The sequence below is a fragment of the Streptomyces sp. NPDC090499 genome (genome assembly GCF_044769305.1).
Taxonomy (GTDB): domain Bacteria; phylum Actinomycetota; class Actinomycetes; order Streptomycetales; family Streptomycetaceae; genus Streptomyces.
The window spans coordinates 390,480-447,192 of the sequence record NZ_JBIVXP010000005.1; the positions used below are offsets into that span (position 1 = coordinate 390,480).

General features: G+C 71.5%; 50 protein-coding genes (2 of these 50 only partly in view). 31 read left to right on the forward strand and 19 right to left on the reverse strand.

The genetic code is table 11. The features are described from left to right. The 6 genes in view from ACIQVL_RS21015 to ACIQVL_RS21040 are tightly spaced (at most 41 nt apart) and all read left to right on the forward strand, a layout consistent with a single transcriptional unit that may run on beyond the window. A protein-coding gene (locus tag ACIQVL_RS21015) for an ABC transporter permease (RefSeq protein WP_403440127.1) crosses the window boundary here: on the forward strand, window positions 1-592 show its 3' portion. It extends 434 nt beyond the left edge of the window; 592 of the gene's 1,026 nt are visible here — the last part of the coding sequence; its start codon lies off the left edge, out of view; it ends in the stop codon at window positions 590-592. A gap of 41 nt (window positions 593-633) precedes the next feature. Beyond that, window positions 634-1,974, forward strand: coding sequence for an L-fuconate dehydratase (locus ACIQVL_RS21020; protein ID WP_403440126.1), 1,341 nt, complete (start codon window positions 634-636; stop codon window positions 1,972-1,974). After that, window positions 1,971-2,726: an SDR family NAD(P)-dependent oxidoreductase gene (locus ACIQVL_RS21025; protein WP_403476055.1), complete on the forward strand. Its 756-nt coding sequence runs from the start codon at window positions 1,971-1,973 to the stop codon at window positions 2,724-2,726. The genes ACIQVL_RS21020 and ACIQVL_RS21025 overlap by 4 nt, the downstream gene beginning before the upstream one ends. Then, a complete protein-coding gene (locus ACIQVL_RS21030) occupies window positions 2,723-3,709 on the forward strand; it encodes an aldo/keto reductase (protein ID WP_403476056.1) in 987 nt (328 codons plus the stop codon). The genes ACIQVL_RS21025 and ACIQVL_RS21030 overlap by 4 nt, the downstream gene beginning before the upstream one ends. After that, window positions 3,706-3,909 carry a hypothetical protein gene (locus ACIQVL_RS21035; protein WP_403476057.1) on the forward strand — a complete coding sequence of 68 codons (204 nt, stop codon included), beginning with the start codon at window positions 3,706-3,708 and terminating at the stop codon, window positions 3,907-3,909. The genes ACIQVL_RS21030 and ACIQVL_RS21035 overlap by 4 nt, the downstream gene beginning before the upstream one ends. Beyond that, entirely contained in the window at window positions 3,906-4,736 is an 831-nt protein-coding gene (locus ACIQVL_RS21040) for an amidohydrolase family protein (protein WP_403476058.1), read from the forward strand. Before ACIQVL_RS21035 ends, ACIQVL_RS21040 begins: the two co-directional genes overlap by 4 nt. On the opposite strand, the gene ACIQVL_RS21045 is transcribed toward ACIQVL_RS21040, so the two are convergent. Continuing rightward, window positions 4,724-6,145, reverse strand: a complete 1,422-nt coding sequence (locus tag ACIQVL_RS21045; protein WP_403476059.1) for a lipase maturation factor family protein — start codon at window positions 6,143-6,145, stop codon at window positions 4,724-4,726. The genes ACIQVL_RS21040 and ACIQVL_RS21045 overlap by 13 nt on opposite strands. Before the next feature lie 157 nt (window positions 6,146-6,302). Between ACIQVL_RS21045 and ACIQVL_RS21050 the strand changes: the two genes are divergently transcribed. Together ACIQVL_RS21050 and ACIQVL_RS21055 are read left to right on the forward strand one after the other, a co-directional pair. Continuing rightward, window positions 6,303-8,402, forward strand: a complete 2,100-nt coding sequence (locus ACIQVL_RS21050) for a SpoIIE family protein phosphatase (RefSeq protein ID WP_403476060.1) — start codon at window positions 6,303-6,305, stop codon at window positions 8,400-8,402. 163 nt (window positions 8,403-8,565) lie between these two features. Then, window positions 8,566-9,429 (forward strand): Fpg/Nei family DNA glycosylase, encoded by an 864-nt coding sequence (locus ACIQVL_RS21055; RefSeq protein WP_403440113.1) that lies wholly within the window; start codon window positions 8,566-8,568, stop codon window positions 9,427-9,429. Window positions 9,430-9,448: 19 nt separating this feature from the next. Here the strand turns inward: ACIQVL_RS21055 and ACIQVL_RS21060 are convergent, their stop codons facing one another. The 3 genes from ACIQVL_RS21060 to ACIQVL_RS21070 all read right to left on the reverse strand — a co-directional run bounded on the left by ACIQVL_RS21060 (window position 9,449) and on the right by ACIQVL_RS21070 (window position 11,463). Beyond that, window positions 9,449-10,105: a zf-HC2 domain-containing protein gene (locus ACIQVL_RS21060; RefSeq protein ID WP_403440111.1), complete on the reverse strand. Its 657-nt coding sequence runs from the start codon at window positions 10,103-10,105 to the stop codon at window positions 9,449-9,451. A 149-nt stretch (window positions 10,106-10,254) separates the two neighbouring features. Then, entirely contained in the window at window positions 10,255-10,770 is a 516-nt protein-coding gene (locus tag ACIQVL_RS21065; protein ID WP_403440109.1) for a hypothetical protein, read from the reverse strand. Between the two features lie 144 nt (window positions 10,771-10,914). Then, complete coding sequence (locus ACIQVL_RS21070) at window positions 10,915-11,463, reverse strand: sigma-70 family RNA polymerase sigma factor (protein WP_403440107.1); 549 nt, start codon at window positions 11,461-11,463, stop codon at window positions 10,915-10,917. 221 nt (window positions 11,464-11,684) lie between these two features. Here ACIQVL_RS21070 and ACIQVL_RS21075 point away from each other — a divergent pair, with 221 nt between their 5' ends. Continuing rightward, window positions 11,685-12,833, forward strand: coding sequence for a CapA family protein (locus ACIQVL_RS21075; RefSeq protein ID WP_403476061.1), 1,149 nt, complete (start codon window positions 11,685-11,687; stop codon window positions 12,831-12,833). Window positions 12,834-12,911: 78 nt separating this feature from the next. Here the strand turns inward: ACIQVL_RS21075 and ACIQVL_RS21080 are convergent, their stop codons facing one another. Then, entirely contained in the window at window positions 12,912-13,385 is a 474-nt protein-coding gene (locus tag ACIQVL_RS21080; RefSeq protein WP_403440102.1) for a MarR family winged helix-turn-helix transcriptional regulator, read from the reverse strand. Between the two features lie 98 nt (window positions 13,386-13,483). Between ACIQVL_RS21080 and ACIQVL_RS21085 the strand changes: the two genes are divergently transcribed. After that, window positions 13,484-14,299 carry an alpha/beta fold hydrolase gene (locus tag ACIQVL_RS21085; protein ID WP_403476062.1) on the forward strand — a complete coding sequence of 272 codons (816 nt, stop codon included), beginning with the start codon at window positions 13,484-13,486 and terminating at the stop codon, window positions 14,297-14,299. Here ACIQVL_RS21085 and ACIQVL_RS21090 read toward each other — a convergent pair. Continuing rightward, a complete protein-coding gene (locus tag ACIQVL_RS21090; RefSeq protein WP_403476063.1) occupies window positions 14,296-15,708 on the reverse strand; it encodes an amino acid permease in 1,413 nt (470 codons plus the stop codon). The two genes, ACIQVL_RS21085 and ACIQVL_RS21090, sit on opposite strands and share 4 nt — an antisense overlap. 60 nt (window positions 15,709-15,768) lie before the next feature. Beyond that, window positions 15,769-16,719, reverse strand: a complete 951-nt coding sequence (locus ACIQVL_RS21095; protein WP_403476064.1) for a LysR family transcriptional regulator — start codon at window positions 16,717-16,719, stop codon at window positions 15,769-15,771. Between the two features lie 102 nt (window positions 16,720-16,821). Between ACIQVL_RS21095 and ACIQVL_RS21100 the strand changes: the two genes are divergently transcribed. Further along, window positions 16,822-18,069: an MFS transporter gene (locus ACIQVL_RS21100; protein WP_403476065.1), complete on the forward strand. Its 1,248-nt coding sequence runs from the start codon at window positions 16,822-16,824 to the stop codon at window positions 18,067-18,069. Here ACIQVL_RS21100 and ACIQVL_RS21105 read toward each other — a convergent pair. Then, the gene (locus ACIQVL_RS21105; protein WP_403440093.1) at window positions 18,005-18,460 is read right to left on the reverse strand and encodes a universal stress protein; all 456 of its coding nucleotides are present in this window, start codon (window positions 18,458-18,460) and stop codon (window positions 18,005-18,007) included. The genes ACIQVL_RS21100 and ACIQVL_RS21105 overlap by 65 nt on opposite strands. Before the next feature lie 196 nt (window positions 18,461-18,656). Here ACIQVL_RS21105 and lysX point away from each other — a divergent pair, with 196 nt between their 5' ends. Next, the gene (gene lysX, locus ACIQVL_RS21110; protein WP_403476066.1) at window positions 18,657-21,929 is read left to right on the forward strand and encodes a bifunctional lysylphosphatidylglycerol synthetase/lysine--tRNA ligase LysX; all 3,273 of its coding nucleotides are present in this window, start codon (window positions 18,657-18,659) and stop codon (window positions 21,927-21,929) included. A 116-nt stretch (window positions 21,930-22,045) separates the two neighbouring features. After that, window positions 22,046-22,882: a polysaccharide deacetylase family protein gene (locus tag ACIQVL_RS21115; protein WP_403440091.1), complete on the forward strand. Its 837-nt coding sequence runs from the start codon at window positions 22,046-22,048 to the stop codon at window positions 22,880-22,882. A gap of 28 nt (window positions 22,883-22,910) precedes the next feature. Here ACIQVL_RS21115 and ACIQVL_RS21120 read toward each other — a convergent pair whose 3' ends face one another. Continuing rightward, window positions 22,911-23,585: a class F sortase gene (locus ACIQVL_RS21120; RefSeq protein WP_403440090.1), complete on the reverse strand. Its 675-nt coding sequence runs from the start codon at window positions 23,583-23,585 to the stop codon at window positions 22,911-22,913. A gap of 335 nt (window positions 23,586-23,920) precedes the next feature. On the opposite strand from ACIQVL_RS21120, the gene ACIQVL_RS21125 reads away from it, so the two are divergent. Next, window positions 23,921-24,679 carry a hypothetical protein gene (locus ACIQVL_RS21125; RefSeq protein WP_403440088.1) on the forward strand — a complete coding sequence of 253 codons (759 nt, stop codon included), beginning with the start codon at window positions 23,921-23,923 and terminating at the stop codon, window positions 24,677-24,679. Between the two features lie 65 nt (window positions 24,680-24,744). On the opposite strand, the gene ACIQVL_RS21130 is transcribed toward ACIQVL_RS21125, so the two are convergent. The 3 genes from ACIQVL_RS21130 to ACIQVL_RS21140 all read right to left on the reverse strand — a co-directional run bounded on the left by ACIQVL_RS21130 (window position 24,745) and on the right by ACIQVL_RS21140 (window position 26,693). Beyond that, entirely contained in the window at window positions 24,745-25,572 is an 828-nt protein-coding gene (locus ACIQVL_RS21130; RefSeq protein ID WP_403440249.1) for a hypothetical protein, read from the reverse strand. Between the two features lie 196 nt (window positions 25,573-25,768). After that, window positions 25,769-26,503, reverse strand: a complete 735-nt coding sequence (locus ACIQVL_RS21135) for a DUF4239 domain-containing protein (protein WP_403440086.1) — start codon at window positions 26,501-26,503, stop codon at window positions 25,769-25,771. Between the two features lie 61 nt (window positions 26,504-26,564). Further along, the gene (locus tag ACIQVL_RS21140) at window positions 26,565-26,693 is read right to left on the reverse strand and encodes a hypothetical protein (RefSeq protein ID WP_403440084.1); all 129 of its coding nucleotides are present in this window, start codon (window positions 26,691-26,693) and stop codon (window positions 26,565-26,567) included. A 757-nt stretch (window positions 26,694-27,450) separates the two neighbouring features. Between ACIQVL_RS21140 and ACIQVL_RS21145 the strand changes: the two genes are divergently transcribed. The 3 genes from ACIQVL_RS21145 to ACIQVL_RS21155 all read left to right on the forward strand — a co-directional run bounded on the left by ACIQVL_RS21145 (window position 27,451) and on the right by ACIQVL_RS21155 (window position 31,680). Continuing rightward, window positions 27,451-28,419, forward strand: coding sequence for an SCO0930 family lipoprotein (locus ACIQVL_RS21145; protein ID WP_403440083.1), 969 nt, complete (start codon window positions 27,451-27,453; stop codon window positions 28,417-28,419). A gap of 307 nt (window positions 28,420-28,726) precedes the next feature. Next, the gene (locus tag ACIQVL_RS21150; protein WP_403440081.1) at window positions 28,727-29,539 is read left to right on the forward strand and encodes an SAM-dependent methyltransferase; all 813 of its coding nucleotides are present in this window, start codon (window positions 28,727-28,729) and stop codon (window positions 29,537-29,539) included. Further along, window positions 29,536-31,680, forward strand: a complete 2,145-nt coding sequence (locus tag ACIQVL_RS21155; RefSeq protein ID WP_403440079.1) for a putative bifunctional diguanylate cyclase/phosphodiesterase — start codon at window positions 29,536-29,538, stop codon at window positions 31,678-31,680. Before ACIQVL_RS21150 ends, ACIQVL_RS21155 begins: the two co-directional genes overlap by 4 nt. 26 nt (window positions 31,681-31,706) lie before the next feature. Here ACIQVL_RS21155 and ACIQVL_RS21160 read toward each other — a convergent pair whose 3' ends face one another. Continuing rightward, window positions 31,707-32,030, reverse strand: coding sequence for an L-rhamnose mutarotase (locus ACIQVL_RS21160; protein ID WP_403440240.1), 324 nt, complete (start codon window positions 32,028-32,030; stop codon window positions 31,707-31,709). Window positions 32,031-32,277: 247 nt separating this feature from the next. On the opposite strand from ACIQVL_RS21160, the gene ACIQVL_RS21165 reads away from it, so the two are divergent. The 6 genes from ACIQVL_RS21165 (at window position 32,278) to ACIQVL_RS21190 (ending at window position 40,992) form a co-directional block, all read left to right on the forward strand. Continuing rightward, a complete protein-coding gene (locus ACIQVL_RS21165) occupies window positions 32,278-33,090 on the forward strand; it encodes a FadR/GntR family transcriptional regulator (RefSeq protein ID WP_403440077.1) in 813 nt (270 codons plus the stop codon). A gap of 290 nt (window positions 33,091-33,380) precedes the next feature. Then, window positions 33,381-36,590 carry a discoidin domain-containing protein gene (locus ACIQVL_RS21170; protein ID WP_403476219.1) on the forward strand — a complete coding sequence of 1,070 codons (3,210 nt, stop codon included), beginning with the start codon at window positions 33,381-33,383 and terminating at the stop codon, window positions 36,588-36,590. A gap of 59 nt (window positions 36,591-36,649) precedes the next feature. Continuing rightward, window positions 36,650-37,747, forward strand: coding sequence for an enolase C-terminal domain-like protein (locus tag ACIQVL_RS21175; protein WP_403440075.1), 1,098 nt, complete (start codon window positions 36,650-36,652; stop codon window positions 37,745-37,747). Between the two features lie 25 nt (window positions 37,748-37,772). After that, on the forward strand, window positions 37,773-39,149 hold the full coding sequence (locus ACIQVL_RS21180) for an ABC transporter substrate-binding protein (protein WP_403476067.1): 1,377 nt from the start codon (window positions 37,773-37,775) through the stop codon (window positions 39,147-39,149). Continuing rightward, window positions 39,146-40,078: a carbohydrate ABC transporter permease gene (locus tag ACIQVL_RS21185; protein ID WP_403440071.1), complete on the forward strand. Its 933-nt coding sequence runs from the start codon at window positions 39,146-39,148 to the stop codon at window positions 40,076-40,078. The genes ACIQVL_RS21180 and ACIQVL_RS21185 overlap by 4 nt, the downstream gene beginning before the upstream one ends. Then, the gene (locus ACIQVL_RS21190) at window positions 40,075-40,992 is read left to right on the forward strand and encodes a carbohydrate ABC transporter permease (protein ID WP_403476068.1); all 918 of its coding nucleotides are present in this window, start codon (window positions 40,075-40,077) and stop codon (window positions 40,990-40,992) included. Before ACIQVL_RS21185 ends, ACIQVL_RS21190 begins: the two co-directional genes overlap by 4 nt. A 96-nt stretch (window positions 40,993-41,088) precedes the next feature. Here the strand turns inward: ACIQVL_RS21190 and ACIQVL_RS21195 are convergent, their stop codons facing one another. Next, a complete protein-coding gene (locus tag ACIQVL_RS21195) occupies window positions 41,089-41,973 on the reverse strand; it encodes a LysR family transcriptional regulator (protein WP_403440067.1) in 885 nt (294 codons plus the stop codon). Between the two features lie 119 nt (window positions 41,974-42,092). Between ACIQVL_RS21195 and ACIQVL_RS21200 the strand changes: the two genes are divergently transcribed. The 5 genes from ACIQVL_RS21200 (at window position 42,093) to ACIQVL_RS21220 (ending at window position 47,442) form a co-directional block, all read left to right on the forward strand. Then, window positions 42,093-42,764 carry a succinate dehydrogenase gene (locus ACIQVL_RS21200; protein WP_403440236.1) on the forward strand — a complete coding sequence of 224 codons (672 nt, stop codon included), beginning with the start codon at window positions 42,093-42,095 and terminating at the stop codon, window positions 42,762-42,764. A 2-nt stretch (window positions 42,765-42,766) separates the two neighbouring features. Next, the gene (locus ACIQVL_RS21205) at window positions 42,767-44,716 is read left to right on the forward strand and encodes a fumarate reductase/succinate dehydrogenase flavoprotein subunit (RefSeq protein ID WP_403440065.1); all 1,950 of its coding nucleotides are present in this window, start codon (window positions 42,767-42,769) and stop codon (window positions 44,714-44,716) included. Then, window positions 44,713-45,462, forward strand: coding sequence for a succinate dehydrogenase/fumarate reductase iron-sulfur subunit (locus ACIQVL_RS21210; protein ID WP_403440063.1), 750 nt, complete (start codon window positions 44,713-44,715; stop codon window positions 45,460-45,462). The genes ACIQVL_RS21205 and ACIQVL_RS21210 overlap by 4 nt, the downstream gene beginning before the upstream one ends. A gap of 343 nt (window positions 45,463-45,805) precedes the next feature. After that, window positions 45,806-46,579 (forward strand): GNAT family N-acetyltransferase, encoded by a 774-nt coding sequence (locus tag ACIQVL_RS21215; protein ID WP_393534375.1) that lies wholly within the window; start codon window positions 45,806-45,808, stop codon window positions 46,577-46,579. Further along, window positions 46,579-47,442: a lysophospholipid acyltransferase family protein gene (locus ACIQVL_RS21220; protein WP_403476069.1), complete on the forward strand. Its 864-nt coding sequence runs from the start codon at window positions 46,579-46,581 to the stop codon at window positions 47,440-47,442. The genes ACIQVL_RS21215 and ACIQVL_RS21220 overlap by 1 nt, the downstream gene beginning before the upstream one ends. On the opposite strand, the gene ACIQVL_RS21225 is transcribed toward ACIQVL_RS21220, so the two are convergent. The 3 genes from ACIQVL_RS21225 to ACIQVL_RS21235 form a co-directional block, all read right to left on the reverse strand. Beyond that, a complete protein-coding gene (locus ACIQVL_RS21225) occupies window positions 47,397-48,782 on the reverse strand; it encodes a DUF3500 domain-containing protein (protein ID WP_403476070.1) in 1,386 nt (461 codons plus the stop codon). The genes ACIQVL_RS21220 and ACIQVL_RS21225 overlap by 46 nt on opposite strands. A 43-nt stretch (window positions 48,783-48,825) precedes the next feature. Further along, window positions 48,826-51,162: an ATP-binding cassette domain-containing protein gene (locus tag ACIQVL_RS21230; protein WP_403476071.1), complete on the reverse strand. Its 2,337-nt coding sequence runs from the start codon at window positions 51,160-51,162 to the stop codon at window positions 48,826-48,828. A 74-nt stretch (window positions 51,163-51,236) separates the two neighbouring features. After that, complete coding sequence (locus ACIQVL_RS21235; protein ID WP_403440057.1) at window positions 51,237-51,428, reverse strand: antitoxin; 192 nt, start codon at window positions 51,426-51,428, stop codon at window positions 51,237-51,239. A 237-nt stretch (window positions 51,429-51,665) separates the two neighbouring features. Between ACIQVL_RS21235 and ACIQVL_RS21240 the strand changes: the two genes are divergently transcribed. After that, window positions 51,666-54,137: an ATP-dependent Clp protease ATP-binding subunit gene (locus tag ACIQVL_RS21240; protein WP_403440055.1), complete on the forward strand. Its 2,472-nt coding sequence runs from the start codon at window positions 51,666-51,668 to the stop codon at window positions 54,135-54,137. A gap of 24 nt (window positions 54,138-54,161) precedes the next feature. Here the strand turns inward: ACIQVL_RS21240 and ACIQVL_RS21245 are convergent, their stop codons facing one another. Then, on the reverse strand, window positions 54,162-55,160 hold the full coding sequence (locus ACIQVL_RS21245; RefSeq protein ID WP_403440053.1) for an LLM class flavin-dependent oxidoreductase: 999 nt from the start codon (window positions 55,158-55,160) through the stop codon (window positions 54,162-54,164). Window positions 55,161-55,273: 113 nt separating this feature from the next. Here ACIQVL_RS21245 and ACIQVL_RS21250 point away from each other — a divergent pair, with 113 nt between their 5' ends. Continuing rightward, entirely contained in the window at window positions 55,274-55,765 is a 492-nt protein-coding gene (locus ACIQVL_RS21250; protein ID WP_403476072.1) for a hypothetical protein, read from the forward strand. Window positions 55,766-55,795: 30 nt separating this feature from the next. On the opposite strand, the gene ACIQVL_RS21255 is transcribed toward ACIQVL_RS21250, so the two are convergent. Further along, complete coding sequence (locus ACIQVL_RS21255; protein ID WP_351715100.1) at window positions 55,796-56,011, reverse strand: dodecin; 216 nt, start codon at window positions 56,009-56,011, stop codon at window positions 55,796-55,798. Between the two features lie 195 nt (window positions 56,012-56,206). Between ACIQVL_RS21255 and ACIQVL_RS21260 the strand changes: the two genes are divergently transcribed. After that, window positions 56,207-56,713: the 5' portion of an extracellular solute-binding protein gene (locus tag ACIQVL_RS21260; protein ID WP_403440047.1), read on the forward strand. It continues 756 nt past the right edge of the window; 507 of the gene's 1,263 nt are visible here — the first part of the coding sequence; it begins with the start codon at window positions 56,207-56,209; the stop codon falls past the right edge of the window.

Here is a 56,713-nt window from a genome sequence, read left to right on the forward strand (position 1 = left end):
GTTCATCGTGACGCTGGCGATGCTGATCGTGCTGCGCGGGGTGCTGGTCGGCGCCACCAAGGGCAAGACCCTGTTCGGGATGCCCGACAGCTTCTTCACCCTGGCCACCAGCACGTTCCTCAGCGTCCCCATGTCGGTGTGGCTGGCCGCGGCCGCCTTCGCGGTCACCGGCCTCGTGCTGAAGTACCACCGCGTCGGCCGTGCGCTGTACGCCATCGGCGGCAACGCCGACGCGGCCCGCGCCGCCGGTATCCGCGTCGACCGGGTGATGCTCGGGGTGTTCGTGGTGGCCGGGGTCCTCGCCTCCGTCGGGGGGATCATGCAGACCGGGTACGTGGGCGCGATCAGCGCCAACCAGGGCAACAACATGATCTTCACGGTCTTCGCCGCGGCGGTGATCGGCGGCATCAGCCTGGACGGCGGCAAGGGCACCATGTTCGGCGCCCTGACCGGCGTACTCCTTCTGGGCGTCGTGCAGAACCTGCTCACCCTGGCGCAGGTGCCGTCGTTCTGGATCCAGGCCATCTACGGCGGCATCATCCTGGTCGCCCTCATGATCGCCCGTGTCACCACGGGACGGGCCCAGGACTGACCGGTCCGCGTCCCGCACTCCCCCCGAAGGAAAGGCAATCCGTGTCCCCGAGCCCCGCCCGCATCACCGCGGTCCACACCTACGACATCCGCTTCCCCACCTCGCGCGAGCTCGACGGCTCCGACGCGATGAACCCGGACCCCGACTACTCGGCGGCCTATGTCGTGCTGCGCACCGACGCGGGCGACGGGCACGACGGGCACGGGTTCACGTTCACCATCGGGCGGGGCAACGACGTCCAGGTCGCCGCGATCGACGCGCTGCGGAACCATGTGCTCGGCCGCCCGGTCGACGAGGTCTGCGCCGACCCCGGCTCCGTCTACCGGGACCTGATCGGCGACAGCCAGCTGCGCTGGCTCGGCCCCGAGAAGGGCGTGATGCACATGGCGATCGGCGCGGTCGTCAACGCCGTCTGGGACCTCGCCGCCCGCCGCGCCGGCAAGCCGCTGTGGCAGCTGCTCGCCGACGCCGACCCCGAGTGGCTCGTCCGGCAGATCGACTTCCGCTACCTGACCGACGCCCTCACCCCCCAGGAGGCCCTGGCCATCCTCCAGCAGGGCCGGGAAGGCGCCGAGGAGCGGCGGGCCCGCCTCCTCGACCGCGGCTTCCCCGCCTACACCACCTCGGCCGGCTGGCTCGGCTACGACGACGAGAAGCTCACCCGGCTCGCCGCCCAGGCGGTCGCCGACGGGTTCCAGCAGATCAAGCTGAAGGTCGGCGCGGACCTGGACGACGACATCAGGCGCTGCCGGGTCGCCCGCCAGGTCGTCGGCCCGGACATCCGCATGGCCATCGACGCCAACCAGCGCTGGAACGTCGACGAGGCGATCCGCTGGACCCAGGCCCTCGCCGAGTTCGACCCGTACTGGATCGAGGAGCCCACCAGCCCCGACGACATCCTCGGCCACGCGGCGATCCGCCGCGCGGTCGCCCCGGTCAAGGTGGCCACCGGCGAGCACGTCCAGAACCGGATCGTCTTCAAACAGCTGCTCCAGGCCGGTGCCATCGACATCGTCCAGATCGACGCGGCCCGGGTGGGCGGCGTCAACGAGAACCTCGCCATCCTGCTGCTGGCCGCCAAGTTCGGGGTCCCGGTCTGCCCGCACGCGGGCGGGGTCGGACTGTGCGAACTCGTCCAGCACCTCTCGATGTTCGACTACCTGGCGGTCTCCGGCACCGCCGAGGACCGGGTCATCGAGTACGTCGACCATCTGCACGACCACTTCCGCGATCCGGTGGTGATCCGCGATGGTCACTACGCGGCACCCACCGCACCGGGCTTCTCGGCCGCCCTGCGGCCGGAGTCCGTCGCGGAGTACACCTATCCCGGCGGCACCTTCTGGGCCGCCGACCCCGAAACACAGAAGGGACAGGCGGCATGACCGACTTCGAGGGTCTGAGGGCCCTGGTCACCGGCGGCGCCTCCGGGATCGGGCGGGCCACCGCCGAGCTGTTCGCCGAACGCGGTGCCCAGGTCGCCGTCCTCGACCTCGACCCGTCCGCCGTCGAGAAGCCGCTGCTCGGCTTCCAGGCCGACGTCACCGACGACGCGTCCGTGCGGGCGGCCGTGGCGAGCGCCGTGGAAGCACTGGGCGGCCTCGACGTCCTGGTCAACAACGCGGGCATCGGTGCCCAGGGCACGGTCGAGGACAACGACGACGACGAGTGGCGCCGCGTCTTCGACGTCAACGTCCTCGGCATGGTCCGCACCGCCCGCGCCGCCCTGCCGCACCTGCGCCGCTCCGCGCACGCGGCGATCGTCAACACCTGCTCCATCGCCGCCACCGCGGGCCTGCCGCAACGCGCCCTGTACAGCGCCACCAAGGGCGCCGTGTACTCCCTCACCCTGGCCATGGCCGCCGACCACGTCCGCGAGGGGATCCGCGTCAACTGCGTCAACCCCGGCACGGCCGACACCCCCTGGGTGGGCCGCCTCCTGGACAAGGCGTCCGACCCGGCCGCCGAGCGCGCCGCCCTGGAGGCCCGCCAGCCCTCCGGGCGCCTGGTCTCCGCAGCCGAGGTCGCCGGTGCCATCGCCTACCTGGCGAGCCCGCTCTCCGGCGCCACCACCGGCACCTCCCTCGCCGTCGACGGCGGCATGCAGGGCCTCAGGCTGCGGCCGGTGGGCCAGTGAACGCGCTGGGCCGCAGCGGCGTCCGGGTCAGCCCGCTGGGCCTCGGCGCCGCCGTGATCGGCAACCTGTACACCGAACTCCCCGACCAGCAGGCGTACGACACCGTCACCGCCGCCTGGCAGCAGGGCATCCGCTACTTCGACACCGCCCCGCACTACGGCCTGGGGCTGTCCGAGCGACGGCTGGGCGAGGCCCTGCGCCGGTACGACCGGGACGCGTACGCCCTCTCCACCAAGGTCGGCCGCCGCCTGGAACCGGGGCCCGGCGACGGCGACGACCTCGCCCACGGCTTCGCCGTGCCCGACACCCTGCGCCGGGTCTGGGACTTCACCGCCGACGGCATCCGCCGCACCCTGGAGGCCAGCCTGGAGCGGCTCGGCCTCGACCGGGTCGACGTCGTCTACCTGCACGACCCCGACGACCACGCCGAAGAAGCCTTCCGCGAGGGCTACCCGGCCCTGGAGAAGCTCCGCGCCGAGGGGATCGTGGGCGCGATCGGCGCCGGCATGAACCAGACGGCCATGCTCACCCGGTTCGTCCGCGACACCGACGTCGACGTGGTGCTGTGCGCCGGCCGCTACACCCTCCTCGACCAGAGCGCCCTCGCCGGCCTCCTCCCCGCGGCCGAGGAGCGCGGTACCTCGGTGGTGATCGGCGGCGCCTTCAACTCCGGTCTGCTGGCCGACCCGAAGCCGGACGCCACCTACAACTACGCCCAGGTCTCCGGCGAACTGCTCGCCCGCGCCCTGCGCCTCAAGGCGCTCGCCGAGGACCACGGGACCACCCTGCGCGCCGCCGCCCTCGCCTTCTGCGCGGCGCACCCGGCCGTGGCGAGCGTCCTGGTCGGGGCCCGCTCGGCGGCCGAGATCACCGACGGGGCCGAGCAGTTCGCCACGCACGTCCCCGCCGCCTTCTGGCAGGAGCTGCACGCCACCGGCCTGCTGCCGGCCGACGCCCCCGTACCCACGGCGGACCGGTCATGAGGGTCGCCCCGCACACCAGGGTCCGGGCCGACCGCATCCCCGCGTACGAGTCCGCCCACCGCGAGGCCCCCGCCGAACCGGAGAAGCCCCCGGCCAACGTGGCCTGGCGGGCGCGGATGGCCGGGCTTCTCGACGTCGTCCACGACTACTCCGAGGCGGGCTGGGAGGCCGGCCTGCCCGTCGTATGGGAGCTGCCATGACGATCGACGCCCACCACCACGTCTGGGATCTCTCGGTACGGGACCAGGACTGGATCACCGGCCCCGAACTCCAGCCGCTCAGAAGGAACTTCACCGTCGAGGACCTCGAACCCGAGGCGGCGGCCGCCGGGATCACCCGCACGGTGCTCGTCCAGACGATCACCGTCCCCGAGGAGACCCCCGAGTTCCTCGCCCTCGCCGACGCCCACGACCTGGTCGCCGGAGTCGTCGGCTGGACCGACCTGACCCGCCCGGACGTCGCCGACGAACTCGCCCGCCTGCGCGAACTCCCCGGCGGCGCCTACCTGAAGGGCATCCGCCACCAGGTCCAGGGCGAACCCGACCCGGAGTGGCTGCTGCGCCCGGACGTCGCCCGGGGCCTGGCCGCGCTCGCCGACGCGGGCCTGGTCTACGACCTCATCGTCCAGGCCCACCAGCTGCCGGCCGCCGTCAAGGCCGCCGAGTCCCACCCGGAGCTGACCTTCGTCCTCGACCACCTGGGCAAGCCCGCCATCGCGTCCGGCACCCTCGAACCCTGGGCCACCGCCGTCCGCGCCCTCGCCGCAAGGCCCAACACCGTCTGCAAGCTCTCCGGCATGGTCACGGAGGCCGACCCCGCGTCCTGGACCGTCGACGAGCTGCGCCCGTACGCCGAGACGGTCCTGGACGCCTTCGGCCCCGACCGCCTGATGTTCGGCTCGGACTGGCCGGTGTGCGTCCTGGCCGGCACCTACGGAGAAGTCCACGACGCGGCGCACCGGTTGGTCCCCCCGGCCGACCGCACCGCCGTCTTCGAGACCACCGCCGCCCGGGTCTACGGCCTCTGAGCCGTCCCCGCCAGCCGGGTCGGCGGCAGGAACTCCCGTACGTACGTCCGCTCCCAGCACGCGCCCGTCTCCCGAAGCTCCCGCCAGGTGGTGTAGCGGTAGCGGAAGAGGCGGGCGCGGACGAAGCGCGGGGGCTGGTCGGGCGGGAAGGGGGAGCGGCGCAGCAGCCGGAGTGTGTCCCGGTCGTTCTCCAGGAGGCGCTCGACCAGTCCGCCGAACCAGTCCCCGGCGTAGGCGGGGGAGAGGGCGGCGAACCACATCAGCCAGTCCAGGCGGAGGTGGTAGGGCGCGAACTGGCGCGGCCAGTGCCGGGGATCGCCCGGCTTGCCCCTGAACTCGTACTCCCGCCACTCCGATTCCTCGCGCGGGGCGGCGTCCAGGGTGCCCTCGACCACCACCTCGTAGCGGATCCGGCTGACGCTGCCGAACGCGCCGTAGGTGTTGACCAGGTGGAGCGGGTCGAAGGAGCGGTTCATGACCTGGCGGCGGGAGACCATGTTCACCACCGGGTGGTAGCTCAGGAAGAGGAGCAGCGCGGCCACGGCGAGGACCACCACCTCGTACCAGAGGGGGGTGGGCGGCGCGGCGGTGCGGTCCGTGGGCAGCCGGAGGGCGGACAGGGCCAGCACGATGGTGATCCAGTTCAGCCAGGAGAAGTTCCCGGAGGCCACCAGCCACAGCTGGGTGAGGATCATCAGGGACGCGGCCGCCGTCGCGATCGGCTGCGGGGTGAACAGCAGGAAGGGGACCAGCAGCTGGGTGACGTGGTTCGCGGCCACCTCCGCCTTGTGCACCGGCCCCGGCAGATGGTGGAAGAACCAGCTCAGCGGGCCCGGCATCGGCTGCGTCTCGTGGTGGTAGTGCAGACAGGTGAGCTTGCGCCAGCAGGCGTCCCCGCGCATCTTGATCAGCCCCGCCCCGAACTCCACCCGGAACAGGATCCAGCGCAGCAGGAAGAGCACGACCACCGGCGGGGCAACCTCGTCGTTGCCCAGGAAGACGGCGAGGAAGCCGGTCTCCAGGAGCAGCGACTCCCAGCCGAACGCGTACCAGGTCTGGCCGACGTTGACGATCGAGAGGTACAGCGCCCAGGGGACCAGCCACAGCACCATCGCGGCCCACAGCGGGAGTTCGGAGTCCGCGCCCGCCAGCAGCGCCGCCGACACCGCACAGCCCGCCCACGCGCAGCCCGCGAAGAGACGGTCCGAGTAGCGCAGCTGGAACAGGCTCGGCGCCCGCCGGAAGGGTACGCGGGCGACGTACCTCGGCACGGGCAGCATCCCGCGCTCGCCGAGCAGGGCCCGGAACTGCAGTGCCGCCGTCAGGAACGCGACGAGGTACACGCCGGCCAGAGCCCGCTGGAAGACCAGCCGGCTCACCCAGTACCCGGGATCGGTGAACCAGTCCACGGCCGTGCGCTCCTGCCTCTCTCCAGTGTGCGGCCCCCGGACCGGCCGGGGCCTGTCACCCTGTGTACCGTGCCTCCCCGCTTGCGTAACCCGGGCGAGTGAAACAGACAATAGGGGATGAATTGCCCATGAGGGGTTCCCCTGGCATGGTGGCCCCATGGCTGACCGGGGAGCGAGCGCTCCGTCACTCCCGGACGACTGGCCCGCCCATCTGGACCACCCGATCCTGGCGCTCAACCACATGGGCACCTTCGACTGGGATCTCGACGCCGGCCTGTTCCACATGGACACCCAGGCGTACGAGGTGTTCGACCTGACCCCCGAGGAGTACGACGGCCGCCCCGAGTCCCTCGCCGTCCGGGTACCCCCGGCCGAGTCCAGCAGGCTGGACGCGGTGGTGTCCCAGGCCATCAAGGACGGCAGCGAGAACTACGGGACCTACTTCCGCATCCGGTGCCGCGACGGCACTCCGCGATGGACCCACACCCAGGGCTACATCCGGCGCGACGAGAACGGCCGCCCGCGCCGCGTCGTCGGGATCGTCCGGGACGCCACCCGGGAACTGGAGGACGGCGAGGCCCGGAACCTGCGGGACGCCCAGGGCCAGGCACTGCGCCGGCAGACCGGCGTCGTCCAGGCGGTCACCGCCGCACTCGCCCACGCCAGCAGCGTCCAGGAGGTCATCGACGTCCTCAAGGACACCCACGGCATCCCCAACCTGGGCGCCACCAGCCTGGTGATGGGCCTGGTGGAGGCCGGCCGGATCCGGCTGGTCGCCGAGGGACCGGCCGGCAGCTTCGTGCCCGGCACCCGGATCACCCGGATAGACGAGCCGTACCCGATGGGCGAGGTGGTGCAGACCTTCAGCCCGCGCTTCATCGAGTCACCTGAGGAGTTCGCCGAGCGCTACCCGATACTGTGGCCGCACATCACCGACCTGCACATCACCTCGGCCGCCTATCTGCCGCTGATCGCCCAGGCCCGCCCGATCGGCGCCATGGGCCTGCTCTACAACGACCGGCTCGGCTTCTCCACCGAGGAGCGCGCCGTCCTGGTCGCCCTCGGCAGCAGCATCGCGCAGAGCCTCCAGCGGGCCATGCTGTTCGAGCAGGAGAAGGACCTCGCCCAGGGCCTCCAGCAGGCCATGCTGCCGCGCACCATCCCCAGCGTGCCCGGCGCCGACGTCGCCGTCCGCTACCGCTCCGCGGCAGCCGGCGGCTCCCTGGGCCGCGACATCGGCGGCGACTGGTACGACCTCATCCCGCTGCCCGGCGGCCGGGTCGGCGCGGTCATCGGCGACGTCCAGGGCCACGACACGCACGCGGCGGCCGTCATGGGCCAGCTGCGCATCGTGCTGCGCGCCTACGCCGCCGAGGGCCACGCCCCGGCCACCGTGATGGCCCGTGCCTCCGTCTTCCTGGACGAGCTGGACACCGACCGCTTCGCCACCTGCCTGTACGCCGAGGCCGACCTGGCCACCGGCGTCGTCCAGGTGGTCCGTGCCGGGCACATCGACCCGCTGGTCCGCGGCGCCGACGGCGGCTGCCGCCGGGTGCCCGTCGAGGGCGGGCTGCCGCTCGGCCTGTCCGCCGAGTTCCACAGCCTGGAGTACCCGGTGTCCACCCTGGAGCTGGACCCCGGCGAGACGCTGCTGCTGTGCACCGACGGGCTCGTCGAACAGCCCGGCAAGGACCTGGGGGACGGCATGCGGGCGCTGGCCGAGCAGGTCGCCAAGGGGCCGGAGGACGTGCGCGACCTCGCCGACCTGCTCATCGAGATCGCCGACGAGCAGGGCGGAGACGACGACGTGGCCCTGCTCCTGCTGCGCCGCCGCGGCTCCGAGACCGGGCAGGCCGTCGGCCGCCTCCAGCAGCACGTGGCCTCCGGCGACCCGGAGGCGCTCGCCCTGGCCCGGCACATGGTCCGGGCCGCCGTCCGCGCCTGGGGTGCCGGGGACCGCGCCGACGAGATCGAGCTGGTCGCCGACGAACTGATCACCAACGCGCTGATGCACACCGAGGGCTCCGCGATCGTCACCATCCGGGTCCTCGCCGGCGCCGACCGCCGGCTGCGCGTCGAGGTCGAGGACTCCTCCAGTGCCCTGCCGCGCCGCCGCGAGGCCGGCGAGGACGGCGTCTCCGGACGGGGGCTGCTGCTCGTCGACCAGATCGCCGACGCCTGGGGCGTGGAGGCACGCGGCGGCGGCAAGGCGGTCTGGTGCGAGTTCCGCATGCCGGAGAAGGACGCCGGGACCTGATCCCCTGCGGTCGGGCAGCGCCCCCGAGGGGGCGCTGGGGGTACCCCCGGCCGAAGGCTGGGGGAGGAACTGCGCGACCAGCCCCCACGGTGCCGCAGCCGCAAGACGACCCGATGCGGCACTTGCGGCGGAGCGTAGGCACAGCGGATGGCACCCTGGACGCATGCCCGAACTGCCCGAGGTCGAAGCGCTCAGGGACTTCCTGACCGAGCACCTGGTCGGCCGCCAGGTCGTGCGCGTGCTGCCGGTCGCCGTCAGCGTCCTGAAGACGTACGACCCCCCGGTCGGCGCCTTCGAGGGCAGCGAGGTCGTCGCCGTGCACCGGCACGGCAAGTTCCTGGACATCGAGGGGGACCGCGGACTGCGGTTCGTGACCCACCTGGCCCGCGCGGGCTGGCTCCAGTGGAAGGACCGGCTGCCGGACGGGCCGCCCCGCCCCGGGAAGGGCCCGCTGGCGCTGCGGGCGGCCCTGGAGACCGGTGCGGGCTTCGACCTCACCGAGGCCGGCACCCAGAAGAAGCTGGCCGTGTACGTCGTCCGTGACCCGCAGGACGTGCCCGGTATCGCCCGGCTCGGCCCCGACCCGCTCGCCGGCGACTTCGACGAGGCCCGGCTGGCCGCCCTGCTGAAGGACGAACGGCGGCAGCTCAAGGGCGCCCTGCGCGACCAGAGCCTGATCGCCGGGGTGGGCAACGCCTACAGCGACGAGATCCTGCACGCGGCGAAGATGTCCCCGTTCAAGCTGGCCGCGTCCCTGACACCGGAGGAGACGCACCGGCTGTACGCGGCGCTGCGCACCACCCTCACCGAGGCGGTGGAGCGCTCCCACGGCCTGGCGGCGGGGCGGCTCAAGGCCGAGAAGAAGAGCGGTCTGCGGGTCCACGGCCGGACCGGTGAGCCCTGCCCGGTCTGCGGCGACACCATCCGCGAGGTCTCCTTCAGCGACTCCTCGCTGCAGTACTGCCCGACCTGCCAGACCGGCGGCAAGCCGCTCGCGGACCGCCGCATGTCCCGGCTGCTCAGGTAGCCCGTTCTCACTCCCGTGCTCACTTGGGGTCCAGGGTCACCAGGCGCTGCCCGTCCGCGTTGCGCACCTCGTAGCGGTCGATCTCGTCGGGATGCATCGAGGAGCTGCCCATCATGGTGCTCATCCGGCCGTCGTGATTGCGCTCGGCCCAGGTGGTGACGACCTGCTCGGAGCCGTCGTCGCCGACCGCGACCAGGCGGCAGGAACGCGGTCCGTCCGGGTCCTTGACCTTCACCTCGATCTCGGCGCCGGAGTCCGTGTCTGCCGACTTCACCTGCGCCCAGATGCCGGAGTGCGCGTCGGTGGCCGCGGTGACCTGCACGGCCGGCGCCGCGTCGTGGCCGACGTAGGTCGCGATGCCGGGGCCGGCGACCGCGAACACCACCGAGGCGGCCAGGCCGTACAGCAGCTTGCGGCGCTTGGTCCGGTGCCGGGTCGCGACCTCGGCGAGCAGCCGGTCGAGCAGCCGGGGTCCGGGCTGGGCCATGGGGTGCACGAAGCGCGGCGTGGCCCGGCGGTACAGCATCAACTGCCGTGCCGCGGGGCCGAACTCGGTCACGTGTGCCGTACAGCTCGGGCACTCCATGAGATGGTCCTCGAAGCGGAAGGCCTCCGCCTCGTCCAGCACGCCGAGCGCGTACGCGCCGACGTCGCGATGCCTTTCCAGGGACCTCATGCCGAATCCTCGTGCCGATGGGTGCGGGTGGGGGTTACTCGTTGTTCCTTGCTCCCACCCGTACGCAGTCGGCAGCCGTTTCACTCAAGCCACGTACAGAATCGTAATCAACGGATTCGGAGCGGCCGGGCCCGCGGATTGGTCCTGAATCAAAAAAGATGGATGGCGAGGTGCCCGAGGGGCAGTCCGAGCCGCCAGGCGGGGGTCCACACCTTCGGTCCGTCGTCCTCGCCGAACACCGAACCACCGCCCGGCACCGCGTCCAGGTCGGGCGCGAGCAGCTCGGTCTCCTCCAGCCAGCGCCAGGCGGCCGTGGCCAGATCCAGGTCCGGTGACTGCCCGCCCGACTCGGCCGTCTCGGCCGTCACCACAGCCATACGTTCGCCGACCCAGTCCTGCCAGGCCTGGTCGTACGCCGTGAGCGAAAGCCAGTTCTCCAACTGGGAGACGACCCGGATGCCCGACAGTTCGCCGTCCGTGTCGGAGAGGAAGATGGTCAGTGCCAGCGCGTCGCGGCCGGCGCGGAACTCGAAGGACGTCGGTGGCATGAGATCGCCCGTGCGCAGCAACTCGTCGGCGATGTACTCGGCGTACAACCAGGCCATCGGGACCGCCAGTTCCCCGCTTCCGGCCCCGTCCGTGCTCTCTTGACCTCTGTGCAGCATCCCGTCCTGCCTTCCTCCGGTGCGCGCGTGGCCCCGACCCCGGGTCCGTCCCTCTCCCGGTGCGGAACACGGATGAAGACAGCTGATTGCCCAAACATGGTCCTCAGCAAGGCGCTTTACCGAGGTTTGACCTGGCATGCGGTTTCAGTGCAGGTCGGGTGCATAACCGGGCAGAACCCGGCGCAGGGCGCGCAGCGCGTAGTACGCCCGCGACTTCACGGTACCGGGTGGGATCCCGAGGGTCTCGGCTGCTTCCGCCACACTCGCCCCCTGGAAATACACCAGCACCAGGACTTCACGGTGTTCGGGGGTGAGAGTCTTCACAGCCTCCCGGACGTCGAGCGTCGCGGCGGCGCGTTCGGCGTGGTCGCCGGTGGCCCGGGTGTTCTCCAGGACGGCGTCGTGCACCTCGGCGGGCCGCGCCTGCCGGGCCCGGCGCGCGTCGATGGCGAGCCGCCGGCCGACCGTCAGCAGCCACGGCAGCACGGAGTCGAAGTCGTCGGCGCGCAGCGCCTCGGGGTGCTGCCAGGCGCGGACGAGGGTCTCCTGGACGAGGTCCTCGGCCCGTTGCCGGTCCCCGTCGCTGAGCCGGAGCAGCAGCGCGAAGAGCGGTCGGCCGTGCTCGCGCTGGAGCGCGACGAGCTCGTGCTCGGCGGTCGTCGTCCCGTGGGGATGGGTGGTTCCGGCCGTCATGGCCGTATGGCATCGCAGGGCCCGGCCGGGGGACAGGGGGCATGCACGGCTGTGCGGCGGACGGTCGATCGCGTCGGTGAACGGTGCGACGAACGGTCCCGCAACCCCCGTACCCGACCCGGATGGGTCAATCGGGGCGCCTGAGTTGTTTGCGGCCGCCTCCACCTTCGTACCCATTGATCTGTAAATCGGACAAGGCTTGCGACTCTGGGGTGCTCCTGATGATCAATCGCAGACGCCAGGCGGCCCTGGCCCTGACCGCCCTGCTCGCCGCCGCGGCCGCATGCCAGAACCACGTGCGGGAGGAGAACGCGGCCCCGCCCCCGCAACCGGCACCGGCCGTGCCCGCCACCGGCTTCACCCTCGTCGCCTCCGGTGACGTCATGCCGCTGAACTCCGCGTATGACCATGCGAGCTTCGACGCGGGCGGCAACGGCTACGACTTCCGCCCGATGCTCGCGGGCGTCGCGCCCGTCGTCTCCCGCGCCGACCTGGCGCTCTGTCACCTGGCGACCGTCACCGGCACGGACGGCGACCGGCCCGGCCGCACCTCCCCGCCACAGCTCGCCGAGGCGCTCGCGGCCACCGGCTACGACGGCTGCTCCACCGCCTCCGACCGCGCCCTGGACGACGGTGCCGCCGGTATCCAGCGCACCCTCGACGCCCTGGACCGGGTGGGCGTCAGGCACGCCGGCACCGCCCGCACCCAGGCCGAGGCCGGCACCCTCACCCTGATGACCGCGGGCCGCGCCAAGGTCGCCCAGCTCTCCTACACCTACGACGTCAACGGCAACTCCCTGCCGCCCGGCCAGCCCTGGGCGATCGGTCTCCTCGACGAGAACCGCATCCTCGCCGACGCCCGCGCCGCCCGGCAGGCCGGCGCCGACGTGGTCGTGGTCTCGGTGCACTGGGGCGCCGAGGGCACGGACGCCCCCGACCAGCAGCAGCTCACCCTCGCCAAACGGCTCACCGAGGCCCGTACCGGCGGCCGCCCCGACATCGACCTGATCCTCGGCACCCACGCACACATCCCGCAGGCCTACGAGAAGGTCAACGGCACCTGGGTGGTCTACGGCCTCGGCGACCAGCTGGCCGGCGACATGTACAACAGCCAGGGCCGGCAGGACCCGCGCGGCAACCAGTCCACCCTCGCCCGCTTCACCTTCGCCCCGCCCACCGCCCCGGGCGGCCGCTGGGAGGTCGCCAAGGCCGAGTTCGTCCCGCAGCTGTACGACGTCGACGCCGGCCGGGTCGTCGACCTCAACGCGGCCATCGACCAGGGCGCCGACTTCACCGCCACCCGGGACGCCATCCGGGACGTCGTGCTCAGCCGCGGCGCCGCCAAGGACGGGCTGATCATGGGGGAGTAGCGGTGGTGACCTGATGCGCGGCGGTCACCTGGTGCGCGGTGGTGACCTGATGCGCGGCGGTCACCTGGTGCGCGGCGGTCACTCCACGTCGACGTGATCGAAGGTCACCAGCAGCTGCTTCAGCACCCGCACGCACGCCGTGAGCTCGGCGTCGGTCAGGTCGCCGCCGACCTGCCGGTTCAGGGCGTGCTCGCGGGCGAGGACCGCGGTGACGGTCGCCCGGCCCTCGCCCGTGAGCCGGATCAGCGAGGAGCGCTGGTGCGCCGGGTTGGGCGTGACCTCGGCCCAGCCGCGCGCCACCGCGTCGTTCACCATGCGCTGCACGAACTGCCGGCTCAGCGCCATGATCCGGCCCATCTGGGGCACCGTCATGGGCTCGTACCGGCGCAGCAGGTCCAGCACCGAGCGCACCCCGACCGAGGCCCCCTCGATCTGCTCACCCTGCTCGACCTTGCGGAACGCGCGCCGGTAGAGCGGGCCGATCAGATCGAACACCTCGGTGATGCGCTCACCCAGCTCGTCGGGGGCGAGGGGCTTGTCGATGTCGTTCACCCGGCCATCATGCACCCCGCCGTCATGGCAACCCAGGTGTCAAAGGAATGATGACAACCAGGTTGTCAAACCTACTCGAAGATGACACCTTGGTTGTCATGAACGATGCTGCGGACGTCCGCTTCCTCCCGTCCTCCGACGGCGACCTCGCCTATCTCGACACCGGCTCCGGCGACCCGGTGGTCCTGCTCCACTCCGGGTATGTCGACCACCGCTTCTGGTACCGGCAGATCCCGGCGCTCGCCGCCGAGTACCGGGTGATCGCCCCGGACGTGCGCGGCCACGGCTTCTCCGCCAACGCGAGCGAGCCGTTCCGCTGGGCCGACGACCTCGCCGCACTCCTGCGCCACCTCGACGCCGGCCCCGCCGTCGTCGTCGGCGTCTCGATGGGCGGCGTGATCGCCACCGACACCGTGCTGGAACACCCCGAGCTGGTCCGCGCGGTGGTCACCTGCGGGGCGGTGACGGGCGACTTCCGGTACACCGACCCCTGGCACACGGAACTCCAGGCCGAATACGCCCGCACCCTGGGCGCCGGTGACATCGAGGGCTGGCTCGACGCCTTCGTGAAGGTCGTGGCGGGCGAGCACCGCACCCTGGACGCCGTCGACCCCGAGATCCCGCGCCGGCTGCGGGAGCTGGCCCTGCACTCCGTCTCCAAGCACACGCCCGACGAGCCCGACCGGCTGGTGCGCGTGACCGGCTCCTGGCCCCGGGTGCCGAAGATCGACGTCCCGGTGCTCACGATCAACGGCAGCCTGGAACCGGCCGACCTGCTCGCCGCCGCCGACCGCCTGGCCCGCGAGGTGCCGCACGGCCGCGCCGAGGTCGTCGAAGGAGTCGGCCACTACCCGAACCTGGAGAAGCCGGAGGTCTTCAACGCCCTCCTGCTCGGCTTCCTCCGTGCGCTCTAACGCCCGGCCAGCTTCGACCTCTTGTACGAGTAGCCGAAGTAGATCACGCACCCGATCACGAACCAGACCGCGAACCGCACCCAGGTCTCCCATTTCAGGAACGTGATCAGCCAGATCGAGAAGACGACACCCAGCGCCGGCACGAACGGCATCCACGGCGTACGGAAGGTGCGCGGCAGCTCCGGCTGCCGGTAGCGCAGCACGATCACCGCCGTGCACACCACCACGAACGCCAGCAGGATGCCGATGTTGGTGAGTTCGGCCGCCTCGCCGATCGGCACGAACCCGGCGAGCAGCGCCGAGGCCACCCCCACGATCCAGGTCACCCGGGTCGGCACGTGCCGCGTCGGGTGCGTCTTCGCGAACCAGCTCGGCAGCAGCCCGTCCCGCGACATGGAGAACCACACCCGGGTCACGCCCAGCATGAACGTGAACATGACGGTCAGGATGCCGATGATCGCGCCCACCGCGATCACGTCCGCGAGACCGCTCAGCCCCACCGACTTGAACGCCGTCGAGAAGCCGCTCTCGGGGTCGATCTCCTTGTAGTTCTGCATGCCCGTCAGGACCAGGCAGGCCGCCACGTACAGCACCATCGAGATCGCCAGCGAGTAGATGATCGCCTTCGGCATGTGCCGCTGGGCGTCCTTCGACTCCTCGGCCGCCGTCGACATCGCGTCGTACCCGAAGACCGCGAAGAACACGGTCGCCGCACCGGTGAACGCCCCGCTGACGCCGAACGGGAAGAAGGGGTGGTAGTTCGCCGAATCGATGTGGAAGACGCCCACGCCGATCACCAGCAGCACCACCAGCACCTTGAGCACCACCACGATCGTCTCGAAGCGGGCCGCGCTGCGGATGCCGAGGTTGAGCAGGTAGGCGATGAGGAGACAGAGCGCGGCGGCGAACAGGTCGACCCGGTGGCCGTCGCCGGTGCCGGGCGCGCCCAGCATCCAGTGCGGCAGGTTCGCGCCCATCTCCTGGAGCAGGAAGCTGAAGTACCCCGAGATGCCGATCGCGACCACCGCCACGATCGCCGTGTACTCCAGGAGCAGGTCCCAGCCGATGAACCAGCCCGCGAACTCGCCGAGCACCGCGTAGCCGTACGTGTACGCCGACCCCGCCTTCGGGATCAGCCCGGCGAACTCGGCGTACGACAGCGCGGCGCAGGCGCTCGCCACCCCGGCGATGAGGAACGAGACCAGGACGGCGGGCCCGGCCGTCTCGTTGGCGACCGTGCCCGCGAGGGTGAAGATGCCCGCACCGATGATGCCGCCCACGCCGATCGCGGTGAGCTGTACCAGCCCGAGCGATCTGTCGAGCCGGGCGCCCTCGGTGACCTCGGTCTCCTCGATGTGTTCGATGGGTTTGCGACGGAGAATTCCTTCACCCATACGGAGCTTGGCCATGTGCCTCACCTCTTCGCCGATCGCGAACGGCTGACGGCCGATCATGATGGCGCAGGGGCGTCAAGGACGGAAGACGCCACGCACGGTCCCGGCCCAGCCCGGCGTCCAGGTCGGGGCGGCGGTCCGCGGCGGGCGGACCGCGGCCAGATGGGTGCGCAGGGCGGAAAGCGCCGGGTGCGGGTTGGCGGTGGCCCAGAGCAGTGAGTGGGGATAGAGGGGGGTCGGGTCGAGGAGCGGGATCCGGCGCAGGTCGTGGCTGTCCGGCCAGGCCAGCCTGGTCTGCTCGCTGACGAGGGTCGCCAGGGCGTCGGAGCCTGCGAGCGCGTCCTGCAACGCCCCGGAGAAGTTGGGGCCGGAGGAGTCGATGGCGAGTCCGAACTCGGCGGCGAGCGAGGCGTAGTACGCGGCCCACTCGGTGCCCTCCACGATGCCCGGGATCCAGATGCGGTGCCCGGCGAGCTCCGCGGGCGTGACCGAGGTCCGGCCGGCCAGCGCGTGCCCCGGGCCGGTGAGGAGCTGGACGGGCTCGTCGTAGACCCGGACGGCCTCGATGCCCCTCGGCAGCGGCCGGCCCGGCATGGCGACGGCCCGGAAGGACGCGTCGACGGCACCGGAGCGCAGGGCGGTCAGCGCCGACTCCACGTCGAAGAGGGTGACGACGTCCAGGCCGAGGTCCGGGTGCGCCTCGTGGAAGCCGCGCAGCAGCGCCGCCGGGGCGAGCCGGGAGCCGACCACGTCCACCCGCAGGGGGCGCCGGCCCCGCCGTACCGAGGCGGCCGCCCGCTCCTCGGCCAGCAGCAGCTCACGGGCGGGCGGCAGGAAGGCCCGGCCGTCGACGGTCGGCTCGGCGCCCCTGGCGGTCCGGGTGAACAGCCGCACCCCCAGCTCTCGCTCCAGCGCCGCGATCCGCTTGGACACCGCCTGCTGGGTGACCCCCAGCACCGCCGCGGCCTCCTGGAACTGCCCGGCGTCGGCCACGGCGACGAAGGTGCGCACGGCGGTGAGGTCCACCTCCACACCGTACAACCGATGGTTGTGCCAATGCGCCCGGAGGTTGTTTGATCCGGCGGCCACCTGCGCGTTTTCATGTCCCGGGTCAACGGGAGGTTGTGCATGGGGCGGCGGTTCGGGTGGCTGTGGGCCGCGTACTCGGTGAGTGCGCTGGGCACTTATCTGGCCTTCGACGCGTTCTCGGTGATCGCCGTCATCGCGCTGCACGCCGGGCCGGCCGAGGTGGCGCTGCTCGCCGCGACCGGGCCCGCCGTGGGCGCCGTCGCCGCGGTGCCGCTCGGGCCGTGGGTGGAGTTCCGGCGCAAGCGGCCGGTGATGATGGCGATGGACCTCGTCAGGTTCGCCGCCCTGCTCACCGTCCCCATGGCCTACGCCCTCGGTGCCCTCGGCCTCGGCCAGCTGCTGCTGGTCTCGGTGGTCGTCGCGGCGGCCGACATCACCTTCAACGCGGCCTCCGGCGCCTTCCTCAAGTCCCTCGTCCCGGCCGACCGGCTGCTCACCGCGAACGCCCGGTTCGAGTCGGCCAACTGGACCGCGCTGGTCCTCGGCCCGCCCCTCGGCGGTGCCGCGATCGGCCTGTTCGGGCCGGTCACCACCGTCGCGGCGAACGCGGTGAGCTTCCTGCTGTCGGCCCTCGGCATCCGGGCCGTCGGCGGCGGCGAGCCCCGCCCCGCACCGCGGGACGCGCAGCGCCTGCGCGCCGCCGACCTGCTCGACGGCTGGCGGTCCATCCTCACCAGCCCCGCCCTGCGGCCCCTCTTCTTCAACAGCCTCGCCGGCAACGCCCTGATCATGGTCGCCGCACCCCCGCTGGCCGTCCTCATGCTCGGCCGGCTCGGCTTCACCCCCTGGCAGTACGGCCTCGCCTTCGCCGTGCCCTGCCTGGGCGGCCTCCTCGGCGCCCGGCTGGCCCGGCCGCTGGTCACCAGGTACGGCCAGTGGCGGGTGCTGCGCACCGCGAGCGCCCTGCGCGCCGTCTGGCCCCTCGGGCTGGCCTTCGTCGGGCCCGGACTGCGCGGACTGCTGCTGGTGATGGTCCTGGAGTTCGGCGTGATCACCTGCTCGGCCGTCTACAGCCCGGTGTACGCCACCCGCCGCCTGGAGCACACCCCGGACGACCGGGTCGCCCGCACCCTGTCCGCCTGGTCGGTCACCGGCAAGGCCACCACGGCCGCCCTGACCGCCCTGTGGGGCCTGCTGGCCGGCCTCACCGGCCCGCGCACCGCGATCGCCGTCGCCGGGATCCTGCTGCTGGCGACCCCGCTGCTGCTCCTGCGGGAGACCGCTACGGCACGACCGTCACCGGCCACCGTCCCGCCTTCACCAGACGGATCGCGACCGAGCCGATGAACCGGTGGCCGGCCTGCTCGGAGGCGCCCACCACGACCGCGTCGGCCTTCAGCTCGTCGGCCGCCTTCACCATCCCGTTGAAGGCGTCCCCGCGGAAGGTGTGGAACTCCCAGCGCACCTCGAATATCCCCCTGAGCCGCTCGGCCGCGTCCCTGATCTGCGCGACCAGCTCCTCCGCGATCTCGTCGGTGGTCTCCGCCACCGGCGCCCCGAGCGCCGCGCCGGCCGCCAGGACCGGCTGGACGTAGACGACGGCCAGCAGTGCGTGCTGGCGCCGGGCCAGACCCGCGGCGTAGGAGGTCGCGCGCCACGAGGAGTCCGAGCCGTCCATACCGACCACGATGACCTTGGGGCCGTCCGTGCCCCGCTCGAACTGGTGTTGTTCCGCCACGATCCGAGGCTATCGGAATCCGCAGGTCCGGTCATGGCCCGGGGCCCGCCGCCGGGCCGGCCGTGCGCCGTCCGGGTGCGGGCCCGGTGGGGGCTGCTCGCGCAGTTCCCCGAGCAACCACCCACGACCCGCACCCGTACGGCGGCCGAGGTCGCTCGACGGGCGAGTCCGCCGCCCCCTTCCTACAGTCGGAGACATGAGTGCCGCCGTGCAGCCCGCCACGGGCAGCGAGTCGGCGGGCCCGATACGCCCGCCCCGCGGCGGGCGGCTGACCTGGGTGCCGGAGGCCTTCGGGACCTTCTTCGGCGCCCTCGCCCTGCTGTGCGCCCTGCTCTCCTTCATCGCCCCGCTGCGCGTGCTGCTCCACCCGGTCGTGCACTTCGTCGACGCCGTCGCGGTGCCCGTCAGCCCCAACCTGGCCTACGCGGTCTTCCTGTTCCTGCTCGGCGGCGCCACCGCCGCCCGCAAGAAGGTCGCCTGGTGGCTGGTGGTGATCTACCTCGGCCTGCTGGTACTGGCCGACGTCCTGACCGTCGCCTTCGGCTTCGGCTGGTACCCGTTCAGCTCACTGGTGGTCTGCGGACTCGCCCTGGCCCTGCTGATCGTGGCCCGCCGGGAGTTCTACGCCGCCTCCCGGAGAGCCGCCGTGCGCCGGGCCCTCGCCGTCCTGCTGGCCGGCCTGCTCGTGGCGATCGTGGCCGGCTGGGGCCTGGTCTCGCTCTTCCCCGGCTCGCTCCCGCACGGCCAGCACCTGGCCTGGGCGGCCGACCGGGTCTGCGGCGGACTCGTCTCCGGCGGCAGCTACGGCGGCCGCCCGCCCCGTTTCGTAGCCTTCCTGCTCGGCCTCTTCGGCGCCCTCGCCCTGCTGAACGCCGCCGCCACCCTGTTCCGTTCGCAGCGCCTGGAAGCGGCCCTGCACGGCGACGAGGAGACCCGCATCCGCGCCCTCCTCAGGGCCTACGGCGACCGGGACTCCCTCGGTTACTTCGCCACCCGGCGCGACAAGGCCGTCGTCTTCTCGCCCAGCGGCAAGGCCGCCGTCACCTACCGGGTCGAGGCCGGCGTCTGCCTGGCCAGCGGCGACCCCGTCGGCGACCCGGAGGCCTGGCCGCACGCCATCGCCGCCTGGCTGGACGTGGCCCGGCGGCACGCCTGGGTGCCCGCGGTGATGGGCGCCTCCGAGGACGGCGCCAGGGCCTACGTCCGTGCCGGACTCGGGGCGCTGCAACTCGGCGACGAGGCGATCCTGCACGTCGCCGACTTCGACCTGGGCGGCCGCGAGATGCGGGTCACCCGGCAGGCCGTCAACCGCGTCCGGCGCACCGGCGCGACCTGCCGCATCCACCGCCACGCCACCCTCACCGAGACGGAGATGGAGGAGGTCGTCGACAAGGCCGACGCGTGGCGCGACACCGAGACCGAGCGCGGCTTCTCCATGGCCCTGGACCGGCTCGGCGACCCTGCCGACGGCGACTGCCTGCTCGTCGAGGCCGTGTCCGAGGACGGCCGGCTGCTCGCCCTGCTCTCCTTCGTGCCCTGGGGCGGCGACGGCATCTCCCTGGACCTGATGCGCCGTGACCGCACCGCACCCAACGGGGTCATGGAGTTCATGGTCGCCGACCTGTGCGAGGCCGCCCCCAAACTGGGCGTACACCGCATCTCGCTGAACTTCGCCGTCTTCCGCTCGGTCTTCGAGGAGGGCGCCCGCATCGGCGCCGGACCGGTGCTGCGGCTGTGGCGCCGGCTGCTGCTGTTCTTCTCCCGCTGGTGGCAGCTGGAGGCCCTGTACCGCTCCAACGCCAAGTACCGCCCCGAGTGGTACCCGCGCTTCCTCTGCTACGGCGAGGCCGGCTCGCTCGCCCGGATCGGCCTCGCCTCCGGGATCGCCGAAGGATTCGTCTCCGTACCGTCCCTGCGCAAACTCTGGGGAAAGGGGCACCCGCAGACCGGACCGCGGCCCGTCGAGGCGCCGCAGTCCGCGCCGGTGCCCGGTGTCGACGGAGGGGACGGAACCGGGCCCGGCGCACCGGACGCCGGCCTGCCGGACCAGTTCCGGGTCCGGCGCCGCACACTGGAGCGGCTGCGGGCGGCGGGCGTCGACCCCTACCCGGTGGCCGCCGGCGCACCGCCTCAGGCCCTCGCAGAGGTGCGCGCGGGGGAGACAGCCACCGTCGCCGGGCGGGTGATGCTGGTCCGCGACTTCGGCGGCATCGTTTTCGTGACGCTCCGCGACTGGTCCGGCGACCGCCAACTCGCCCTGACCCGCGACGGGTCGGGACCCGCCCTGGACCGGTTCACCGCCGACACCGACATCGGCGACCAGATCACCGCCACCGGCCGGATGGGCGTCAGCGACCGGGGCGAACCGACCCTCTTCGTCACCGACTGGCGGCTCACCGCCAAGTGCCTGCGCCCGCTTCCCGACAAACACCGCGGGCTCGCCGACCCCGAGGCCAGGGTCCGCCGCCGCTACCTCGACCTCGCCACCAGCCCCGCCGCCCGCGCCGCCGCCCGCACCCGCTCCACCCTCGTACAGGCGCTGCGCCAGGGACTCCTGGACCGGGGCTACCTGGAGGTCGAGACCCCGATCCTCCAGCAGATCCACGGCGGCGCCAACGCCCGGCCCTTCACCACCCACAGCAACGCCTACGACCTCGACCTGTACCTGCGCATCGCCCCCGAGCTGTACCTCAAACGGCTCTGCGTGGGCGGCCTGGAGAAGGTCTTCGAACTCGGCCGGACCTTCCGCAACGAGGGCGTCTCCCACAAGCACAACCCCGAGTTCACGATGCTGGAGGCCTACCAGGCGTACGCCGACTACGACGTGATGCTCGACCTCGCCCGCGAACTGGTCCAGGGGGCCGCGACCGCCGCCTTCGGCGCACCGGTGGCCCGCAGGGGCGGGCAGGAGTACGACATCTCGGGCACCTGGCCGGTCCGGACCGTGTACGGGGCGATCTCCGAGGTGCTCGGCGAGGAGATCGGCCCCGGCACCGAACTGCTGCGGCTGCACCGGCACTGCGACCGGACCGGGGTGCCGTACACCGCCGACGACGGTCCCGGCGACGTGGTGCTCGAGATGTACGAGCGCCTGGTGGAGGAGCGGACCCGGCTGCCCACCTTCTACAAGGACTTCCCCACCGACGTCTCCCCGCTCACCCGGCAGCACCGCACCGACCCCCGGCTCGCCGAGCGCTGGGACCTGGTCGCCTTCGGCACCGAACTGGGTACCGCCTACTCCGAGCTGACCGACCCGCTCGAACAGCGCCGCCGGCTCACCGCCCAGTCGCTGCTCGCGGCCGGCGGTGACCCCGAGGCGATGGAACTCGACGAGGACTTCCTCGACGCCCTCGAATACGCGATGCCGCCCACCGGCGGACTCGGCCTCGGCGTCGACCGGCTGGTCATGTTCCTCACCGGCCTGACCATCCGCGAGACGCTTCCCTTCCCGTTGGTCCGCCGCCGCTGACGCTTCTTGGCCTTTTCTTACCGAAACCTTTTGTTGCTGGTCCGTGCGGGTGCTTTCCCACCGCCGCACCGGTGTTGATGTGCTGCGCCGGAGTCCTGCCGGGCGACTGATGAGTCATGCAGAAGGATCAGTTGTTCACCCGGCGCCGACTGCTGCTCGCCGGCGGCGCCGCCCTGGGAGCCGCGGGCACCGCGGGCATCGTGCTGGCGGGCAGCGCCGCCGAGACGGCCGGCGGGGCCGCCGCCCCGGCCGCGGGACCGCAGGCCCGTCCGGCACTCAAGTCCTCCGCCTTCCGGCTCCAGCCGCTCACCGGGTACGGCCCGCCGCGCACCGCGCCGCGCAAGCTCAAGGTCCGCACGGAACCCATCACGGAGATCTCCCGCAGCGGCCGACGCATGATGCTCACCTTCGACGACGGCCCCAACCCGAACTACACCCCGCACATCCTGGACACCCTCGCCAAGTACGACGTGCGGGCGATGTTCTTCCTGTGCGGGGAGTGCATCGTCGTGAACCGGGAACTGGTCGCGCGGATGGCCGAGGCGGGTCACGTCGTGGGCAACCACACCTGGACGCATCCGCTGCTGACCACCCTGAACCGCCGGGCGATCCGCGACGAGATGACGAGCACCAGCGACGCCATCGAGGACACCTACGGCGAACGCCCCCAGTGGTTCCGCGCCCCCTACGGCGCCTGGAACCGCGCCGCCTTCCAACTCGGCGCCGAGATGGGCATGGAGCCGATGGCCTGGACCGTGGACAGCACCGACTGGACCGAACCGGGCACCCGCACCATCGTCGACACCATCGAGAACGGCGCCGCCCCCGGCGTCGTGGTCCTCTCCCACGACGCGGGGGGCGACCGCTCGCAGAGCGTCCGGGCCCTGCGCGAGTACCTGCCCTATCTGCTGGACAACGGCTACCGCCTGACCGTGCCCCGCCGCCGGACGTGAACGGGCCCGCGCCCGCCCGGTGGCGGCCTCAGCGGGCCTCGACCAGGCGGGCGAAGACCACGACGTTCCCGTCGTAGCCGTTCTGCTTCGAGAAACCGCCGCCGCAGGTGATGACCCGCAACTCCGGTGTGCCCTTGGAACCGTAGACCCGGTCGCCCGGGAAGTTGGCCTTCGCGAAGACCTCGATCCCGTAGATCTCGAAAACCGCCGTCCGGCCGTCCTGGCGCTCGACCTCGATCCGGTTTCCCTTCTTCAGGGAACCGAGCCCGTAGAAGACGGCCGGGCCCTTCGTGTTGTCGACATGGCCCACGACGACGGACGTGCCCTTCTCCCCGGGCGAGACGCCACCCGTGAACCATCCGGCCAGATTCGGGTCGTCCGGCGGCGGCGCCGCGATCCAGCCGTCCGTGTCCAGCCCCACCGGCATCACCGGCGCGTCGACCCGGATCGCCGGGATCCTGATCCGGTCCGCCGCGGCGAACGGCAGCGCGGCCGGCGCCGTGGCGAAGGTGCCCGGAACCGTGATACGGCTGTCCGGGGCGGCGGCCGAGGCAGGCTGCGGAGGACCGACGTCGAACTCTCCCGAACCGTTCCGAATGAGTGCCAGACCGGTCAGCAGAACGAGCGCTATCACGCCCCAGGGGGCACGCTTCCTCCGCCGCTCCTCCTCTTCGGCGAGCTCGGAAAGTTCGGACGCAGACATTCGCCATCCCCTCTCGACGCGGCCGCCCTCGGGTCCGTATCGCGCATGGGAAAAAGCTAAGTCCCCGGCACGCGTGCGGCGACGGGGCGACGGGCGAACGGGTGGCCCGCGCGTATTCGGGTGCGCCATCCGAGTTGCCGTTCTCAGGATTTTTCTGACGGTCCGTGACCTGCGGCAATATCTGATTGTGCGCTTTTCGTTCGGCGTGTCCCCTCACCAGGACGGACCATTCTCGAAATGCGGGCGTGTTCCGGGCAACTGAGGGTCTGTACGGGAGGTGCTTTCTCGCCGATCCACCGGGGACCGTTCCCGGGGCGCCTTCCGCGGAGGAAGAGATGCGAAACTCACGTGCGCTGGCGGCCGCGTGCACCGTGGTCGCCGTTCTCGGCGCCGCCGCCCCCGTGGCCGTCGCCGACGGCCTGGGCAACCCCGGCGGCCCGCCCAACACCCAGGCCCCGGTCGTCGGTGGGGCGGGCGTCGCCCCCGGGACCGGAGTCGGCGGGGTCGGCGGGATCGGCGGTGTCGGCGGTGTCGGTGTCGCCCCCGGCGTCGGCGGTGTCGGCGTGGCTCCCGGATTCGCGGTTCCCGGCGTCGTGGTCCCCGGATACGGGGTGGGCGGGTTCGGTGACGGGCGTTTCAACAACGGCAACCGCGGACGGGGTGACGACGGGCGCTTCGACGACTTCGACGGCCGGGGCGACGGCGCGCGTGACATCGACGTCCAGCCCCGGTCGATCGCCACCGGCCAGCGGCTCACCGTCACCGTCAACAACTGCCGCAGCGGCGCCATGACCTCCCGCGCCTTCCGTACGACATCGCTGTACCCGTTCGGCGGCGACATGGCCCGCGGTGTCGCCACCATCGACCGGAACGCCAGCCCCGGCCCGTACGACCTGACCGTGCGCTGCGACGGCCGCACCCTGCTCCGGCGGGACGCGTTCTTCGTGCTCGGCGGGGTGCGGGGCGGGCTCGGCGGCAGCGTCTCCAGCGGTGCCACACCCGCGGACATGGCGATCGGCGGCGGCCTGGTGGGCGCGGCCGTGCTCGCCGGCTGCGGGTTCTGGCTGCGCCGCCGGAGCGAGAAGCGGTTCTGAGCCGGCGGGTCCGTGTCCCGGTCCCGCGGCGGACCGGGACACGGACCCGCCCGGCCGGACCGCGATCAGGCGCCCTCCTCCTCGCCGGCGTGCCTGCGCGAGCGCCGGTACGCCGTACCGACCGTCCCCGCGACGAGCGCCGCGCCGAGGCCGATCTCGCCGAGATCGAACCCGCCGATGCTGCCGCCCTCACCGGCCTGGACCCCCCGTCCGGGCGGCAGGGGCTGCGGGTTGAGCGCCTGGCGGCCACCGGAACCGGCAGGGTCCGCGGGCCCGCCGACGACGCCGACGACGCCGTCGGCGCGACTGTCCGTACTGCTGCCGCTGTCGCTGCGCGCGTCCGTGGCACCGTCGCTGCGCCCGTCCACGTCCGTAGCGCTGCCGGTGCCCCCGCCCGCGTGTTCGTCCGTACGGCCGTCCGTACGTCCGCCGGACTGCTCGTCGGTGCGTCCGTTTCCGTCGCTGTTCCCGTTGTCGTGCCCGGCCGCGTGCACGTCGTCCCGTTCGGCCGACGTGCTGCTCGCGATGGCCAGCTCGGTCGACGTGCTGGAGCCGTCGCAGTTCAACGTCACCCGGTACGAGCCCTGCGACTTCGCCGTCCGGTCGACCGTGGCCGTCCCCGAGTCCCGCCCCGACGGGATGCGGACCGTGTCGAAGAGACCCGAGGTGACCGTCGCGGCGCCCCGGCAGCCACTGCCGCGGTCCAGGTGCAGGCTCACCCGGCCGCCCGCCGTGACGGTGGTGGGCGTGATCCGGAAGGCGAAAGGCGTGCCACTGTCCCGGCCGCCGTCCCGGCCACTGCCGCCGCTGTCGCTCGCGAGGATGACCGGGGCGCAGAGGGCGAGGGCGCCGAGGCCCAGCAGTGCGGCCGAGGCAACGCGTGTCGCGCGCATGGTGGTTCCTCCGGTCCCCGAGGAGCGGCCTGCGGACCTGTTCCGCCGGTGCCGGAAATGCACCTCGATGATCGGAACGCTAGAAACCTCCGCACATGCGCGCGAACGCTGTAGGGCGAACGGGGGACCGTGCTGGGCCGTCCGGGGGACACCGGCGGCGTGGCGCGCCGTGGCCCGATGTCCCCCGGGAACCCCGCTACCCCTTGATGTGCGGGAAGAGGTTCAGGAACGGCTGCGCCGTCGCCGTGATGCCGCGGCTGTACGGCTCGTCGAAGTCCCAGATCAGGAAGAGCATGAAGGTGATGGTCGCGGTGAACAGGCCGGCCAGGACCAGCTCGCGCCGGGAACGCCTGATCTGCAGTGCGAAGACCATGCCGATGGTGATCGCGGCTCCGGTCAGCAGCCCGATCCACACCACGTTCGGCATGGTCGCCCCGGTCGAGTCGGCCCGGGCACTGCGGGCCTGGTCGAGCGCGGCCACCTGGTCCACCAGCGGCTGGTAGGCCTGCGCCTGGAAGTCGGTCTTCGGCTGGTAGTCGGTGACGTCCTGGCGGATCTGCGCGAGCAGCTCGGCACCGTGCCGGGAGAGCCGCCCGTGGTCGGCCATCTCCTTCCATTCCTTGTCGACGACCTGGGCGGCATAGGCGTCGACGTCCGCCCGGATCCGGTCACGCGTGTCGGGCGGATACACCCGCACCCGTTCGTAGATCTCGTGCAGCGCCTGCGCCTCCGCCTGCACATGGTCCTGGGCGGCGCTGCGGGCCTCCCACACCCCGGCCACCGCCAGACCGAGGACGATGGCGTAGATGACGCCGATCCACATGGTCATGTACTCGATGACGTCCGGCGTCTCGGAGGGATCCTCGTCCTCCGCCGCCCTCTTGTCGCGGACGAGGGTGATGATGACGACCACGACAACGGCCGCGAGCATCGCGAGGACGAGAACAAGCCAATCCGGCAACGGAAGCCTCCAGGAATCAGTGGGCCGGCCGTCAGCGCGCGCGGAACGCGGCGACGGCGATGATCGCGGGTACGGCGATGAGCAGGACGTAGGTGACCGGGGAGGTGCGGTTCGGGGCCGTCGCACCGGTCGACTGGACGTGGTACGGCGGGTAGGCCACCGGGGTCGGCGAGGGCCGCGGGGTGGGCTTCGGCGACGGGGTGGGCGTCGGGGTCGGCTTCGGCCTGGGCCGCGGCGCAGGCGGCGGGGTGGGGGTGGGCGTGGGTTTCGGGGCGGGCGCCCGCCGGGGTGGCGGCGGGGGTGCCGGGCGCGGCGCCGGCGGGGTGGTGCGCGGCGGCCTCGGGGTCGGCGTGGGCTTGGGTTTCGGGGCGGGCTTCGGGGGCGGGGTGGGCGTGGGTGTCGGAGTGGGCGTGGGTGTAGGGGTCGGGGTGGGGCAGGGCGGCGGGGTGGGCGCCGGACACGGCGGGGGAGTGGGCCAGGAACCCCCGGCGACGGCCACCGCGTGGATGCCGTCGGGGCCCGTCGAGGCGGAGGCGCAGGCGTCGGCCGACGCCGTGCCGGCCGGGCAGCCCGCCAGGGCCCACGTCAGCGTCAGCAGGGCCAATACCCTTGGGACGGGCGCGAGTCTGGTCGCTTCGGGTGCATGCACGACGGAGATCATGGGGCGTCGGGCGCCGTCGCACGCCGGAGTACCGGGTGATTGGCCCGAACGGGGGACATGTGACGTAAACCGGTTTGAATCACGCCGCTCGGCGAATGGCTCGAAGCGCACGCCCGTGCGGGACGCGGTCCGCGGCCACCGTGTCCCGAAAGAAATTTGTGCGCCCGTTGAACACTTCGGCCCCCGGCATCCGTACCTGGTGTCGTGCGGCGGCGCAGAGGCGCTGCAATAACCAGGCGATTATGGGGAGTTGACGATGAAGACCTCGTGGAGGAGCGCCTCGCTGGTGGCCACGGCCGCGGGGGTGATGGTGTTCGCGACGGCGTGCGGTCAGGACAACACGACCACTCCGTCCTCGGCGGCCCAGAACGTCGGCGCCACGGCGCCGGCCGGCATCGGCAGCATCACCAACCCCTCCGCCTCCACCGGCGCGGGCAACGGCTACGGCGCCGACGGCAGCCAGGCCTCCAGCTCCCCGGCGGCGGTCGCGCCCGCCGGCAAGCTGACCGTTGCCACCAACCCCGACCTGGGCAAGGTGCTGACCGACGGCAGCGGCCTCACCCTCTACCGTTTCGACGCGGACACCGCCAATCCCCCCAAGTCGAACTGTGACGGGGACTGCGCCACCACCTGGCCGCCGGTGCCCGCCGACGACGCCTCGGCCGGTGCGGGCATCGACAAGTCGCTGCTCGGCGAGGTCACCCGCTCCGACGGCACCAAGCAGCTGACCGTCGCCGGCTGGCCGATGTACCGGTACGCCAAGGACCTCAACGCCGGCGACGTCAACGGCCAGGGCGTGGGCGGCAAGTGGTTCGCGACCGCCCCCGACGGCAAGAAGGCCACGCTGGCCGACCTGCCCGGTCTGTCGGTCCGCAAGGACGCCAAGCTCGGCGACATCGTCGTCGACAAGAACGGCATGACGGTCTACCGCTTCATCAAGGACAAGGCATGGCCCAAGTCCGTCTCCAACTGCACCGGTGACTGCCTCGTGAAGTGGCCGGCCGTCGCCGAGGTCGCCTCCAGCGACACCAAGGGCGTCGTGAAGAAGGGCCTGATGGGCTTCACCCGTCCCGACAACGGCGAGAAGCAGCAGACGGTCGACTGCTGGCCCATCTACACCTTCTCCGGCGACGCGAAGGCCGGCGACACCAACGGCCAGGGCGTCGGCGGCACCTGGTACGCCGTCTCGCCCGAAGGAAAGCTGGTCGGCGCGCCGAGCAATTAGGCATCACCTCCACAAGGTTGACCGCCCGCCCCCTCCACACCGCACGGAGGGGGCGGGCTTCTGCGCGTCCGGGGCCGCCTGTTGACGCGCCCCGGCTGGAGCGCCCCTTGAGGAGCGCGGGGAACTGCGCGACCAGCCACGAACCACCCGCACCAGACGAACAAACCGAACGCCCCCCAAACCCCACACCTCAATTCCCAGGCAGTGACCAGGAACGGATGGTCAATTTCCGTTTCGGCTACCCCCGTTCGCAGGCGATCAGTAGCCTCAGCTCGAACACCGGATCGCCTCAGCCTTGGAGAGATACATGGAGCGTCCCGCCTGGGCCCCACGGAGCATCGACATCTCGGTGCCGAGCGTTTCGCGTATCTACGACTTCTACCTGGGCGGTTCGCACAATTTCGAGGTCGACCGGGAAGCGGCCCGCAAGGCGATGACCCATCTGCCCGGCCTGCCGAAGATCATGCAGGCCAACCGCGCCTTCATGCGCCGCGCCGTCCGGCACGCGGTGGACACCGGCATCGACCAGTTCCTGGACATCGGTTCCGGCATCCCCACCTTCGGCAACGTCCACGAGATCGCACAGGCGGCGCACCCCGGCGCGCGCGTGGTGTACGTCGACCACGACCCGGTGGCCGTGGCGCACAGCAACGCCGTGCTGGCGGGCAACGAGGACGCGGACGTGGTCGCCGCCGATCTCCGCAAGCCCCAGGAGATCCTGTCCAGCCCCCAGGTGGAGCGCCTGATCGACCTGAATCGGCCAGTGGCGTTGCTTCTCGTTGCCATACTGCACTTCGTGGAAGACGCGGACGACCCGTACGGGGCAGTGGCACAGCTGCGCGACGCACTCGCGCCCGGCAGCCTGCTTGTTCTCACGCATGCCTCGTACGAGGGAATCCCGTTGCCCGCGGAGCGGGCCGAGGGCGCGGTGGACGTATACAAGGACATTCGCAATCCGCTGATCATGCGCTCGCGCGACGAGATCGCGCGGTTCTTCGAGGGGTACGACATGGTGGAACCCGGACTGGTGCCGATGCCGCACTGGCGGCCGGAGTCGGCGCCGGAGGACGAGGATCCGTTCGCCTTCTCCGGATTCGCCGGCGTGGGGATCGCGGCGTGACCGCGGAGCCGGGCGGCCCGGAGGACAGACTGCGCAGGTTCGCGACGATCTGGAGCCGGGCGGTGTTCCCGGTGACCTCGACGTCCCTGACCCGCCCGGAGTTCGAGGAGCAGCTTCTCCCGCTGGCCCGCCGGCTGAGCGAGATCCTGCTGGCACACGGCTTCGACGCCGACGAGGCCCGGCAGGTGGGGGCCGCGCTGATCGACGCGCACTGCACCGACCCGGAGGCGCTGACCCGCTCCCTCGACTGCGTCGACGCCTACCTGGTCCTGTACTGCGGCGAGGACGGCCCCCAGGACGAGCTGCGGATGCGGTCCTCGCGGATCCAGCACGCGATGGCCGCCGGGTTCGCCCAGGCGCTGCGCGAGCGCACGCTGGCCGAGCAGGAGGCCATCGCCCAGGCCGCGTTGCGCGCCCAGGGCGTGGTCGCGCAGGCGCTGCACGCCAGCGAGGCCCGCTTCCGGGCCGTCTTCGAGGGCGCGGCGATAGGGATCGGCATCGCCGACCTCGAAGGCAACGTCCTCCAGGTGAACGGCGCGCTGCTGCGCATGTTCGGCGGCTCCGAGCAGACCCTGCGCGGCCGCAACGTCCTGGAGTGGGCGCATCCCGAGGACGCCCCGCAGACCTGGCGGCTCTACGAGGAGCTGGTGCGCGGCGAACGCGAGCACTACCACGTCGAGAAGGCCTTCAACCGCTCCGACGGAACGGTCCTGTGGACCAACCTCACCGTCTCCCTGCTCCGGGACGCGGACGGCGACCCGCAGTACCAGCTGGCCCTCATGGAGGACACCACCGAGCGTCGGCTGCTCAACCTCCGGCTGCGCTACGAGGCCACCCACGACGCGCTCACCGGCCTGCCGAACCGCACGCTGTTCTTCGAGCGCCTGGAGAAGGCCCTGTCGGCCGGCGAGGGCCAGCGCTTCGGCCTGTGCTACCTCGACCTGGACGGCTTCAAGACCATCAACGACAGCCTCGGCCACTCGGCCGGCGACCGGCTGCTGGTGGAGGTCGCCGACCGGCTGCAGTCCTGCGCGACCGCGCCCGGCGAGATGGTCGCCCGGCTCGGCGGCGACGAGTTCGTGGCCCTGACCACCGGACCGGCCACCCAGCGCGAGGTCGACGACCTGGCCGACCGCATCATGAACGCCCTGGTCACCCCCATCAGCATCGACGGCCGTGAACTCATGGTCCGCGGCTCCATCGGCATCGTGGAGGGCCCGGCGGGCGAGCGCACCCCGGCCGAGGTGCTGCGCAGCGCCGACATCACGATGTACCGGGCCAAGTCGGCGGGCGGCAACCGCTTCGAACTGGCCGACCCGGAGGCGGACGCCCGCGCGATCACCCGGCACGGCCTGACCACGGCGCTGCCGGCCGCCCTGGACCGGGGCGAGTTCTTCATCGAGTACCAGCCGCTGGTCCACCTCGGCGACGGCAGCGTCCGCGGCGCCGAGGCCCTGGTCCGCTGGCTGCACCCGCAGCACGGCGTCCTCGGCCCCGACCGGTTCATCCCGCTCGCCGAACACACCGGCCTCATCGTCCCGTTGGGCCGCTGGGTCCTGGAGGAGTCGATCCGCCAGGCCCGCGAGTGGCGAGAACGCTACGGCGAGCACGACGGCGCCGGCCCGCTGCGGATCAACGTCAACCTCTCCCCGTGCCAGCTCTCCCACCCCGGCCTGGTCCAGGACACCGTGGAGATCCTGGAGCGGACCGGGGTGGCCCCCGACGCCCTCTGCCTGGAGGTCACCGAGTCCGCGCTCATCGGCGCCGACGACGATCTCCTCAAACCCCTGCGGCGGCTCGCCGAGATGGGCGTCGACATCGCCCTGGACGACTTCGGCACCGGCTACTCGAACCTCGCGAACCTGCGCCGCCTGCCGGTGAGCATCCTCAAGCTGGACCGCTCCTTCACCCAGAGCATGCAGCAGTTCCCCGCCGACCCGGTCGACCTCAAGATCGTGGAGGGCATCGTCACCCTGGCCCACAGCCTCGACCTCGCGGTCACGGTGGAGGGCGTGGAGACGGGGGCCCAGGCGGAACAGCTCCGGATACTGGGCTGCGACACGGCCCAGGGCTGGTACTACGCCCGTCCGGGCCCACCGGAGCGCCTGCACGAGCTGGCCCTGGTGGACGCCACGGGCTGACCCGGACGCCGCGTCGGCAAGGGCCCTCAGTCGAGGTGGAAGACCTCCTCGGCGGGGGCCCACCGTTCGCCCGGGGCCGCGGTGTCCAGCGGCTGCTGACACGGGTCGGTGAGCGTCCACCACTCGCGGGTCACCGGGTCGGCCGCGATCTGTGCGGTGTCGGCGGCGTAGTCGCTCCCCGAGTACTCCAGGTAGCTGAACAGCAGCCCGTCCCGCAGGAAGATCGAGTAGTTGCCGATGTGGGCGCGTCTGAGGGCGTCCAGTACACCCGGCCAGGCGGCCGCGTGCAGGGCGCGGTACTCGGACTCCTTCTCCGGGCGCAACCGGATGACGGCGGCGAAGCGCTGCACCTTGCTCACCTCTCCCTCCTAGGGGGACGAACGGCGAAGAATCAGTTTCATCTGACGGACAGGACCCTAAGGATCAGATCCTTCCGGCGCAATGGCCCGGAGAGATGTCGCTTACGGGCTGAATCCCGCTGTCCCATCAGGTACTTGAAGCCAGCTCCGTTCAACATCTTCCCTCCGTGTGACGCGGGTGTCATAGTGACCACCGCCGATGAACCTGATTCATCCGACATCGAGGAGGGGGTGCACCGTGGCGGATCCGTCACCGGTCTCCGACGGTCCCTACCGGCCGGGGTACGAACTGGTCGCCGAACAACTGCTGGAGTACATCGCCGAGCAGAACCTGCGGCCGGGCGACCGGCTCCCCACCGAGGCGGGCCTGGCCGAGATCCTGGGCGCCACCCGCAACGTCACCCGTGAGGCGGTCAAGGTGCTGGCCGCCATCGGCCGGCTGAGCGTGCGGCGGGGCGCCGGCATCTTCGTCGCGGAGGCGACCGGCGGGCTGGTGGACGACCACCTCTCGCACTTCCGGCCGACGAGCATGGAAGACGTCCTCATGCTGCTCGACTACCGCACGGTGATCGAGTCGGAGACGGCCCGCCGGGCCGCCGGCCTCGCCAACCCCGTCGAGGTCCGCACCATCCGGGAGGGCGCGCAGAGCTCCCTGACCGCGGCCCAGCAGAACGACGGGCACGCCTTCGCCCGAGCCGACGAGGCCTTCCACGACGCGGTCGGCGCGGCCTCGCACAACGTGTTCCTGCGCTCCAGCGTCGCCGGTGTGCGGCGGCTCGCGTCCCAGTCCGACGTGCTGCTCTTCCACGGCGACGCCCCCGGCTCGCTGGAGGTCGCGGCACGGCAGCATCTCGCCATCGCAGAGGCGGTCGCCGCGGGGGAGGCCGATCTCGCGAGCGAGCTGATGGTGGAGCACATCGCCACCACGCAGAGCCAGTTCGAGCGGAAGATCCGCGACCGGCTGTTCAACCTCGGCGACCGGGCCGCCCCGGGGGCACCCGCGCAGCCGGCCGGGGACTCCGGCCTTCCGCCGCAGACATCGGTGTCGTAGGCCGGTCGGCGCGGCTGCGGGCTGTGGGTGGTTGCTCGCGCAGTTCCCCGCGCCCCTGAAGGGGCGCCAAGTGGACGCCCCTGAAAGGGGCGCGGGGAACTGCGCGACCAGCCCCCACCGGCCCGCACCCGTACGACGAGGTCCCGCACCCCGGGAACCGGGCGGACGACCTGGTTCCGATGCTTCATTCCTCAGGCGATTGGATCTCCGTGTCTCTTCTGTCTGTGCGCAGGGGCAGAGCCGTGCCCCTGCCGAGAACCCTCATAGCCGCCCTGCCCGTCGCCCTGGCGATGGCGCCCCTGGCCGTCGCCCCGGCCCAGGCGGCCCCGAAGGCGTCAGGGCTCACCGTCTACGTCTCGCCGACCGGCAAGGACACCGGCCGCGGCACCGCCGACCACCCCTTCAGGACCCTGGAGCACGCCCGGGACTACGTGCGTGACGCCAAGACGAAGGTGGCCGGTGACGTCCACGTCCGGCTGTTGTCGGGGACGTACCGACTGAGCCGCACCTTCGCCCTCACCGCCCAGGACTCCGGCAAGGGCGGGCAGCGGATCGTGTACGAGGCCGCCTCCGGCGCGCACCCCGTGGTCAGTGGTGGCAAGCAGGTCACCGGCTGGACCAGGGCCGACGCGGACGGCAAGGTCTACAAGGCGAAGCTGACCGGCCTCGACACCCGCCAGCTGTACGTGAACGGCGAGTCGAGGACCCGGGCGCGCAGCGGGAAGAACCCCTCCGGGTTCAGCAAGACGTCCACCGGCTACACCTTCACCGACAGCGCCCTCACGAACTACAAGCGGCCCTCGGACCTCGAAGTCGTCAGCTCCTGGGGCTGGAAGCTGATGCGCTGCCCGGTCGCGTCGATCTCCGGCAACACCATGACGATGCAGCAGCCGTGCTGGCACAACGCCAACCTCCAGCAGGGGCAGGAGATCCAGAATCCCACCTGGCTGGAGAACGCCCGCGAACTCCTGGACAGCCCGGGGGAGTGGTACCTCGACAAGGGCGCCGGCGAGATCTACTACATGCCCGAGCCGGGCGAGGACATGAGGACCGCGGACGTCACCGTCCCCGCCGTCCAGGACCTGGTCGACCTGAACGGCACCACCGCCCACCCCGTCTCGGACGTGTCCTTCCGGGGCATCACCTTCTCCTACTCCACCTGGCTGGAGCCGAGTTCGTCCGACGGGCTCATCGAGGGGCAGGCCGGCTTCCGGATGGTCGGCGACGACAACCCGACCTTCGACTCCACACGCCTGAACTGGAAGAAGACGCCCGGAGCGGTCAACGTCAGCCACGGGCAGGGCGTCGAGTTCACCGGCAACACCTTCACCCACCTCGGCGCCGTCGGCCTGAACCTGAACACCGGTACGCAGCACACCACCATCACCGGAAACGTGTTCAAGCAGATCGCCGCGACCGGCATCCAGATCGGCGGGGTCACCTGGGGCGACGCGCACCCCGACGACTCCCGTGACATCACCGAGGACACGCTGGTCGACAACAACGTCGTCACCAAGGTCGCCGACCAGTACAACGGTTCGCTGGGCATCCTGGCCGGCTACACCGACGCCACGGTGATCACCCACAACAAGGTTCACGACCTGCCCTACAGCGGTATTTCCGTCGGCTGGGGCTGGGGGCTGACCGACCAGGGCGGCAACTCCGCGTACCCGAACAACGCGGGCATCCCGGTCTCCGACACCCCGACCATCAGCCGTGACAACGTCGTCAGCGACAACGAGATCAGCGACATCATGCAGTCGCAGGCCGACGGCGGGGCGATCTACACGCTCAGCAGCGACCCCGGCGGCAAGGTGACGGGCAACTACATCCACGGCATCCCGGCCCCCGCCTACGGCGCCGTCTACCACGACGAGGGCAGCCGGCACTGGGAGAACACCGGCAACGCGTTCTGCGACGTCTCCTTCCAGTGGCTGTTGATGAACCACGCCCAGGACAACGCGGCGACGGGCAACTTCACCACCCAGCCCGCCTTCAGCGTCCAGTACCTGAGCCAGAACAACGACGTCAGCGGCAACACCACGGTCGGCTCCTGCGACCAGCTGCCCGCCTCGATCGTGAACAACGCGGGCCTGGAGAAGCCGTACCAGCACCTCGACCCGGGCCCCCCGGTCACCGACCACCAGGCGCCCACCGCCCCCGGCGACCTCACCTCGGTCACCGACTTCCCGACCGTCGCCGACCTCAGCTGGGGCGCCGCCACGGACGACACCGGCGTCACCGGCTACTCGGTCTTCCGGGACGGCAAGCTGGTCAGCGCCTCCGGCAAGACCTCCGTACGCCTCTCCGGTCTGACGGCGGGACAGACGTACACCTTCACCGTCACCGCCCGTGACGCGGCCGGCAACGAGTCCGCGCCGAGCAGGTCGCTGAAGGTCACGATGCCCGACGGCGCGGACCTGGCGCTGAACAAGCCGGTCACCGCGTCCTCCGACTCCGAGGGCAACGTCCCGGCGAAGGCGGTCGACGGCGACCTGTCGACCCGCTGGGCGCAGGGCCTCGGGCTGCCCGACCCGTCCTGGATCCAGGTCGACCTGGGCGCGTCGTACGACGTGACCGGCGCGATCACCACCTTCGAGAAGAGCAGCGGCTACAAGTACCGCATCGAGGTGTCGCCCGACGAGGTCCACTGGGGGACCCTCGCGGACCACACCGCCGACAGCACCACCGCCCAGACCGACTACGCCGACGCCGGCACCCCGGTCACCGGCCGCTTCGTACGGCTCACCGTCACCGGCTCCAGCGGCAACGGCGGCAGCATCTACGACTTCCAGGTCTACGGCACCGCCCGCGCCCCCGGCTCCGACCGCACCGCCCCCAGCAGCCCCGGACAGCCCACCGTGAAGGCGCTGCTGCCCAGCCTGGTGGACGTCAGCTGGCCGGCCGCCACCGACGACACCGGCGTGACCAGCTACGTCGTCTACCAGGACGGCACGCGGATCGGCGTCACCGACGACACGAGCTACCGGGTCTCCGGCCTGAAGCCCAGCACGAAGTACTCCTTCACCGTCGTCGCCCGCGACGCCGAGCTCAACGCCTCCGACCCCAGTGCGGCGGCGGAGGTCACCACCCCGGCCGACGACGACCTGGCCCTGAACAAGACGGCGACGGCGTCCTCCGACTCGGAAGGAAACGTTCCTGCCAAGGCCTTCGACGGCGATCTGACGACCCGCTGGGCGCAGGGCCTCGGCCTGCCCGACCCGTCCTGGCTCCAGGTGGACCTCGGCAAGGACACCAGCGTCTCCGCCGTCGTCACCACCTTCGAGAAGCCGAGCGGCTACAAGTACCGCCTGGAGTACTCCACCGACGGCACGGACTGGTCGACCTTCGCGGACCACACCGCCGACAACACCACCGCGCAGACCGACTACTCCTTCGTGGACCGGCCCGTCACCGCCCGCTACCTGCGGCTGACCGTCACCGGCTCCAGCTGGAACGGCGGCAGCGTCTACGAACTCCAGGCGTACGGCGGCTTCTGAGCCGCCCGCTCCCGGCCGTCGACGTCACCTCTCCTGTCACCACAGAAACGAAAGCCAGGATGAAGATCACCCATGTCGAAGTACACCGGATCGACGTTCCGGCGGCCAGCCCGCCCTTCCGCTGGCGGGAGGGGCTGAGCGGCAGCGCTCCGGTCGGCGACGGCGCGGTGCTCCGCATCGGCACGGACGAGGGGGCCGAGGGCGTGGCCCTGTTCGCCCGCCCGGGAGCCTTCACCACCCTCACCGAACTGGTGGACCGGGTCTTCCGCGAGGAACTGGTCGGGGCCGACCCGTTCCAGCGGGAGTGGCTGTGGCACCGGGTGTGGGAGCTGGACCGCATCCACGAACTCCCGCTCCCCACCCTGGGCCTGATCGACATCGCCCTGTGGGACCTGGCCGGCCGCCACCACGGCCAGCCGGTCTGGCGGCTGCTCGGCGGCTTCCGGGACGCCATCCCGGCGTACGCCTCCACGTCGACGTTCGCCACCACCGAGGAGTTCCTCGACGTCGCCGACCAGTGCCTGGACCTCGGCTACCGGGGCATCAAGCTGCACGCCTGGGGCGACGCCCGCCGCGACGCCGACCTCTGCCTCGCCCTGCGCGAGCACGTCGGCCCGGACGTGCCCCTGATGTACGACGGCTCGGCCGGCTTCGACCTGCCGGACGCGATCCGCCTCGGGCGGGCCCTCTCCGAGGCGGACTACCTCTGGTACGAGGAGCCGATGCGCGAGTTCAGCGTCTCCGCGTACCAGCAGCTCGCCGCGGCCGTGGACGTCCCGCTGCTGGTCGCCGAGACCTCCGACGGCGTCCACATGAACTCCGCCGACTTCATCCGGGCCGGCGCCGCCACGTTCGGCGTCCGGGCCGGCACCACCCTCCGCGGTGGCATCACCGGCGCCATGCGCACCGCCCACCTCGCCGACGCCTACCGGCTCCGCGCAGAGGTGCACGGTTCGGACATCCCCAACCACCACCTGTGCATGGCCATCTCCAACACCACCTACTACGAGTCCCTGGTCACCGCCACGACGGTCGTGCGCGAACGCCACGTGGACGCCCAGGGCCTGGTCCACGCCCCCACGGGACCCGGCATCGCCCTTCCCCTCGACCTCGGCTACGGCGAGGAACTCCTGCCGTTCGTCGAACAACCGCGCTGACCGGCAAGAACAGAAAGGCAAGACGATGAGGTCTTCCGTGTCCAAGAGACCGGGCGTGCTGCGTACCGCCGCCGCCGCACTCGCCCTGTCCACCGCCGCGCTGCTGGCCGGCTGCGCCAGCGCCGACACCACCGCGCAGTCCTCCCCTTCCGACGGGTCGACCTTCAAGCCGGCCACGCAGAAGGGCGGTTCGCAGATCACGGTCTGGGCGGACTCGACCCGCCTGCCCGCCGTGCAGGCGTACCAGAAGGCCCATCCGGACGTGAAGATGGACGTCGTCACGTACGACGGCGGCGCCGACGGCTCGACCTACCTCCAGTCCAAGGTCCAGCTCTTCGACCGGACCGGCAGCGGCTGGCCCGACGTGGTCTTCGGTTCGCCCACCGACGTGACCTGGGCGTCCCAGCCCACCAAGAGCGGAGCGCAGCCCTTCGCCGCCCCGCTGGACGACAAGCTCGTCCCGCAGGCCACCCTCGACGGCTTCGCCAAGGGCTCCCTGACGCCCTGTCAGTTCGACGGCCACACCTACTGCATGCGCAACGACATCGCCCAGGTCGTGCTCTGGTACAACAAGTCCCTCATGGACAAGTGGGGTTACCAGGTCCCCACCACCTGGGAGGAGTACGAGGCCCTCGGCAAGAAGGTCGCCAAGGAGCACCCCGGCTACCTCGTCGGCTCGGTCGGGGACACCAACTCCCACGAGTCGTACTTCTGGTCCGGCCAGTGCCCGGCGTTCGACCTCGTGAAGCCGGACACCCTGCGCACCGATCTCCAGGACCCGAACTGCACCCGCACGGCCAAGCTCCTCGACGGTCTGATCGACGCGAAGGCCGTCACCACCAAGGGCTTCTTCAGCCAGGGCTTCGCCAAGGACAGCGGCAGCAAGGTCCTGATGGCCTACGGCCCGTCCTGGTACGGCCAGTACCTCTTCAAGGCCGCCTTCAAGACCCCGGCCAAGCAGATCGCCGCGGCACCCCCGCTGACCTGGCAGGGGGAGACCGAGGCGGCCACCGGCAACGTCGGCGGCGGGGTCTGGATGGTGTCCTCGCACAGCGCCAACCTCAAGGCCTCCACGGACCTCGTCAGCTGGCTCACCACGTCCGACGAGAACCAGGCGTCCGCGCCCACCTACCCGGCGTACACCAAGGCCGCCGAGGCCTGGCTGAAGAACCCGGCCAACAGCGACTACTTCGCCGACGACGTCAGCACGGCGTTCCAGCAGGCCGCGAACGACGTGTGGACCGGCTGGTCGAACACCAGGTTCTCGGACGCCACCGCCTGGTCCAGCGTCGTCCTGCCCGCCCTGACCGCCGGGAAGAGCCTGACCGACACGCTGCCCGCCTGGCAGCAGGAGATCGGCAACGAGGCCAAGGCAAACGGATACAAGGTGGAGAACAAGTGACCCTGCTGGAGACCGAGCGCACCGCCGTCTCCCCCCTGCGCCGCGGCACCCCGCCGCGGCGCAGGGCCCGCGGCCGCGCGGGCCACTACTTCGTCGCCGCCTACGCACTGCTGCTGCTCGCGTTCGGCATCGTGCCGACCGCCTACTCCTTCTACCTGGCGTTCACCAACGACCGGGGCCAGTTCACCGGCCTGAACCAGTTCGTCAAGGTGGTCCAGGACTACCGCTTCGGGCCCGCCTTCACCCACATGCTGGTCTACCTGCTGCTGTGGCTGGCCGCGCTCGTGGTGCTGGTCGTCCTGGTCGCGGTGATCCTGCGCAGCCGGGTCCGCCCCGGCACCTCCGCCCTGTTCCGCTTCCTCTACTACATCCCCGGCGCCCTCGCCGGCGTGGCCAGCGTCCTGGTCTGGCTGTTCATGCTGGATCCCGACGTCAGCCCGGTCTCCTGGCTGCTGAAGAGCATGGGCCTGCAGACCTTCGCGGCCGTTCTGGCCCCCTCCAACCTCCCCCTGATCCTCATGCTGATCGCCTTCTGGACCGGCGCGGGCGGCTGGATGGTGGTGATGTACGGGGCGCTGAACAACATCCCCGACGAGGTCCTCGAAGCGGCCCGGATGGACGGCGCGGGTCCCTGGCGGACCGCCTGGCACATCCAGATCCCGATGATCCGGCAGTGGATCGTCTACATGACCATCATGGCCTTCGCCACCGGCACCCAGCTGTTCGTCGAGCCCCAACTCCTCCAGACGGCCAGCCTCGGCCGGGTCAGCCCCACCTGGTCACCCAACCAGCTCGCCTACGTGTACGCCTTCCAGCAGGGCGACTTCAACGGCGCCGCCGCCATCTCCGTCGTCCTGCTCGCCGTGGGACTCCTGGCCGCGGGCCTGCTCGTCGCCCGCTCGAACCTGTTCAGGTTGGATGAGTCATGACGCCCTCAGCTCTCTCCCCGGCAGCGGCGACGCCCCGGCGCGTCCGCCCCTCCCGTGCCCTGTCCTTCCTGGCCGTGGCCGTCCTGCTGGCCTTCCTCCTGGTGTTCTTCGTCCTGCCGGTGGTCTGGCTGCTGCTCGCCCCGTCCAAGACGGCGGGGGAGGTGGTCAGCGACAACCCGCTGTCCTTCGGCTCGTTCCACCAGATCGGCGCGGCCTGGCGGCATCTCTTCGCGTTCCAGGACGGCGCGATGCTCACCTGGCTGAAGAACTCGGCGATCTACTCGGGCGGTTCGCTCGTCCTCACCCTCGCCGTCAGCGTCCCGGCCGGCTACGCGCTGGCCCTGACGAAGTTCAGGGGCCGCAGGACGCTCCTCGTGATCACCCTGGTCACCATGATCATGCCGCAGGCCACCCTGGTGCTCCCGGTCTTCCTGGAGCTCAACCGCTTCCACCTGATCGGCACGGTCTGGTCGGTGATCCTGCCCTTCTCCTTCTACCCGTTCGGTGTGTACCTCGTGTACATCTACTTCGGCAGCAGCCTGCCCCGGGACCTGCTCTCCGCCGCCCGGATCGACGGCTGCACCGAATGGCAGCTCTTCGCCCGCATCGCGTTGCCCCTGGCGAAGCCGGTGATCGGCCTGGTCGCCTTCTTCAGCTTCGTCGGCAACTGGAACAACTTCTTCCTGCCCTACCTGGTCCTCCCGAGCAGCAACGAGTTCCCGGTCCAGGTGGGCCTCAACCAACTCCTCACCTCCACTCCGTCGTTCAACCCGGTAGCAGGGGCGGGTCTGAACATCACGATCCCCGAACTGGCCCTGGCGATCATCATCGCGATCCTGCCGGTCCTGGTTCTCTTCCTCTTCTCGCAACGGACCTTGGTGTCAGGCATGCTGGCGGGATCGACGAAGGAGTGAACGGTCCTTCGAAGGGCACGCCGCCCACAGCGCCCCTTCAGGGGCGCGGGGAACTGCGCGACCAGCCACAACGAACCCGCAGACAACCATGCGACGTCACCTCTCCAACAACATCCTCTGCAACTCCCTGGCGGCCCGAGGCGGCGCCACATCACTGCGATGAGCCAACGCGATCGTCCGATGCAACCCCGGCCGAGCCAACGGAGTGACCCGCAGCCCCCGCCCCGACCGAGCCGCCACCATCCGAGGCACCACGGCCACGCCCAGCCCCGCCCGCACAAACCCCAGCACCGCATCCATCTCACCCCCCTCAACAGCAAAACTCGGCTCGAACCCGGCGGAGCGACACGCGGCGACGGTCAGCTCCCGCAGGTCGTAGCCGTGCCGGAACATCACCAGCCGCTCCCCCTCCAGATCGGAGATCTTCACCCCGCCCCGCCCCCGGCCGGGCACCGTCGCCTCGGGCGAGGACACCACCACCAGGTCCTCCCGCAGCAGCTCCACGGTCGTCAGCGCGGGCGACGCCGGCGGCAGCGGCAGCACGATCAGCGCCAGGTCCAGCGCCCCGCGCGCCAGCTCCCGCACCAGGTCGTGGGAGCCGCTCTCCTCGATCAGCAGCTGGATCCCCGGATACCGGTCGTGGAACGCCCGCAGCACGTCCGGCAGCAGCCCGGTGCACAGACTGGGCGTCGCACCCAGCCGTACCCGGCCGCTGCGCAGCTGCACCAGTTCCTGCACCTCGTGCCGGGCGGTGTCCGCGTCCGCGAGAATCCGCCGGGCCAGCGGCAGCAGCGCCTCGCCCGCGTCGGTGAGGGTGATGTTGCCCCGCGCGCGCAGGAACAGATCCGCCCCCAGCTCCCGCTCCAGCGCCTTGATCTGCTGGGACAGCGACGGCTGGGCGACATGGACCAACTCGGCGGCCCGGGTGAAGTGCCGGGTCTCGGCCACGGCGACGAAGTACTGAAGCTGCTGGAACTGCATGGTGACACGATAGCTTTCGACTATGGAATCAAGCCGGACCATGTCTTGGACCGATCAGGTGGTCCGGCCCTAGCGTCATCCCCATGGCTCTGGCAACGCGGACGGACCGACGGCCGTCCATGGCGCGCACGATGTGGGACAGCTCCGTCGGCAAGAAGACCGTGATGGCCGTCAGCGGCCTGATCATGCTGCTCTACCTGGTCGTCCACATGATCGGGAACCTGAAGATCTACTTCGGGGCCGGCGAGTTCAACCACTACGCCCACTGGCTGCGCACCATCGGCGAACCGTTCATGCACTACGAGTGGACGCTCTGGCTCATCCGGATCGTCCTGGTCGTCGCCGTGGTCGCCCACGCCACGTCCGCGTACCAGCTCAGCCGCCGCGACATCAGGGCGCGCCCGAGCAAGTACGTGCACAAGAAGCCGCGTGCTTCCTACGCCACCCGCACGATGCGCTGGGGCGGGATCATCCTCGCCCTGTTCATCGTCTGGCACATCCTCGACCTGACCACCGGCACCGTGCACTCCGGCGGCTTCCAGGAGGGCCACCCGTACCAGAACGTGGTGGACACCTTCTCCACCTGGTACGGCGACGTCATCTACATCGTGGCGATGCTCGCGCTCGGCCTGCACGTGCGGCACGGCTTCTGGAGCGCCGCCCAGACCCTCGGCGTCGGCAGCCGCACCCGCGACCGCGCCCTCAAGATCACGGCCGACGTCCTCGCGCTGCTGCTCACGGCCGGTTTCATCGCCGTACCCGTGGGTGTCATGACCGGAGTGGTGAGCTGACCATGACCGAATACGTGAACTACCCGACCGGCGAACCCGTCTCCGACGGCAAGGCCCCCGCAGGACCGGTCAACGAGCGCTGGGACAAGCGCCGTTTCGAGGCCAGGCTGGTCAACCCCGCCAACCGGCGCAAGCACACGGTGATCGTCGTCGGCACCGGCCTGGCCGGCGGTTCCGCCGGGGCCACCCTCGCCGAACAGGGCTACCACGTCGTCCAGTTCTGCTACCAGGACTCCCCGCGCCGCGCCCACTCGATCGCCGCGCAGGGCGGGATCAACGCGGCGAAGAACTACCGCAACGACGGCGACTCCGTCCACCGGCTGTTCTACGACACCGTCAAGGGCGGCGACTTCCGGGCCCGTGAGTCCAACGTCCACCGCCTCGCCCAGATCTCCGTCGAGATCATCGACCAGTGCGTGGCGCAGGGCGTGCCGTTCGCCCGTGAGTACGGCGGGCTGCTGGACACCCGGTCCTTCGGCGGTGTCCAGGTGTCCCGCACCTTCTACGCCCGCGGCCAGACGGGCCAGCAGCTGCTCCTCGGCGCCTACCAGGCGCTGAGCAGGCAGATCGCCGCCGGGAACGTCGAGATGCACCCGCGCACCGAGATGCTCGACGTGATCGTCGTCGACGGACGGGCGCGCGGGATCGTGGCCCGGGACCTGATCACCGGGAAGATCGACACGTACTTCGCGGACGCTGTCGTCCTCGCCAGCGGCGGCTACGGCAACGTCTTCTACCTGTCGACGAACGCCATGAACTCCAACGCCACCGCCATCTGGCGGGCGCACCGGCGCGGCGCCTACTTCGCCAACCCGTGCTTCACCCAGATCCACCCCACCTGCATCCCGCGCACCGGCGACCACCAGTCCAAGCTGACGCTGATGAGCGAGTCGCTGCGCAACGACGGCCGGATCTGGGTCCCGAAGGCCAAGGGCGACACCCGGCCCGCGAACCGGATCCCCGAGGACGAGCGCGACTACTACCTGGAGCGCATCTACCCGTCCTTCGGCAACCTGGTCCCGCGCGACATCGCCTCCCGCGCCGCGAAGAACGTCTGCGACGAGGGCCGGGGCGTCGGCCCCGGCGGGCAGGGCGTCTACCTGGACTTCGCCGACGCCATCGCGCGGCTGGGGCGGAAGGCCGTCGAGGCGAAGTACGGCAACCTCTTCGACATGTACCAGCGGATCACCGACGAGGATCCGTACGAGGTGCCGATGCGGATCTATCCTGCCGTGCACTACACGATGGGCGGGCTGTGGGTCGACTACGACCTCCAGACCACCGTGCCCGGCCTGTTCGCGGTCGGCGAGGCCAACTTCTCCGACCACGGCGCCAACCGGCTCGGCGCGAGCGCGCTGATGCAGGGCCTGGCCGACGGCTACTTCGTGCTGCCGGCCACCATCAACGACTACCTCGCCCGCAACCCCCACCAGGACGCGGTGACCGACGAACACCCCGCCGTCCAGGAGGTGCTGGCCGAGACCGAGGACCGGCTGAACCTGCTGCTGTCCGTCGACGGCGACCGCACCCCGGACTCCTTCCACCGCGAACTCGGCGAACTCATGTGGGAGTTCTGCGGCATGGCCCGCACGGACGCCGGTCTGCGCAAGGCACTTGAGCGCATCCCGCAGATCCGTGAGGAGTTCTGGCGGCGGATCAAGGTGCCGGGCACCGGCGAGGAGTTCAACCAGTCCCTGGAGAAGGCCAACCGCATCGTCGACTACCTGGAACTGGCCGAGCTGATGTGCCTCGACGCGCTGCACCGCGCCGAGTCCTGCGGCGGCCACTTCCGGGAGGAGTCCCAGACGCCGGACGGCGAGGCCGCCCGCAAGGACGACGAGTTCGCGTACGCGGCCGCCTGGGAGTTCACCGGCACCGGGGACGCCCCGGTGCTGCACAAGGAAGACCTGGTCTTCGAGTACGTCCACCCCACCCAGCGGAGCTACGCATGAAGCTCACCCTGCGCGTCTGGCGGCAGCAGAACGCCGACGCCGACGGCGCGATGTCCACGTACGAGGTGGACGGCATCTCCACCGACATGTCGTTCCTGGAGATGCTCGACACGCTCAACGAGGAACTCATCCTGCGCGGCGAGGACCCGGTCGCCTTCGACCACGACTGCCGCGAGGGCATCTGCGGCGCGTGCTCCCTGGTGATCAACGGGGACGCGCACGGTCCCGAGCGCACCACCACCTGCCAGCTGCACATGCGGTCCTTCAAGGACGGCGACACGATCGACATCGAGCCGTGGCGGGCGTCCGCGTTCCCGGTGATCAAGGACCTGGTGGTGGACCGGTCGGCGTTCGACCGGATCATCCAGGCCGGCGGGTACATCACCGCGCCGACCGGGGCGGCGCCGGAGGCCCACGCCACGGCGGTGCCGAAGGCCGACGCCGACTTCGCGTTCGAGCACGCCGAGTGCATCGGGTGCGGGGCGTGCGTCGCGGCCTGCCCGAACGGGGCGGCGATGCTGTTCACGTCCGCCAAGGTGAACCACCTGAACGTGCTGCCGCAGGGGGCGCCCGAGCGGGAGACACGGGTGCTGGACATGGTGGGGCAGATGGATGCGGAGGGGTTCGGGGGGTGCACGCTGGCGGGTGAGTGCGCGACTGCCTGCCCGAAGGGGATTCCGCTGGTGTCGATCACCAGTATGAACAAGGAGTGGTTGCGGGCTACCCGGAAGGTGGGGAAGCGGTAGCGCCGTCGGGGACTGCTGCGCCGTCGTGGCCGGTCGCGCAGTTCCCCGCGCCCCTGACGGGGCGCTGTCCTCAGGGGCGTAGAAAAGTCACAGTCGTTCGCCGAGAGGTGCGGACGGGCGGGGTCGGGGAGTGGTGCTCACCGGCCCCGTCTCGCGTTCTTTACGGCCGTTTCATCACGGTGGCGTTACTCTCAGGCGTCTGTGAGTGACCGGAAACGGTCCGACCCCCGGCATTCAGCAGTCGCACATCCACGGGTCCCGCGCACGTCACGCCGAGTCCAGCCTGCCACGGAAGAAAGCAGGTGCAGATTTCCTCAGCTTCCGCTCGGCGCAGGAGACCTCCATGACCGCCATGCCCGCCTCACCCCCCGCTCTCGCCGCCCCAGCCGGGGACTCCGGCTACCTGGTGCAGCTCGCCCGTGACGAGGACGACGTCCGGGCCGCACAGCGGCTGCGCTACCAGGTGTTCGCCGGAGAGATGGGAGCCCGGCTCGACGGGCCGGAGCCGGGACTGGACGTGGACGCCTTCGACGCGTACTGCGACCACCTCCTCATCCGCGAGGCCCTCACCGGCGAGGTCGTCGGCACCTACCGGCTGCTGCCGCCGGAGCGCGCCGCGGTCGCCGGCCGCCTCTACTCCGAGGGCGAGTTCGACCTGAGCACGCTCGCCCCCATCCGCTCCGGCCTCGTCGAGGTCGGCCGGTCCTGCGTGCACCCCGCCCACCGCGACGGTGCCGTCATCGGCCTGATCTGGGCCGGCATAGCCCGGTACATGGTCGACCGCGGCCACGAGTGGCTGGCAGGCTGCTGCTCCGTCCCGCTCGCCGACGGCGGCGCCCTCGCCGCCGCCACCTGGGACCGGGTGCAGGCCAAGCACCTCGCACCGGAGGAGTTCCGGGTACGCCCCCTGAACCCCTGGGTCCCCACCGTGCCGGCCGCCGAGGGCCGTACCGAGCTGCCCGCCCTGCTGCGCGGTTACATCCGCCTCGGCGCCTGGGTGTGCGGCGAGCCCGCGCACGACCCGGACTTCGGGGTCGCCGACATGTACGTGCTGCTGTCGATGCGCCGCGTCAACGCGCGCTACCTGCGGCACTTCCTCTCGCTCGTCCCGGCCTGATGAGCGTCTGGCTGCCCAGCGCGCCCTGCACCCCGGGCGCCTGCGTGGAGCGCGCGGGGTCCCTGACGACCCTGCCCCGGGCCGTGCTGCGGTTCGCCGCGGTCGTGGTCCTGATGCTGGTCGCCATCGCGCTGCTGCCGCTCGGCGGGCGGATACCCACCGAGTGGGTGCGCCGGTTCTCCCGGACGCTCGTCCGAGCGGCCGGGGTCCAGGTCCGGATCACCGGGAGTGCTCCGGGCACCGGCGGGGTGCTCCTTGTCGCCAACCACATCTCCTGGATGGACATCCCGCTGCTGGCCGCCGTGCGGCCGGCGCGGATGCTCGCCAAGAAGGAGATCCGCGAGTGGCCGGTGGCCGGCGCGCTGGTGGCCGGGGCCGGGGCGCTGTTCATCGACCGGGACCGGCTGCGGGCGCTGCCGGACACTGTCGGCCGGATCGCCGGGGCGCTGCGGGAAGGCGCCGCGGTGGTCGCCTTCCCGGAGGGCAGCACCTGGTGCGGCCGGGCCCAGGGGCGGTTCCGGCGGGCCGTGTTCCAGGCCGCGCTGGACGCCGGCGCGCCCGTGCAGCCGGTGCGGCTGCACTACCGGCTGGAAGCCGGAGCGGCCAGCACCGTGCCCGCCTATGTCGGCGCGGACACGCTGCTGGCCTCCCTCTGGCGAGTGGTGTCGACCCGCGGCCTGGTGGCCGAGGTGGACATACGGCCGCTGATAGCGGCCGGCAGCCACCCGGACCGTCGCACACTCGCCCGCGCCGCCCAGCCGGTGACCCACGAGCCGGCCTGGACGCACGCGGCTCTGGTGAGCCCCGAGCGGGCCTCTCAGTGGTCGGTCTCCAAGTGGAGCTTGAGCAAGTCGACGCCGTAGTCGCCGCCGTTGGGCGTGCGGATGATCGTGTGGATGTGCTGCTGGGTGGGCGTGCCGTTCGGGCCGCCCATGCCACCGCCGCCGCCCGGCCCGCCGGAGGGCATACCGCCGGTGGGCTGCCCGGTCATCTGGCCGGTGGGCTGCCCCGAGGGCTGCCCGCCGCCGGTCTTCGTGCCGTAGGCGAGCGGCGACTGGGCGTCGTACTCGATGAGGACGACGGGGCTGTGCACCCGGTAGTAGAAGGCCGAGGTGTCCTTGGTCTTGCCGAGCCAGTAGAAGTACGTCTGGTCCAGATGCTTCTCCACCTCGGTCATCTTCACCTCGGCGTGCCCGTCGCCCATGTAACCGACGTAGACCCGGACCAGGTCGAGGAGTTTGTCCTTCTGCGCCGAGGTGAGCTCGGAGCCGGGCAGGCCCTGGTAGGCGAGCTTCAGGTTGTCGGAGCCCGCGCCCGCCTTCATGTCGGTGCCGGACTTGCTCACCTTCGAGTCGATCACCTTGGCGCGCTGGGCCGAGGTGAGGGAGCGGATCAGGGCCAGGCCGGCCTTGGTCTCCGGCTTGAAGAGGGTGATCTTCTCGCCCTCGTAGGTGGCCGAGGTCGGCTCGGAGCCCATGAAGGTCGGCGTCATCACGACCTGGTCGCCGAGCACGAAGTAGTTGATGGCGACGTGGTGGCCCTCGTACTGGAAGCCCCAGGGCTTGCTGGTCGACGGGGTGCCCATGAAGGTGAAGAAGTAGGCGCCCTCGGTGAGGGTGTCCCGGTTGCCGCCGTTGTAGTCGCCCAGGAACTGGTTGAGCTTCATGATGTTGCGGGTCTGGGTGAGACCCTTCGCGGACAGCGCGGCACCGAGCAGCGCGAAGCCCAGCTCCCGCTTCCTGTCCGTGATGTCGCCCATCCGGACGCCCTTGCGCTGGTACCCGTCGACGTTGCTCCAGGCCAGCCACTCGTCGTCGTCCACGTCGAAGGTGCAGGACTTGCGCTCCTTGGCGCTGAGCCCGTCCAGGAACGCCTGCGCGGCCTTGACGACCTTGTCCGTGGAGACGCCGGTGGAGTGGACCGCGTACAGGTCGTCGACGACCTTGCCGTCCGTGGTGAGGCCGGTGAAGTCCTTGTACTTCACCTCGGTCTGGCCGGGGCCCATGCCGCCGGCGCCGCCGGGGCCGCCCGAGGGCATGCCGCCGCTCGGCGCCCCGGAGGGCGAACTCGACGTGTTCGAGGAGCCGTTGGAGCAGCCGGTCATGGTCGCCAGCGCGGCGGCACCGCCGGCGAGCAGCGCCTTGTTCATGAACCAGCGGCGGCTGCGCTCGGCTTCGGGGGTGCGGGGGTGGTGTCCGTGCATGCGCCCAAGGTTCCGGGGCAACCTGAAGTGTTCCTGAAGACCGTCAGGGGAGGGAACGGGACAGATAGGGCGCGGTGACGCTGTCCCCGGTCCGGGCCACCTCGGCCGGCGGACCCGCCGCGACGATCCGCCCGCCCCGGTCCCCGCCGCCCGGCCCCAGGTCGATCACCCAGTCGGCGTCCGCCACCACCGTCATGTCGTGCTCGACCACCACGACCGAGTGCCCGGCGTCGACCAGCCCGTGCAACTGCCGCATCAGCACCTCGACATCGGCCGGATGCAGGCCCGTCGTCGGCTCGTCGAGGAGGTAGAGGCTGTGGCCGCGCCGCCCGCGCTGCAACTCGCCCGCCAGCTTGATGCGCTGGGCCTCGCCGCCGGACAACTCCGTGGCGGGCTGCCCGAGTCGCAGATAGCCGAGGCCCACGTCGAGGAGCGTGGCCAGGCTGCGCGCGGCGGCCGGGGTGTCCGCGAAGAACTCCGCCGCGCCCGCCACGGTCAGGTCCAGCACCTCGGCGATGTTCCGCCCCCGGTAGGTCACTTCGAGCGTCTCGGGGTTGTAGCGCGCCCCGCCGCAGTCCGGGCACGGCGCGTAGGTGCTCGGCAGGAACAGCAGCTCCACGCTGACGAACCCCTCGCCCTGGCAGGTCTCGCAGCGGCCCCCGGCCACGTTGAAGGAGAACCGCCCGACGCCGTAACCGCGCTCCCGCGCCTGCCCGGTGGCCGCGAACACCTTCCGTACGACGTCGAACAGGCCGGTGTAGGTGGCCAGGTTGGAGCGCGGGGTGCGGCCGATCGGCTTCTGGTCGACGGAGACCAGACGTCCGACCTCGGCCGGTTCCCCGGTGATCTCGCCGATCAGCGTCGACTTGCCGGAGCCGGAGACCCCGGTGACGGCGGTGAGGACACCGAGCGGGAACTCGGCGGTGACCCCGCGGAGGTTGTGCCGGGTCACCGGGCCGACCGTCAGCCAGCCCCTGGCGGGCCGCGGTGCGCGGGCCGGGACGGGATCCCGCGCGAACAGGTAGCGGGCGGTGGCGGAGCCGGCGACGCCGGCCAGTTGCGCCACCGGTCCGCTGTGCAGCACCTCGCCGCCGTGCTCGCCGGCCCGCGGGCCCACGTCCACCAGCCAGTCGGCGGCGCGCACCACGTCCAGGTGGTGCTCCACCACGAACACCGAGTTCCCGGCCGCCTTCAACCGCTCCAGCACGGTGAGCAGCGCCTCGGTGTCCGCCGGGTGCAGACCGGCCGACGGCTCGTCCAGGACGTAGACGACACCGAAGAGTCCGGACCGCAACTGGGTGGCCAGGCGCAGGCGTTGGAGTTCGCCCGCGGAGAGGGTGGGGGTGGCCCGGTCCAGGCTGAGATAGCCGAGACCCAGTTCGGTGACGGGCGCGATGCGGGCGGTGAGGTCCGCGGCGAGGACCCGCACGGTCTCCGACCCGCGCTGTCCGCCGAGGAGTCGGGACAGCTCCGTCAGCGGCAGCGCGACGAGTTCGGCGATCGTACGGCCGGCGAACGTCACGGCGAGGGCCTCCGGCCGCAGCCTGCTGCCGCCGCACACCGGGCAGGGCGCACTGGTCAGGAACCGCTCCGCCTTCGCCCGCAGCGTCGGGCTCCGGGAGTCCGAGAAGGTCTTCAGCACATACCGGCGGGCGCTCGTGTACGTGCCCTGGTAGGGCCGCTGGATACGGTCGGCGTCCCGGACCGGGTGCACGGTGACCACCGGCTGCTCGTCCGTGAAGAGGATCCACTCGCGTTCCTCGGCGGGCAGCTCGCGCCACGGCCGGTCGACGTCGTGACCGAGCGCGGCCAGGATGTCCCGCAGGTTCTTGCCCTGCCAGGCACCCGGCCACGCGGCGATCGCGCCCTCGCGGACGGACAGCGACGGGTCCGGGACCAGGGACTCCTCGGTGGTCCGGTGCACCCGGCCCAAGCCGTGGCACTCGGGGCAGGCGCCCGCCGCCGTGTTGGGGGAGAACGCGTCGGAATCGAGCCGCACCGCGCCCGGCGGATAGTCCCCGGCGCGCGAGAAGAGCATCCGCAGGGAGTTGGACAGGTTGGTGACCGTGCCGACCGAGGAGCGGGAGGTGGGGGCCGAGCGGCGCTGCTGCAGCGAGACCGCCGGCGGCAGCCCGCTGATCTCCGCGACCTTCGGCGCCCCGACCTGGTGGATCAGCCGGCGCGCGTACGGCGCGACCGACTCGAAGTAGCGCCGCTGGGCCTCGGCGTAGATCGTGCCGAACGCCAGGGACGACTTCCCCGAGCCGGACACACCGGTGAAGACGGCCAGCACGTCCCGGGGGATGTCCACGTCGACGCCCCTGAGGTTGTGCTCACGGGCGCCGCGCACGCGGACGTACGGGTCGTGGGGGCTGTGCATCGGACGGGCACTCCGTGACGGGCGACTCGCGGGGCAGGGACAAACCCCGCGATCCTAGCCCGCGCGGTCGTCCTCTACTGCGGAGGGTCGCCCTGCCTCCGCTGCCGTTCGATGTAGTCGTCGGCCTGCTTCTGGGCCGTGTCGACCTGGGATTGGTACTTGTTCCCGGTCCGCTCGTCGATCATGTCCCCGCCCTTTTGGACGCCCTGCCTGGCCTGGTCCTCGTGGCCCTTGAGCATCCCCTTGAGCTTGTCCAGCATGGACATGGCAGCCCTCCTCGCTGGTTTCGGCTTCCACCCCCAGCGTCACCGGCCGCGGCGCCGTCCGCATCTCGGCGGCCGTCCCCGTCCGCATCTCGGCGGCCGTCCCCGTGCGGGCCCGGCGCGCCTGTGCGAGCTTGGAAGACGCGGATTGCCGCCGATCGCGGAGCCCTCCGGAGAGGCTCTCGCGCAGCCGCCCCGCGGCGCCGCCCCGCACAGCTGTCCGCAGAAAGGCCCGGCCCCATGAGTACTTCCGGTTTCGGATTCGGACGCAGCCCCTTCGAGGACTTCGACGAGCTGATGTCCCGCTTCTTCGGCGGCGCGGGGACGGGTGCGCAGCCTCGCCGCCCACAGCGCGTCGACATCGGCAGCCTGCTGTCCGAACGGGCCCGGGAGCTGGTCGCCGAGGCCCGCGACCTCGCCGCCGTCGAGGGCAGCGACGAACTGGACGCCCGGCACCTGCTGGCCGCCGCCACCACCCACGACTCAACCCGGCGGCTGCTCGCCGAGGTGGGCGCCGACCCCGACCAGCTCAGGGCGCGGCTCACCGCCGGCCACGGCGGCGGCGAGAAGGCGGAGCCCACCACCCTCACCCCGGCCGCCAAACGCGCCCTCCTCGACGCCTACCAGATCTCGCGCGCCGAGGGCGCCTCCTACATCGGCCCCGAGCACCTGCTGCGCGCGCTCGCCGCGAACCCGGAGTCGGCGGCCGGCCGCGCGCTCGGCGAGAGCGGCTGGGAGCCGACCCGGAGGCCGGCCGAGGGCGCCGGGGAGCGCAGGAAGCCCAGCACCACGCCGACGATCGACGAGTACGGACGTGACCTCACCGAGGACGCCAGGGCCGGGCGTCTGGACCCGGTGATCGGGCGGGACGAGGAGGTCGAGCAGACCATCGAGGTGCTCTCCCGGCGCAGCAAGAACAACCCGGTCCTGATCGGCGACCCGGGTGTCGGCAAGACCGCCATCGTGGAGGGGATCGCGCAACGGATCGTCGCCGGGGACGTGCCCAAGACCCTTGAGGGCAAGCGGCTGGTCTCCCTGGACCTGGCCGGGATGGTGGCCGGCACCAAGTACCGGGGCGAGTTCGAGGAGCGGCTGAAGAAGCTGCTCGACGAGGTCCGTGAGCACGGCGACGAACTCGTCCTGTTCCTCGACGAGTTGCACACGGTCGTGGGCGCGGGCGGCGGCGGGGACGGCTCCCTCGACGCGGGTAACATCCTCAAACCCGCCCTCGCGCGCGGCGAGTTGCACCTCATCGGGGCGACCACCGTCGACGAGTACCGCAAGCACATCGAGAAGGACGCGGCCCTGGAACGCCGGTTCGCGCCCATCCTGGTCGGCGAGCCCACCGTCGACGACACCATCGAGATCCTGCGCGGCCTGCGCGACCGCTACGAGGCCCACCACCAGGTCCGCATCACCGACGAGGCGGTGGTCGCGGCGGCCGAGCTGTCCGACCGGTACATCACCTCGCGGTTCCTGCCCGACAAGGCGATCGACCTGATGGACCAGGCGGCGGCCCGGGTCCGGCTGCGCTCGAAGACCCCGCCCACCGACACCCGGGACATCGAGGACCGCATCGCCGCCCTGAACCGGGAGAAGGACCAGGCCGTCGCCGACGAGGAGTACGAGCGCGCCAAGGAGCTCCGCGACCGCATCAAGGCCACCGAGGCCGAGCTGGAACAGGCCGGCAGCGCCGAGGAGCACGCGCCCAAGGTCACCGCCGAGGACATCGCCGAGGTCGTCTCCCGCACCACCGGCATCCCGGTCGCCGAGCTCACCGAGGAGGAGCGGGAGCGGCTGATGAAGCTGGAGGAGCACCTGCACGAACGGGTCGTCGGCCAGGACGAGGCGATCACCGCGGTCGCCCGCGCGGTCCGTCGCGCCCGCGCCGGCATGAGCGACCCCAACCGGCCCGTCGGCAGCTTCCTCTTCCTCGGCCCGACCGGCGTCGGCAAGACCGAACTGGCCCGCGCCCTGGCCGCCGCCCTCTTCGGCGACGAGACCCGCATGATCCGCCTCGACATGAGCGAGTTCCAGGAGCGCCACACCGTCTCCCGCCTGGTCGGCGCCCCGCCCGGATACGTCGGCCACGAGGAGGCCGGCCAGCTCACCGAGGCGGTGCGCAGGCAGCCGTACGCCGTGCTGCTCCTCGACGAGGTGGAGAAGGCCCACCCGGACGTCTTCAACACCCTGCTCCAGCTCCTGGACGACGGCCGCCTCACCGACGCCCAGGGCCGCACCGTCGACTTCAAGAACACCGTCGTCATCATGACGTCGAACATCGGCGCCGACCGCATCCTGGCCGCGGGCACGGAGGACTACGGCAAGGTCCGCGAGGCGGTCATGCCGGCCCTCCAGCAGCACTTCCGGCCGGAGTTCCTCAACCGCATCGACGAGATCATCGTCTTCCGCGGCCTGGACCGCACCCAGCTGCGCGAGATCGTCGACCTGCTCCTCGAACACACCCGACGCCGCCTGCACGCCCAGGACGTCAGCCTCGAAGTCACCGACGCGGCCGCCGGGTTGCTCGCCAACCTCGGCCACGAGCCGGACTTCGGCGCCCGTCCGCTGCGCCGCACCATCCAGCGCGAGGTCGACGACCGCCTCGCCGACCTGCTGCTGTCCGGCCAGCTGGTGGCGGGCGAGCGGGCGGTGGTGGACGCGGCGAACGGCGAGATCGTGATCCGTTCCGACAAGCCGGCCACCGTCTGACCGGCCACGGCCCGACCGGTCCGGTCAGGCGGCCATGATCCCGGCCAGCCGCCGGTACGAGTCCACCAGGGCCGCACGGTCGTACGTGCTCGTGGTGACCAGCACCTCGTCGGCACCGGTCTCCTTCAGGACCGTCTCCAGTTCGTGGGCGACCTGGTCCTCGGTGCCGGCGATGTGCCCGGCGAGCCCGGACTCGTAGAAGCCGCGTTCCTTCGCGGTCATCGTCCGGGTCTCCACGGCCTCGGCCGGGGGCAGCGGCGGGAACGAGCCGTGCGTGCGGGAGTACGCCATCGACCAGGCCTCCGGGACCAGCAGCCGGCGTGCCGCCTCGGGGGTGCCGGCGACGGCGACCGTCCCGGAGATCACCACGTACGGCTCGGCCACCCACGGGGAGGGCCGGAAGCGGTCGCGGTAGTGCTCGATGCCGTGCCGCATCTTCTCGCGGCCCCGTAGGTCGCCGATGACCATGGGCAGCCCGGCGCGGGCCGCGATGTCCGCGCCCTCGCCCATCGCCAGCACGAACGGCGGCACCCGCAGCCCCTCCGACGGGCGGGCCCGCACGCCCGTCGGCGAGGTCCCCTCGAACCAGCCGAGCAGTTCGCCGAGCTGCGCCGCGAAGTCCTCGGCGTCGCCCTTGTCGCGTCCCAGCGCCCTGCGCACGCCGTCCGTGAAACCCACCGACCGGCCGAGCCCCATGTCGATCCGCCCCGGGTAGAGCGACTCCAGCACGCCGAACTGCTCGGCCACGACGAGGGGCTGGTGGTTGGGCAGCATCACCCCGCCGGTTCCGACCCGGATGGTCCGGGTCGCGGCGGCCACGGCCGCGGCGAGCACGGTCGGCGCCGAGCCCGCGACCCCGGGCACCCCGTGGTGCTCCGACACCCACAAGCGGTGGAAGCCGAGCGCCTCCACCTCCCGCGCCAGCGCCACGGTGTCCCGGAGCGCCTCGGCGGGCGAGTGGCCCTCCCGGGTGCGGGAGCGGTCGAGGACGGAGAACCGGGTCCGGGCGATGGTTGCGTTCACACAGGGTTCAACAGCCGCGCGGCCACGGGATTCCCGCCGGGCTCCGCCGCCGCGGGCAGCCCGGGGCCGCCGTCGGCCGAACCGCCGGGGACGTCGCGTTCTAGGGTTGCCGGGTGACCGAGAGCAGCAGGCGTCCGATCGCCGTGTTCGACATCGACAACACCCTCGCCGACACCGCGCACCGGCAGCAGTTCCTGGAGCGAAGGCCGCGCGACTGGGACGCGTTCTTCGCGGCCGCGCCGCACGATCCGCCGATCGCCGAGGGGATCGCGCTGGCCGTGGCGACCGGCGAGGAGTGCGACATCGTCTATCTCACGGGGCGCCCCGAGCGCTGCCGCCGCGACACGCTGGACTGGCTCGCCGCCCACGGACTGCCCGAGGGGCCCGTGCACATGCGGCGCAACGCCGACCGCAGGCCCGCCCGGCAGACCAAGCTCGAGATCCTGCGGCGGCTCGCGGAACGGCGTTCGGTCCGCGTCCTGGTCGATGACGACGAGCTGGTGTGCGACGCAGCCGAACGGGCCGGGTTCGCCGTCGTACGGGCCCGCTGGGCCGACCGCTCGGCCGCGCTGGAGCAGGCCCAGGAGGGGGAGGGGCGGACCTGACGCTGCGGCGTCGGCCCTCTTGAGCCCGCCTCAGTCCTCTTCGTCGATGCGGAAGCCCACCTTCAGGCCCACCTGGTAGTGCTCGATCTGCCCGTTCTCGATCTGGCCCCTGACCTGCGTGACCTCGAACCAGTCCAGGTTGCGCAGGGTCTGGTTGGCGCGTGCGACACCGTTGCGGATGGCCTGGTCGATGCCCTCGTGCGAGGTGCCGACGATCTCGGTGACCCGGTAGGTGTGGTTCGTCATCGCGAAGCTCCTCTCGTCGTCACTCCACGGTGCCGCATCCGGAAGCGGAACGCGAGGCGTCGGTTCCGAAACGCCGACAGCCCTTGACCCTCCGTATTGGTCCATACCAAAATCCCGTACACCCGTACGGGCCCCAGTGCTCGTTCCCCCACGTCGGGCCTCTTCGCCTGTCCGCCAGACAGAACAGGAACCCCCGTGAGACATCACCGCCCGCTCGCCCTCGTCTGTGTGTCCGCCGCCCTGCTGAGTGCCTGCGGGGTGCTGCCGGGCGAAGGAGGCGGGCGCCACACGGTCACGGTCTGGCTGATGCGGAACAGCGCCTCGGCGGACTTCCTGCACCGGTTCACCGCGGACTTCGAGCGCACCCACAAGGACATCCGCCTGGACATCCGCATCCAGGACTGGACCGGCATCGTGGACAAGGTGCAGACGGCCCTCAAGAGCGACTCCGCCGACGCGCCCGACGTCATCGAGGTCGGCAACACCCAGGTCCCGCAGTACGTCGAGGACGGCCGGCTCACCGACCTCACCCTGGAGTCGATGCGCGACTGGGGCAAGGACCACTGGCTGCCCGGCCTCGCCGAGCCCGGCCGGGACGACTCCCGCCAGTACGGCATCCCCTGGTACGCCGCCAACCGGGTCGTCATCTACCGCAAGGACCTGTTCAGGAAGGCCGGGATCACCACCCCGCCGAAGACCCGC

Coding starts and splice junctions, on each gene's coding strand:
- ACIQVL_RS21025 (WP_403476055.1), top strand. CDS start 1,971: ATGACCGACTTCGAGGGTCTGAGGGCCCTGGTCACCGGCGGCGCCTCC.
- ACIQVL_RS21035 (WP_403476057.1), top strand. CDS start 3,706: ATGAGGGTCGCCCCGCACACCAGGGTCCGGGCCGACCGCATCCCCGCG.
- ACIQVL_RS21040 (WP_403476058.1), top strand. CDS start 3,906: ATGACGATCGACGCCCACCACCACGTCTGGGATCTCTCGGTACGGGAC.
- ACIQVL_RS21050 (WP_403476060.1), top strand. CDS start 6,303: ATGGCTGACCGGGGAGCGAGCGCTCCGTCACTCCCGGACGACTGGCCC.
- ACIQVL_RS21055 (WP_403440113.1), top strand. CDS start 8,566: ATGCCCGAACTGCCCGAGGTCGAAGCGCTCAGGGACTTCCTGACCGAG.
- ACIQVL_RS21060 (WP_403440111.1), bottom strand. CDS start 10,105: ATGAGGTCCCTGGAAAGGCATCGCGACGTCGGCGCGTACGCGCTCGGC.
- ACIQVL_RS21065 (WP_403440109.1), bottom strand. CDS start 10,770: ATGCTGCACAGAGGTCAAGAGAGCACGGACGGGGCCGGAAGCGGGGAA.
- ACIQVL_RS21070 (WP_403440107.1), bottom strand. CDS start 11,463: ATGACGGCCGGAACCACCCATCCCCACGGGACGACGACCGCCGAGCAC.
- ACIQVL_RS21075 (WP_403476061.1), top strand. CDS start 11,685: ATGATCAATCGCAGACGCCAGGCGGCCCTGGCCCTGACCGCCCTGCTC.
- ACIQVL_RS21085 (WP_403476062.1), top strand. CDS start 13,484: ATGAACGATGCTGCGGACGTCCGCTTCCTCCCGTCCTCCGACGGCGAC.
- ACIQVL_RS21090 (WP_403476063.1), bottom strand. CDS start 15,708: ATGGCCAAGCTCCGTATGGGTGAAGGAATTCTCCGTCGCAAACCCATC.
- ACIQVL_RS21100 (WP_403476065.1), top strand. CDS start 16,822: ATGGGGCGGCGGTTCGGGTGGCTGTGGGCCGCGTACTCGGTGAGTGCG.
- lysX (WP_403476066.1), top strand. CDS start 18,657: ATGAGTGCCGCCGTGCAGCCCGCCACGGGCAGCGAGTCGGCGGGCCCG.
- ACIQVL_RS21115 (WP_403440091.1), top strand. CDS start 22,046: ATGCAGAAGGATCAGTTGTTCACCCGGCGCCGACTGCTGCTCGCCGGC.
- ACIQVL_RS21120 (WP_403440090.1), bottom strand. CDS start 23,585: ATGTCTGCGTCCGAACTTTCCGAGCTCGCCGAAGAGGAGGAGCGGCGG.
- ACIQVL_RS21125 (WP_403440088.1), top strand. CDS start 23,921: ATGCGAAACTCACGTGCGCTGGCGGCCGCGTGCACCGTGGTCGCCGTT.
- ACIQVL_RS21130 (WP_403440249.1), bottom strand. CDS start 25,572: ATGCGCGCGACACGCGTTGCCTCGGCCGCACTGCTGGGCCTCGGCGCC.
- ACIQVL_RS21135 (WP_403440086.1), bottom strand. CDS start 26,503: ATGCTCGCGGCCGTTGTCGTGGTCGTCATCATCACCCTCGTCCGCGAC.
- ACIQVL_RS21145 (WP_403440083.1), top strand. CDS start 27,451: ATGAAGACCTCGTGGAGGAGCGCCTCGCTGGTGGCCACGGCCGCGGGG.
- ACIQVL_RS21150 (WP_403440081.1), top strand. CDS start 28,727: ATGGAGCGTCCCGCCTGGGCCCCACGGAGCATCGACATCTCGGTGCCG.
- ACIQVL_RS21170 (WP_403476219.1), top strand. CDS start 33,381: ATGGCGCCCCTGGCCGTCGCCCCGGCCCAGGCGGCCCCGAAGGCGTCA.
- ACIQVL_RS21175 (WP_403440075.1), top strand. CDS start 36,650: ATGAAGATCACCCATGTCGAAGTACACCGGATCGACGTTCCGGCGGCC.
- ACIQVL_RS21180 (WP_403476067.1), top strand. CDS start 37,773: ATGAGGTCTTCCGTGTCCAAGAGACCGGGCGTGCTGCGTACCGCCGCC.
- ACIQVL_RS21190 (WP_403476068.1), top strand. CDS start 40,075: ATGACGCCCTCAGCTCTCTCCCCGGCAGCGGCGACGCCCCGGCGCGTC.
- ACIQVL_RS21195 (WP_403440067.1), bottom strand. CDS start 41,973: ATGCAGTTCCAGCAGCTTCAGTACTTCGTCGCCGTGGCCGAGACCCGG.
- ACIQVL_RS21200 (WP_403440236.1), top strand. CDS start 42,093: ATGGCGCGCACGATGTGGGACAGCTCCGTCGGCAAGAAGACCGTGATG.
- ACIQVL_RS21205 (WP_403440065.1), top strand. CDS start 42,767: ATGACCGAATACGTGAACTACCCGACCGGCGAACCCGTCTCCGACGGC.
- ACIQVL_RS21210 (WP_403440063.1), top strand. CDS start 44,713: ATGAAGCTCACCCTGCGCGTCTGGCGGCAGCAGAACGCCGACGCCGAC.
- ACIQVL_RS21215 (WP_393534375.1), top strand. CDS start 45,806: ATGACCGCCATGCCCGCCTCACCCCCCGCTCTCGCCGCCCCAGCCGGG.
- ACIQVL_RS21220 (WP_403476069.1), top strand. CDS start 46,579: ATGAGCGTCTGGCTGCCCAGCGCGCCCTGCACCCCGGGCGCCTGCGTG.
- ACIQVL_RS21225 (WP_403476070.1), bottom strand. CDS start 48,782: ATGCACGGACACCACCCCCGCACCCCCGAAGCCGAGCGCAGCCGCCGC.
- ACIQVL_RS21230 (WP_403476071.1), bottom strand. CDS start 51,162: ATGCACAGCCCCCACGACCCGTACGTCCGCGTGCGCGGCGCCCGTGAG.
- ACIQVL_RS21235 (WP_403440057.1), bottom strand. CDS start 51,428: ATGTCCATGCTGGACAAGCTCAAGGGGATGCTCAAGGGCCACGAGGAC.
- ACIQVL_RS21240 (WP_403440055.1), top strand. CDS start 51,666: ATGAGTACTTCCGGTTTCGGATTCGGACGCAGCCCCTTCGAGGACTTC.
- ACIQVL_RS21255 (WP_351715100.1), bottom strand. CDS start 56,011: ATGACGAACCACACCTACCGGGTCACCGAGATCGTCGGCACCTCGCAC.